The sequence below is a fragment of the Paracoccus sp. TOH genome (genome assembly GCF_030388245.1).
In the GTDB taxonomy this organism is placed as follows: Bacteria; Pseudomonadota; Alphaproteobacteria; order Rhodobacterales; family Rhodobacteraceae; genus Paracoccus; species Paracoccus simplex.
Genome location: NZ_CP098361.1, coordinates 1,165,393 through 1,220,955, shown reverse-complemented (window position 1 = coordinate 1,220,955; position 55,563 = coordinate 1,165,393). Strand labels below are relative to the sequence as shown.

At 65.5% G+C, this 55,563-nt stretch carries 58 protein-coding genes (2 of these 58 cut by a window edge); 30 read left to right on the top strand and 28 right to left on the bottom strand.

The features are described 5' to 3' along the window. Together NBE95_RS16665 and NBE95_RS16660 are read right to left on the bottom strand one after the other, a co-directional pair. Positions 1-180, bottom strand: partial view of an NAD(P)-binding domain-containing protein gene (locus tag NBE95_RS16665; protein WP_289895355.1) — the start only. The gene continues 495 nt to the left of window position 1, outside the view; only the first 180 of its 675 coding nucleotides appear in the window; its start codon is at positions 178-180; its stop codon lies beyond the left edge, outside the window. 36 nt (positions 181-216) lie between these two features. Continuing rightward, positions 217-1,740: an MFS transporter gene (locus NBE95_RS16660; protein WP_289895354.1), complete on the bottom strand. Its 1,524-nt coding sequence runs from the start codon at positions 1,738-1,740 to the stop codon at positions 217-219. 173 nt (positions 1,741-1,913) lie between these two features. Here NBE95_RS16660 and NBE95_RS16655 point away from each other — a divergent pair, with 173 nt between their 5' ends. Beyond that, positions 1,914-2,792: a LysR family transcriptional regulator gene (locus tag NBE95_RS16655; RefSeq protein ID WP_289895353.1), complete on the top strand. Its 879-nt coding sequence runs from the start codon at positions 1,914-1,916 to the stop codon at positions 2,790-2,792. 25 nt (positions 2,793-2,817) lie between these two features. Here NBE95_RS16655 and NBE95_RS16650 read toward each other — a convergent pair whose 3' ends face one another. The 8 genes from NBE95_RS16650 to NBE95_RS16615 all read right to left on the bottom strand — a co-directional run bounded on the left by NBE95_RS16650 (position 2,818) and on the right by NBE95_RS16615 (position 10,299). Further along, positions 2,818-3,939: a DUF3363 domain-containing protein gene (locus NBE95_RS16650; RefSeq protein WP_289895952.1), complete on the bottom strand. Its 1,122-nt coding sequence runs from the start codon at positions 3,937-3,939 to the stop codon at positions 2,818-2,820. 1,246 nt (positions 3,940-5,185) lie between these two features. After that, positions 5,186-5,959: a lytic transglycosylase domain-containing protein gene (locus NBE95_RS16645; protein ID WP_354670361.1), complete on the bottom strand. Its 774-nt coding sequence runs from the start codon at positions 5,957-5,959 to the stop codon at positions 5,186-5,188. Between the two features lie 132 nt (positions 5,960-6,091). Then, positions 6,092-6,424 (bottom strand): DUF736 domain-containing protein, encoded by a 333-nt coding sequence (locus NBE95_RS16640; protein WP_289895352.1) that lies wholly within the window; start codon positions 6,422-6,424, stop codon positions 6,092-6,094. A 2-nt stretch (positions 6,425-6,426) separates the two neighbouring features. Beyond that, entirely contained in the window at positions 6,427-6,996 is a 570-nt protein-coding gene (locus tag NBE95_RS16635; RefSeq protein ID WP_289895351.1) for a S26 family signal peptidase, read from the bottom strand. Beyond that, positions 6,993-7,511 carry a DUF2840 domain-containing protein gene (locus tag NBE95_RS16630; RefSeq protein ID WP_289895350.1) on the bottom strand — a complete coding sequence of 173 codons (519 nt, stop codon included), beginning with the start codon at positions 7,509-7,511 and terminating at the stop codon, positions 6,993-6,995. The genes NBE95_RS16635 and NBE95_RS16630 overlap by 4 nt, the downstream gene beginning before the upstream one ends. Continuing rightward, a complete protein-coding gene (locus tag NBE95_RS16625) occupies positions 7,508-8,956 on the bottom strand; it encodes a DNA cytosine methyltransferase (protein WP_289895349.1) in 1,449 nt (482 codons plus the stop codon). Before NBE95_RS16625 ends, NBE95_RS16630 begins: the two co-directional genes overlap by 4 nt. Next, positions 8,953-10,029, bottom strand: coding sequence for a replication initiator protein A (locus NBE95_RS16620; protein ID WP_289895348.1), 1,077 nt, complete (start codon positions 10,027-10,029; stop codon positions 8,953-8,955). Before NBE95_RS16620 ends, NBE95_RS16625 begins: the two co-directional genes overlap by 4 nt. Further along, positions 10,030-10,299 (bottom strand): helix-turn-helix domain-containing protein, encoded by a 270-nt coding sequence (locus NBE95_RS16615; protein ID WP_289895347.1) that lies wholly within the window; start codon positions 10,297-10,299, stop codon positions 10,030-10,032. It lies immediately after the preceding gene. Positions 10,300-10,768: 469 nt separating this feature from the next. Between NBE95_RS16615 and NBE95_RS16610 the strand changes: the two genes are divergently transcribed. Further along, on the top strand, positions 10,769-11,056 hold the full coding sequence (locus tag NBE95_RS16610; protein ID WP_289895346.1) for a DUF2285 domain-containing protein: 288 nt from the start codon (positions 10,769-10,771) through the stop codon (positions 11,054-11,056). Between the two features lie 18 nt (positions 11,057-11,074). Here NBE95_RS16610 and NBE95_RS16605 read toward each other — a convergent pair whose 3' ends face one another. From NBE95_RS16605 to NBE95_RS16595, 3 genes are all read right to left on the bottom strand, one after another. Further along, a complete protein-coding gene (locus NBE95_RS16605; protein WP_289895345.1) occupies positions 11,075-11,596 on the bottom strand; it encodes a DUF2285 domain-containing protein in 522 nt (173 codons plus the stop codon). Positions 11,597-11,642: 46 nt separating this feature from the next. Next, positions 11,643-11,927, bottom strand: a complete 285-nt coding sequence (locus NBE95_RS16600; protein WP_289895344.1) for a DUF6499 domain-containing protein — start codon at positions 11,925-11,927, stop codon at positions 11,643-11,645. 135 nt (positions 11,928-12,062) lie between these two features. Next, positions 12,063-12,593: an antirestriction protein ArdA gene (locus NBE95_RS16595; RefSeq protein WP_289895343.1), complete on the bottom strand. Its 531-nt coding sequence runs from the start codon at positions 12,591-12,593 to the stop codon at positions 12,063-12,065. Between the two features lie 406 nt (positions 12,594-12,999). Here NBE95_RS16595 and NBE95_RS16590 point away from each other — a divergent pair, with 406 nt between their 5' ends. Beyond that, positions 13,000-13,491, top strand: a complete 492-nt coding sequence (locus tag NBE95_RS16590) for a TIR domain-containing protein (protein WP_289895342.1) — start codon at positions 13,000-13,002, stop codon at positions 13,489-13,491. Here the strand turns inward: NBE95_RS16590 and NBE95_RS16585 are convergent. Both NBE95_RS16585 and NBE95_RS16580 read right to left on the bottom strand, forming a co-directional pair. After that, the gene (locus NBE95_RS16585) at positions 13,472-14,050 is read right to left on the bottom strand and encodes a hypothetical protein (RefSeq protein WP_289895341.1); all 579 of its coding nucleotides are present in this window, start codon (positions 14,048-14,050) and stop codon (positions 13,472-13,474) included. The two genes, NBE95_RS16590 and NBE95_RS16585, sit on opposite strands and share 20 nt — an antisense overlap. Further along, positions 14,047-15,180: a toll/interleukin-1 receptor domain-containing protein gene (locus NBE95_RS16580; RefSeq protein WP_289895340.1), complete on the bottom strand. Its 1,134-nt coding sequence runs from the start codon at positions 15,178-15,180 to the stop codon at positions 14,047-14,049. Before NBE95_RS16580 ends, NBE95_RS16585 begins: the two co-directional genes overlap by 4 nt. Positions 15,181-15,773: 593 nt before the next feature. Between NBE95_RS16580 and NBE95_RS16575 the strand changes: the two genes are divergently transcribed. Next, positions 15,774-16,271, top strand: a complete 498-nt coding sequence (locus NBE95_RS16575; protein ID WP_289895339.1) for a hypothetical protein — start codon at positions 15,774-15,776, stop codon at positions 16,269-16,271. Between the two features lie 502 nt (positions 16,272-16,773). Here NBE95_RS16575 and NBE95_RS16570 read toward each other — a convergent pair. Continuing rightward, complete coding sequence (locus NBE95_RS16570; protein ID WP_289895338.1) at positions 16,774-17,556, bottom strand: 3-hydroxybutyrate dehydrogenase; 783 nt, start codon at positions 17,554-17,556, stop codon at positions 16,774-16,776. 383 nt (positions 17,557-17,939) lie between these two features. On the opposite strand from NBE95_RS16570, the gene NBE95_RS16565 reads away from it, so the two are divergent. From NBE95_RS16565 to NBE95_RS16555, 3 genes are read left to right on the top strand one after another with little or no spacing between them, the layout of a single operon-like run. Further along, positions 17,940-19,796 carry an extracellular solute-binding protein gene (locus NBE95_RS16565; protein WP_289895337.1) on the top strand — a complete coding sequence of 619 codons (1,857 nt, stop codon included), beginning with the start codon at positions 17,940-17,942 and terminating at the stop codon, positions 19,794-19,796. Next, on the top strand, positions 19,793-19,927 hold the full coding sequence (locus tag NBE95_RS16560; protein ID WP_289895336.1) for a hypothetical protein: 135 nt from the start codon (positions 19,793-19,795) through the stop codon (positions 19,925-19,927). The genes NBE95_RS16565 and NBE95_RS16560 overlap by 4 nt, the downstream gene beginning before the upstream one ends. Beyond that, positions 19,927-20,265 carry a hypothetical protein gene (locus NBE95_RS16555; protein WP_289895335.1) on the top strand — a complete coding sequence of 113 codons (339 nt, stop codon included), beginning with the start codon at positions 19,927-19,929 and terminating at the stop codon, positions 20,263-20,265. Before NBE95_RS16560 ends, NBE95_RS16555 begins: the two co-directional genes overlap by 1 nt. Positions 20,266-20,344: 79 nt before the next feature. On the opposite strand, the gene NBE95_RS16550 is transcribed toward NBE95_RS16555, so the two are convergent. From NBE95_RS16550 to NBE95_RS16540, 3 genes are read right to left on the bottom strand one after another with little or no spacing between them, the layout of a single operon-like run. Continuing rightward, a complete protein-coding gene (locus NBE95_RS16550; protein WP_289895334.1) occupies positions 20,345-21,277 on the bottom strand; it encodes a GGDEF domain-containing protein in 933 nt (310 codons plus the stop codon). After that, complete coding sequence (locus NBE95_RS16545) at positions 21,274-21,846, bottom strand: heme NO-binding domain-containing protein (protein WP_289895333.1); 573 nt, start codon at positions 21,844-21,846, stop codon at positions 21,274-21,276. Before NBE95_RS16545 ends, NBE95_RS16550 begins: the two co-directional genes overlap by 4 nt. A gap of 20 nt (positions 21,847-21,866) precedes the next feature. Then, positions 21,867-24,035, bottom strand: a complete 2,169-nt coding sequence (locus NBE95_RS16540) for a ComEC/Rec2 family competence protein (protein WP_289895332.1) — start codon at positions 24,033-24,035, stop codon at positions 21,867-21,869. A 142-nt stretch (positions 24,036-24,177) separates the two neighbouring features. Between NBE95_RS16540 and gltX the strand changes: the two genes are divergently transcribed. The 4 genes from gltX (at position 24,178) to NBE95_RS16520 (ending at position 28,112) form a co-directional block, all read left to right on the top strand. Further along, a complete protein-coding gene (gene gltX, locus NBE95_RS16535) occupies positions 24,178-25,584 on the top strand; it encodes a glutamate--tRNA ligase (protein ID WP_289895331.1) in 1,407 nt (468 codons plus the stop codon). Positions 25,585-25,635: 51 nt separating this feature from the next. Next, positions 25,636-26,928: a citrate synthase gene (gene gltA, locus NBE95_RS16530; protein ID WP_289895330.1), complete on the top strand. Its 1,293-nt coding sequence runs from the start codon at positions 25,636-25,638 to the stop codon at positions 26,926-26,928. Between the two features lie 68 nt (positions 26,929-26,996). Beyond that, positions 26,997-27,377 carry a DUF1284 domain-containing protein gene (locus tag NBE95_RS16525; RefSeq protein WP_289895329.1) on the top strand — a complete coding sequence of 127 codons (381 nt, stop codon included), beginning with the start codon at positions 26,997-26,999 and terminating at the stop codon, positions 27,375-27,377. Between the two features lie 81 nt (positions 27,378-27,458). Further along, positions 27,459-28,112 (top strand): SDR family oxidoreductase, encoded by a 654-nt coding sequence (locus NBE95_RS16520; RefSeq protein WP_289895328.1) that lies wholly within the window; start codon positions 27,459-27,461, stop codon positions 28,110-28,112. Between the two features lie 24 nt (positions 28,113-28,136). Here the strand turns inward: NBE95_RS16520 and NBE95_RS16515 are convergent, their stop codons facing one another. After that, on the bottom strand, positions 28,137-29,570 hold the full coding sequence (locus tag NBE95_RS16515) for a cobyric acid synthase (RefSeq protein ID WP_289895327.1): 1,434 nt from the start codon (positions 29,568-29,570) through the stop codon (positions 28,137-28,139). 69 nt (positions 29,571-29,639) lie between these two features. Here NBE95_RS16515 and secG point away from each other — a divergent pair, with 69 nt between their 5' ends. The 11 genes from secG to NBE95_RS16460 all read left to right on the top strand — a co-directional run bounded on the left by secG (position 29,640) and on the right by NBE95_RS16460 (position 39,129). Further along, positions 29,640-30,197: a preprotein translocase subunit SecG gene (secG, locus tag NBE95_RS16510; RefSeq protein WP_289895950.1), complete on the top strand. Its 558-nt coding sequence runs from the start codon at positions 29,640-29,642 to the stop codon at positions 30,195-30,197. Between the two features lie 145 nt (positions 30,198-30,342). Continuing rightward, positions 30,343-31,986 carry a CTP synthase gene (locus tag NBE95_RS16505; protein WP_289895326.1) on the top strand — a complete coding sequence of 548 codons (1,644 nt, stop codon included), beginning with the start codon at positions 30,343-30,345 and terminating at the stop codon, positions 31,984-31,986. 47 nt (positions 31,987-32,033) lie between these two features. Next, positions 32,034-32,489 carry a hypothetical protein gene (locus NBE95_RS16500; protein ID WP_289895325.1) on the top strand — a complete coding sequence of 152 codons (456 nt, stop codon included), beginning with the start codon at positions 32,034-32,036 and terminating at the stop codon, positions 32,487-32,489. Between the two features lie 74 nt (positions 32,490-32,563). Beyond that, positions 32,564-33,472 (top strand): polyphosphate kinase 2, encoded by a 909-nt coding sequence (gene ppk2, locus NBE95_RS16495; RefSeq protein WP_289895324.1) that lies wholly within the window; start codon positions 32,564-32,566, stop codon positions 33,470-33,472. Between the two features lie 72 nt (positions 33,473-33,544). Continuing rightward, a complete protein-coding gene (locus NBE95_RS16490) occupies positions 33,545-33,841 on the top strand; it encodes a DUF1330 domain-containing protein (RefSeq protein ID WP_289895323.1) in 297 nt (98 codons plus the stop codon). A 52-nt stretch (positions 33,842-33,893) separates the two neighbouring features. Beyond that, positions 33,894-34,355 carry a TerB family tellurite resistance protein gene (locus NBE95_RS16485; protein ID WP_289895322.1) on the top strand — a complete coding sequence of 154 codons (462 nt, stop codon included), beginning with the start codon at positions 33,894-33,896 and terminating at the stop codon, positions 34,353-34,355. A gap of 127 nt (positions 34,356-34,482) precedes the next feature. Next, complete coding sequence (locus tag NBE95_RS16480; RefSeq protein ID WP_289895321.1) at positions 34,483-35,292, top strand: amino acid ABC transporter ATP-binding protein; 810 nt, start codon at positions 34,483-34,485, stop codon at positions 35,290-35,292. A 25-nt stretch (positions 35,293-35,317) separates the two neighbouring features. After that, positions 35,318-36,040 (top strand): transporter substrate-binding domain-containing protein, encoded by a 723-nt coding sequence (locus NBE95_RS16475; protein WP_289895320.1) that lies wholly within the window; start codon positions 35,318-35,320, stop codon positions 36,038-36,040. 51 nt (positions 36,041-36,091) lie between these two features. Continuing rightward, positions 36,092-36,970, top strand: a complete 879-nt coding sequence (locus NBE95_RS16470) for an ABC transporter permease subunit (protein ID WP_289895319.1) — start codon at positions 36,092-36,094, stop codon at positions 36,968-36,970. Beyond that, entirely contained in the window at positions 36,967-37,794 is an 828-nt protein-coding gene (locus NBE95_RS16465) for an ABC transporter permease subunit (RefSeq protein WP_289895318.1), read from the top strand. Before NBE95_RS16470 ends, NBE95_RS16465 begins: the two co-directional genes overlap by 4 nt. Before the next feature lie 3 nt (positions 37,795-37,797). After that, positions 37,798-39,129: a glutamine synthetase family protein gene (locus tag NBE95_RS16460; RefSeq protein ID WP_289895317.1), complete on the top strand. Its 1,332-nt coding sequence runs from the start codon at positions 37,798-37,800 to the stop codon at positions 39,127-39,129. A gap of 105 nt (positions 39,130-39,234) precedes the next feature. Here the strand turns inward: NBE95_RS16460 and NBE95_RS16455 are convergent, their stop codons facing one another. Then, on the bottom strand, positions 39,235-39,546 hold the full coding sequence (locus NBE95_RS16455) for an ETC complex I subunit (protein WP_019353599.1): 312 nt from the start codon (positions 39,544-39,546) through the stop codon (positions 39,235-39,237). 179 nt (positions 39,547-39,725) lie between these two features. On the opposite strand from NBE95_RS16455, the gene uvrB reads away from it, so the two are divergent. Beyond that, positions 39,726-41,912 carry an excinuclease ABC subunit UvrB gene (gene uvrB, locus NBE95_RS16450; protein ID WP_289895316.1) on the top strand — a complete coding sequence of 729 codons (2,187 nt, stop codon included), beginning with the start codon at positions 39,726-39,728 and terminating at the stop codon, positions 41,910-41,912. 69 nt (positions 41,913-41,981) lie between these two features. On the opposite strand, the gene NBE95_RS16445 is transcribed toward uvrB, so the two are convergent. From NBE95_RS16445 to NBE95_RS16435, 3 genes are all read right to left on the bottom strand, one after another. Beyond that, a complete protein-coding gene (locus NBE95_RS16445) occupies positions 41,982-42,272 on the bottom strand; it encodes an I78 family peptidase inhibitor (protein WP_289895315.1) in 291 nt (96 codons plus the stop codon). Positions 42,273-42,365: 93 nt separating this feature from the next. Next, complete coding sequence (gene parA / locus NBE95_RS16440; RefSeq protein ID WP_289895314.1) at positions 42,366-43,001, bottom strand: ParA family partition ATPase; 636 nt, start codon at positions 42,999-43,001, stop codon at positions 42,366-42,368. Between the two features lie 114 nt (positions 43,002-43,115). Further along, complete coding sequence (locus tag NBE95_RS16435; protein WP_289895313.1) at positions 43,116-43,439, bottom strand: antibiotic biosynthesis monooxygenase family protein; 324 nt, start codon at positions 43,437-43,439, stop codon at positions 43,116-43,118. A 145-nt stretch (positions 43,440-43,584) separates the two neighbouring features. Here NBE95_RS16435 and NBE95_RS16430 point away from each other — a divergent pair, with 145 nt between their 5' ends. After that, positions 43,585-44,634: a dipeptidase gene (locus NBE95_RS16430; protein ID WP_289895312.1), complete on the top strand. Its 1,050-nt coding sequence runs from the start codon at positions 43,585-43,587 to the stop codon at positions 44,632-44,634. Positions 44,635-44,795: 161 nt separating this feature from the next. Here NBE95_RS16430 and ppx read toward each other — a convergent pair whose 3' ends face one another. The 4 genes from ppx to NBE95_RS16410 all read right to left on the bottom strand — a co-directional run bounded on the left by ppx (position 44,796) and on the right by NBE95_RS16410 (position 50,588). After that, on the bottom strand, positions 44,796-46,337 hold the full coding sequence (gene ppx, locus NBE95_RS16425) for an exopolyphosphatase (protein ID WP_289895311.1): 1,542 nt from the start codon (positions 46,335-46,337) through the stop codon (positions 44,796-44,798). Positions 46,338-46,404: 67 nt separating this feature from the next. Continuing rightward, the gene (locus NBE95_RS16420; RefSeq protein ID WP_289895310.1) at positions 46,405-48,570 is read right to left on the bottom strand and encodes an RNA degradosome polyphosphate kinase; all 2,166 of its coding nucleotides are present in this window, start codon (positions 48,568-48,570) and stop codon (positions 46,405-46,407) included. 32 nt (positions 48,571-48,602) lie between these two features. After that, positions 48,603-49,292: a DnaA/Hda family protein gene (locus NBE95_RS16415; protein ID WP_289895309.1), complete on the bottom strand. Its 690-nt coding sequence runs from the start codon at positions 49,290-49,292 to the stop codon at positions 48,603-48,605. Between the two features lie 3 nt (positions 49,293-49,295). After that, a complete protein-coding gene (locus tag NBE95_RS16410) occupies positions 49,296-50,588 on the bottom strand; it encodes an AI-2E family transporter (protein ID WP_289895308.1) in 1,293 nt (430 codons plus the stop codon). Positions 50,589-50,728: 140 nt separating this feature from the next. On the opposite strand from NBE95_RS16410, the gene proS reads away from it, so the two are divergent. From proS to NBE95_RS16380, 6 genes are all read left to right on the top strand, one after another. Beyond that, a complete protein-coding gene (proS, locus tag NBE95_RS16405; protein ID WP_289895307.1) occupies positions 50,729-52,081 on the top strand; it encodes a proline--tRNA ligase in 1,353 nt (450 codons plus the stop codon). A gap of 314 nt (positions 52,082-52,395) precedes the next feature. After that, positions 52,396-52,524 (top strand): hypothetical protein, encoded by a 129-nt coding sequence (locus NBE95_RS16400; protein ID WP_019352127.1) that lies wholly within the window; start codon positions 52,396-52,398, stop codon positions 52,522-52,524. Between the two features lie 81 nt (positions 52,525-52,605). Next, on the top strand, positions 52,606-53,760 hold the full coding sequence (locus tag NBE95_RS16395) for an SGNH/GDSL hydrolase family protein (protein WP_289895306.1): 1,155 nt from the start codon (positions 52,606-52,608) through the stop codon (positions 53,758-53,760). Between the two features lie 61 nt (positions 53,761-53,821). After that, entirely contained in the window at positions 53,822-54,874 is a 1,053-nt protein-coding gene (locus tag NBE95_RS16390; RefSeq protein WP_289895305.1) for a glycosyltransferase family 61 protein, read from the top strand. 99 nt (positions 54,875-54,973) lie between these two features. Continuing rightward, positions 54,974-55,540: a serine acetyltransferase gene (locus NBE95_RS16385; protein ID WP_289895304.1), complete on the top strand. Its 567-nt coding sequence runs from the start codon at positions 54,974-54,976 to the stop codon at positions 55,538-55,540. Then, positions 55,533-55,563: the start of an AMP-binding protein gene (locus tag NBE95_RS16380; RefSeq protein ID WP_289895303.1), read on the top strand. 1,559 nt of this gene lie beyond the right edge of the window; only the first 31 of its 1,590 coding nucleotides appear in the window; it begins with the start codon at positions 55,533-55,535; its stop codon lies beyond the right edge, outside the window. The genes NBE95_RS16385 and NBE95_RS16380 overlap by 8 nt, the downstream gene beginning before the upstream one ends.

The following is a 55,563-nucleotide window of genomic DNA, read 5'->3' as shown; positions in this document are numbered from 1 at the left end:
CATTTCACCGAACGCGGCAACGTCATCCACGGTCCCGACCTCACAACCGATCTGCTGGCCGATGTGCCGGATCGTTTCCGGTCCTCTGGAATTGCTCAACATGATCTGATGACCGGCCCTCGTTGCCAGCAATCCAACTGCCTGCGCCATTCGCCCCGCGCCAATAATCCCGATTTTCATCTGTGTTCCTTCCGCGCTTCTGGCGTTTATATGAGTTCAGCGCGGTAAGGCTTCCGCCCGCATCGACTTCTTCCCTCCGAAGACAAGGAAGCTCATCAGCGCGAGGGTCCATGCCGAGACTGCGCCGTAGAGCGTGACCCAGCCGATGCCCTGCGCCAGCGCAGCGCGCGCGGCGGTGATGGGGAACCCGTGGCTTTCGGCGGCAGCGAGATTGCCCGCTGACACGGCATCTGCCAGCGCCCGGAGCGTGGCTTCGGCCGGGGGTTGCGGGAGGCCTTGAGCGAGATAGGCATAGACGCCGCTCAAGAGGATAAGGCCCATGATCGCGATATTGACCGCCAGCGAAATGAACCGCGCGCTCATATCCATGCCGGACGCCATGCCGGCCCGTTCGGGCGGCACGGCGGCGGTCGCCGTGTTGGTGACGGGCGTGTTTGTGAGGCCGAGGCCGATCCCCGCGAGGATGCAGCCGGGGAGCAGCGTCATCCAGTTCGCATGTTCGCTTGACGCGACGATATGGAGAAGGCCGAAGCCCGCGCCGATGGTGAAGAGGCCAAGGGGAATGACCAAGCCAGGACCACGGCTCAGAAGCAACCGTTCCGCAAGCGGCGGGACCAGGATCGTCGGCACGGTATAGGCGAGCACGGTCAGGCCCGCCGCGATGGCGTCATAGCCCAGCACTGCTTGCAGATAGATCGGCAGATAGATCACGAAGGGCCAAAAGCTGAAATTCATGCCGCTGGAGCCGAGCAACGCGCCCGAAAACCTGCGAATGCGGAAGGCGGTGAAGTCGAACATCGGTCGTGCAGTGCGATTCTCGACGACGACGAACAGCACGAAACTGGCGATGCTGACTGCGAGGATCGCCAGCGCCGCCGGACTCGCCAGTCCCAATTCCTGTCCCTGCGTAATCAGATAAACGATTCCGAACACCGCAATCGACAGCGTGACCATGCCGGCGAGGTCGATCCGGGTGGCTTGGGGATCGGAAGATTCCTCGACGCCCTTTTGAGCAAACAGCACCGTGGCTGCCGCGATTGCGACGTGGATCAGGAACACCCATTCCCAGCTTGCCAGCGTGATAATCCCGCCACCAACTATCGGGCCGAAGCCAAGGCCGATCCCGAAGATGATGCCCCACCAGCCGAACGCCTTGCCGCGCTCCGCGCCATCCCTGAACTGGTGCGACAGGACCGCGACCTGACAGGCGAGCATGGCGGCGGCGCTGAGTCCCTGTAGAAAGCGCGCCGCGATCAGAAGCGGCGCGCTGGTCGCCAGCCCGCAGATAAGGGACGCGATCCCGAAGACCACGACGCCCGACATGAAGATGCGCTTGCGGCCGAACCGATCCCCCAAGGCGCCCATTGCCATCAACACCGCGCACATGGCGATGGTGTAGGCGTTCATGATCCATTGCAGTTGCCGGAAATCGGCCGGGAGGACGCTTTCCAGCGCCGGCAGGATCGACGGGATACTGGTTATTTCCAGCCCGAGCATGAGCGCCGAAAGACATACGGCGACAAGCGCAAAGCTGTTCTTGGATGATGGTGCAGGATTCATATCTTGGCCTTGCTGTTGCTCGCAGCACAAGGCGGCTCATCACCTACGGCGATATGCGTTACTCGGCTCACCCTGCGCGCGACGATACGGTTGGCTTGCAGAAATGCCGCCAATATGCTCATTTGACAATCGTATGACAGGCCATTTCAGTGACAACAAAAATGGATAGATAGATGAGTGTGCTTGAGGTTGATGCCGTCCGGGCCTTCGTGATGATCGCCGACCTTCAGAGCTTCACCCGCGCCGCCGAGGCCATTGGCTCGACGCAGGGTGCGGTCAGCGTGAAGTTGAAGCGGCTCGAAGATCGCCTCGGCAAAAAGCTGATCGAACGCACTCCAAGGCAGGTGCGTCTATCTGCGCAGGGCGAAACCTTCCTGCCGCCCGCACGGGAGTTCCTTGCAGCCCATGAACGTGCGCTTGCGGCGCTCGCGGGGGAAAGGCGCCGCTTCCGGCTGGGGATCGCCGCGCACATCATGGGGCCGGAAGTTCCGACCTTGCTTGCAAAGCTCAAATCGCTCGATCCCTGCCTGACGGTCGAGGTCCTGGTTGATAATTCGCGCGCCCTTCTGGATGCCTATGAGGACGGAACGCTGGATGCTGTGATCGTGCGAAGCGACGACGACCGGCGGGACGGGGAAGTGCTTGGCCCCGAGCATTTCGGCTGGTTTGCGTCATCGGATTTCGAGCATCACGCCGGCGAGCCATTGCGGATCGCAAGTCATCCTTCGTGCTGCACGGTTCGGGAAGTGGCGACGCGCTTGCTGGATGCGGCTGCAATCCAGTGGAACGAAGTATTCGTTGGCGGCACCTCGGCGGTGACTGCGGCATTGTCCGCCGGTCTTGCGGTCGCTGCGTTCCCCTGTCGGTTGGCGACTCCCGACATGATCGAGGTCAGTCAGATGCTCGACCTGCCGCCAATTCCGTCACTGTCCATCGTTCTGCACTCATCTCTGACCGACCCCAAGACGCGCGAAACATTGCGCGCGATCACGGCCGCGTTCAGTGAGCATCGCAGGAACAGCAACAAGCAAATCAGCCTCGTCTCCGTGTAGCGGCCGGGAACCATGCCCGTTTCCATCAGATCGACAAACCGCGTGATCGCCCGAGTTGCCACGATACCGAACCGCCCTGCACGACGCCCATAACTTCGCGGCCGAGCTGACGGTCGATGACTGGCCGCCACGGGACAAGGGTGAACTCGTGGCTCTTTTCCACGATGGCGAACTTGCCGCTCGTTAGCTGGACAGTCCCGGTGAACTTGCCGCTGATGCTCTCGCCATCCTTGGCGGCGCGGAACGATAGCGCCTTGCCCTCGGCCATCTCCGCGCCGGCGCCGGCAACTTCCCGCTCGCGCAGCGTGGCGAGAAGGTTGCTGCGGTAGAAGATGCGACCGTCGCGCGCTTGGGTGGCGTCGCCCTGCTCGATGTGATGTTCGCGGCGCTGGTCCATGGCTTCGCGGACCTGTTGCCCAAAGCCGGTTGGCGCAAGGTCGGCCGTCTCGTCGTGAACCAATCGCCGGTCCAGCCAGGTTGCGCCGTCCGAACCTATCTGCCGGTCCAGATTGACGGGCGACAGGACGCGAACGCTGGCCTGCCGGTCGCGGCCAGCGTCGTAGGCGGCGGCGCGGCTCTCGCAATCTTCGGGAATGCGCCATTGATCGGCGTCGATCCGCTCGACGATGCCGGCGCGGCGCAACGCCTCCAGCCGGCGGACATGGGCATCGAGATAGCCCTCATAATCGCCGCCCGGAACGCGGCCCTCGAACTTCGCCTGCTCCAGATGACGGCTCGGACGATAGATGCCGCTCTCGGCGATGGCCACAATACTGCGGTCGGATGGTCGGGCCGTCACCTCGGCCGGGCCGATCTGGACGACGCTGCCGATGCGGGCATCCTCCAGCCGCTCGGGCGCGATGCCGGCGATGTGATGGGTGCGGCCGTCGATCCCGTCCACCACAACGGTCAGGTTCTCCCCAAGCTCGTCGGACAGATGCTTGTCCACGACGCGACCGACGATAGGCGTCTCGGGCGCACCGTCATGGATTTGGAAGCTCATGGGATCGCGCTCGCCGCCCTGCGGGCCGAGCGCCTTCTGCATGGTGCGGATAATGTCGCCACGCTCGCCTAGCTCGCGCAGGGCCGGTTCCATGTCCTTGCTCAACTCCCAAACGCCGGGCGCGTGTTCGGTCGCCAGCCCCATCTTTTCGAGCTTGCTCAAGCGACGCAGGCGCAATGTTCGCTCGAACTGGCGACGCGGTGCGACCGGCTCATGGCGCAGGTCGAGGAAACGATCATCGGCCTCCCCGGCCATCGCCTCGTCGATCCGGGTGAAACGGTCCCGGTCGATTTCGGCCGATAGTTTGCGGGCCTGCTCGATCTCGGTCACGGGGCCGAGTTCCAGACTGGCAAGCTCGCTGGCGCGCTCGCGCAGGCCAGCGGAAAGATAGTCGCCGTTGATGACTAGATCCCCGCCCATATCGTCGCGGCCGTTGACGATGATATGCACATGCGGGTGGCCGGTGTTGTAGTGGTTGACGGCGACCCAATCGAGTTTCGTGCCGAGGTCGGCTTCCACCTGTTTCATGAAATCGCGGGTGTAGGCGGTCAGGTCCGACAGCTCCGCGTTGTCCTCGGGCGAGACGATGAAGCGAAATTGGTGGCGGTCGTCCTTGCCGCGATCAAGGAAGGCGTCGCCATCGGCGCGATCCTCGGTCGCCGAATAGAGCCGGCCGCGCTCGCCGTCGCGCGAGGTTCCGTCACGCTGGACATAGCGCAGATGTGCGCGGGCACGGCCGCCCTTCCATGCGGCCCTCACGCTGCGCTGCTTGACGATGACGCGGCGGCTGCCGGGCTGGCGATGATGCCAATGGCCGGAGATATTGCGGGCGCGCACGAAGCTCGCGCCCCGGCCGCGCTTCACGCCCTTGCCGCTGGCGACCACGGCACGGGAACGGCCCGGCGATGACGGGCGGGCGGATGACGGCATGGAAGGATCGCGGGCGGCTGCCGCCTGATGCTGCCGGGTGATCTTCTTGACCTGCGTGAAAAAGCTCTTGGTCTTGCCAGCCTTCGGCGTGACGGATCGGATGCGGCCGGGCTTCGGGCGGAAGTGGTTTTCGTCGTCGGCGCTCAAGGGCGCGACTCCAGCCCAAACCGCCGAAAAACTGCCGATCTGCGCCTATGGTGCCGCTCGAAACCCTGCAAAGCCAAGGCTTTGCGCGAAATCGCGGCACGCGGGGTCAAAAATCGTGGTGCCGCTCGCGGCTCCCCTAACCAGTGTGCAGACAACAACAATTTCAGGAAGCGGCCCGACATGGTGCCGTCTTCTTTAATCTTGCCCTCCTTTCTTTCGGCCCTTTCTGCCTTTCCGACCCCGAATCCAGCCGGACGCAAACCCGCCCGACTGGATGACGAAGCCTGCGCCGCCGAGCGCGGGAACGCCGCCATCATGGCGTTCCTCCGTCGCTCGCGGTCGCCACGAAAATACTGCCGTCCTGCGGCTGCGTAGCGACGGGATCGCGCGCCGGAACGGCAGCGCGGCCGTCACCTGATTGCGCCCCGGTCAGCGGCGTGACGGTCGCCCGGCTGCCGTCCGGGCGCATGACGAACAACGGGGCTTCGCGCCAATCGGGCGGCGGTGCCGGTTGCAGGGACGGCGCATCCGATGGAGCCGCGCCGCCAAGGATCGGGGCGAGCGCGGCGACATAGGCGCGTGTCTCGGCGGGAAGCGGTCGGCCCGTCGCGCGGTGTTCGTCGTAGCGGCCGGGACCGGCATTGTAGGCCGCGAGCATCGCGCCGACATTGCCGTAGCGGTCGAACATCTCGCGCAGGTAAGCCGTGCCTGCCATGATGTTGTCGCGCGGGTCGTAGGGATCGCGCCCAAGGCCATGGCGGACGCGCAGGCCCGCCCAGGTGTCGGGCATCACCTGCATCAATCCCATCGCCCCGGCCGACGAAACCGCGCGCACGTCGCCCGCGCTTTCGGCGCGCAACACGGCGACAATCCAATGCTCCGGGATGCCGAACCGTTGCGACGCCTCGGCTATGTGGGCCGCATAGGGATGGGCGGCTGCCGGGCGCTCGACCGGCGCGGATTGCGCGACCGCGACGCTCGATCCGGCGCAGACGGAAAGCGCCACGGCGAGCAACAGGACGGCAAAACGCCATGCCGCCCTGTCTCCGCAATGGCTCCAGCCTGCCAGCGTCCTCGCTGCGGTCAAGGGCAAGGCGCAAGCGCCGGCCGGGGGCCGCCCCTGACCTTCGCTGCGCGCGCCGGCCGTCCTGCGCCCGAGCGGGACGAAGGGATGAGACGGATTTCCCGCGAACAAAGGGATGACGGGAACACGCACCGATCAGCCCCGATCCTCGCGCGCCCGTGGCCGCTTCCATGCGAGCCGGAAGGTGCGCCCCTTGTCGTCGGCCTGGAACAGCGCCGGACGAAACAGCGCGGGAAAAAGCGGGCTGTCGATCTCCAGGGCGATGTAATCCCCGGCGCGTTCGCCGACACGTTTCCACGCCCCGCCGATCTCGGGGCCGTCCTCGTCGTCGAGCTGGATGCGATAGGCGGGCGTGTTCTCGCCGTCGCCCGGCTCGATGGCGACAAGAACGATTGCCTCGTCGATGCCGAACAGTCGGACGCGGCCGGCGTAGCCGTTGGCGGTGGGTTCAAAGATATTGGCGGGCATGGTTAGTCTCCTTCTGGTTGGGGGAAATCAGTGGTCGGCGCGCGCCACTCGTAGCGGCCGACGCCTTCCTCATCGGTCCAGAGCGGGACCGCCCGACCGATGACCGAGCTTGTGGGGATGGGTCCGAAATACCGGCCGTCCAGGCTGTCGCGGACATCCCAATTCATGAGGAAGATTTCGCCGGGGGCGATGACGCGGCAGCCCTGCCAGATGGGCAGTTCCCGCCCGATCCGGTCGCGGTCGAGCGCGTCGCCCATCTCGATCCCGTCAACCGTGATCGTGCGGCCGGTGCGGCAAACCCGCTGCCCCGGCAAGCCGAGGACGCGCTTCAACAGCGGAACGCCGCGCCCAACATAGCCGCGCCCGACCATGAAGGCGGCGAGCGGTTCGGGTGGCTGGACTGCGACCAGCTCCGGCACGTCGAGCGCATCGGCTGGCTCGACCGTGTAGAAGCCGACCGGCGCGCTGGCGGTGGCGTTCCAGATGAGTTTCGTCGGCGTCTCGACGGCGCTTGCGGCGGCAATGCCGATTGCGGCCAGCGCCGTGACCGCGAGATAGCGGCGGCGCGTCATGGGTCGATCCTCCGGCGTCCGATCCATGCCGCATGACGTTCGGGCGTGTAGGCGCTCGGCTCCAGATTGGCGGTCAGGCGATTGTGCGCGTGACGCCAGTAGTCCGGCGATATGTCGGCGGGGTCGAGGCCGAGCGATTCCACGGCGTTGATCACGGCAAGGGCGCGCTGCACCTTCGGCCAGCCGTCGAGCCGCAACAGGATTTCGCCGCCGGGCCGCACGAAGGGCAACGTCTGGAACGGCTCGCCGCGCCCGATGGCTCGCACAATGTCGATGCGCGAAACGACCGTGCCATGCTCGCCGCTCGCCCATCGGACGAAGGCGAAGACACTCTCCGGCGCGAAGCCGACGACGCTGCGGCGGCGGTCGATGATCTGTTCGTAGGTCTTGCGGCCGAACCTGATCCAATGCTCGATCTTGCGTTTCTCGAAGGTCAGTTCGACCAGGGTGGTGAAGGGCGCGGGTCCGTCCGGCAGCGGACGGCCGTGCGCGCTGCGATGGGCGCGGCGGGTCATTGTTCGTCTCCGGGAATGTCGGGGGTGGAGCGCACCAGCACGGCGTCGAGCGCGGCTTCGGTGCGCAGGATGGCGCGGCCGATGGCTTCGGGGATTTGCGGAAGAACAGCGTCGCCGAAGGCTTCGACGATCAAGCTGGCAGCAGAAGTCCCTTTGCGACTACCGAGCGCAATGCGCGTGTCAGCCACCCAGGCGGAAAGCCCATCATCCAGCCGTAGGTGATGGGCAAGGCCGCCGTTCCAGTCAGCCCATGGTTCCGCAACATCACCGCCAGCGCCCGCGCGCCCGCCCATTTCTGGATGGATGATGGGGCCAGTTGGTTCCTCGTTGCTGTCGGCGTCGAGGCCATCATTGCCCTGCTCATCATCGCGTCCATCGTCGGCGACTTCCGCCGCTCGTAGGCCGGACTCCAGCCGTCCATGCGGCTGTCGCGCTTCGTCGGTGTCGGCAGGGTTTCCGCCGCGTGGCGCAACAGGTTCGGCGTGTCGATCTGCGCCTTCGCCCCGTTCGCCCGGCGTCCCGTCTCTATCTCCTGCGCGCTCAACCTGCGGCCGCCGTTCGGCTTTACCGGCGTCGGCATCATGCCATGGGGCATGTCCGGCCTGTCGAAATGCAGCACCTCGCTCATGGTCGGCGTCCGTTCGAAATCGTCCTGATCCGATGTCATCCGGCCCTTGAGCTTGCGCAGGACGCTCCCCCGCGGCGCTGCGTTCGCTGTCGGCGTTCCCATCATCCCCGCATGGCGGCTGGCATGGCCCTGCAACTGGCTCAACACGTCGCCCCTGCCACCGCGATCCGCATCCGATTTCCTCGGCGTCGCCAAGGTCTGACTGCGGAACAGGTCGTAGAGGCCCGATTCCTTCATCGCCCTGCGCGCACCAGAACCACCCTCCAGACGGATGCCACCCTGCTGGGATTGCGATACGGGTGTCGGCAAGCTGGCCGGGGTCGTAGCCGATGAGCCATGACCGCTTGCGGACATGGTTGGCGCCAACGCTGTCAGCACCCACCACGCACGGCTCGACGGCGTAGCCGAGCGTTTCCAGTTCATCGAGCAGCCGGTCAGCGCCGCGAGTTCTGAGATTAGGGCTGTTCTCAAAAGCGAACCAGCGAGGGCGGCAATCTCCGACCAGCCGGACGGCTTCGAGATAGAGGCCCGACCGTTCCCCGTCGATGCCTCGCCCTTTGGTGTTGGCGCTGCTGATGTCCTGGCACGGCGGGCTGCCGACGATGATGTCGGGCAGGATTCCAAGGTCGGAAACAAGGCGAGCTGCCGTGAGTCCGCGCACGTCCTCGTAGAGTCTGACATGAGGGTTGTTCTCTGCGTAAAGGATGCGCCGCCATTCGACGATTTCGCAGGCGGCGATGGTGACGAAGCCGGCGCGATGCAGGCCGAGCGACCAGCCTCCGGCTGCGGCGCTGAACAGGTCGAGCGCGCGCATCATGGCCAGCCGCTCCCGGCGGAACCGGCACCACGCCTCGCGTGTGCGCGCGTCAAAGAAAAAGAGTTAGATTCTCTGTTAGATAAGTTAGCGGTCGGATTCCGCGTTTCAGGCCAAAGCGTTAGCTGGGGTTCATGCGCCTGATGTGCCGATAGTGCTGCGCCTGATGTGCCGATACCCCGTGCGCCTGATGTGCCGATGGCTTTAACAGGGTTATCAACAGTGCCTGTTGATAAGTTTTCGGGGCGGATGCGCAGCAGCTCGCGGCCATCCTCCCGCTCGATCTGGAGCAGGTAGCCGGGAAGCGGTTGGCGGGCCGCGATCCGGCGCAGGTCGAGCGCGAAGTCGGACGGCCGCGCGATGCTGCCGGACTTCTGATGAAGGTGCGCGACCTCGAAAATCCAGCCATGGCGCTGGTGGCCGGCGTGTTTGCGGGCGACGCGGTAAAGCCAACGCTCGATGCCGCCAGTCAGCCGGAAATAGTCCGGGTCGATGGTCAGGACCAGCGAGCGGCCTATGACGCTGTTATAGAACCATTCGGGCAGGACGAATTCCATGCCCTCGACGCGGCCGGCGCGCGTCGTCAATTCCTCCCATTCGTTGATCCATGAAAATTGCCGGCGGCGCCAATGCGGGCCGTTGCGGATCGTGGTGGCGATGACAGTGGATTGCAGCCGTGCGAGCGCGGCCTTGAGCAATAGATATTGCCGGTTGCCGGTCGGCCGTCCGATGGCGCGCAACAGATGATAGGGCGTGAAGCGAAAGAAGCGCGACGTGGTGAGGCCGTTGTTCTCGGCCGCGACAATCTGCGAGGCGGCCCATATCAGAACATCGGCGTCCCATATGGTCGCCATGCCGTGTTCGGGCATCCCGAACACCTGCACCTCTATATCGGCGGCCTTGTAGAGAATCGGCTTGGTGCGCGGGGTTTTCGCCAGCGAAAAAAACGGCCGTTCCATCAAGTCGCGCTGATCGCGCGGCGGCGCGTCGCCCGTTGCGACCACGAAGGGGTCGAGGCGGCTGCGCTCGCTAACCTCGGACGACTGCGGGGGGTCGTGATCGTCCTCGCGCAGCATCTAGCGGCTGCCCCGTTCTTCGGGCGTGAGCGGACGGGCGGGAAAGACGGTGCCGGCGGTCTTGTCGCTGGTGGACTTGCGCGCACCTATCGCGGTCCAGGCTTGCAAGTCCTCGACCGCGTAGAGGACGCGCCCGCCGATCTTGCGATAGGTCGGGCCGGTTCCGTAGGTGCGATGCTTCTCAAGGGTTCGGATGGAAATGCCGAGGAAGCGCGCGGCTTCCTTGGTGCGCAACATGCGCGGCGGAAGGTCCGCGAGCGGGTTGGACATGGATCACCTCCGGTTCATCAGGATTCGGCTGTCGGGGGCGACAGCGGACTGTGGCGAACCATGGAGAGGGACCGGCGGCGCGTAGCGTGCCGCATTTGCGCCTATGCGCTGGCGGCACCCCCTGACCGGGGGCGTTGCGCGGCAAATATGCGAGGGATTTCAGCGCCGGGCTGCCAGCCGGGACGAATAGACAAAGACATTCGGGCGCAGCTCGGCTAAGACTGCGGACGGAGCAGACGCGCTGCTCTGGGGCTTAGTAACCCCTGACTAGCGGTTGGTGCCGGCCGTGACGGCACCACTATCCTCGAACCTTATGGTCGGGGAGCCTATGGCGTATGTCCAGGGCTTCTCGCCTAAAGGTCATGGGGCCGTCTAGTCACGGTTACTAACTCCCCGATCACCAGGGTCAGAGGGGCCATTTGCGGGGGCGCACCGCAAGCAAGGCCCTCCAGGATCAAGGGGAATGGCTATGCGGGTTCCCGTCGAACTCGATCCCGATGTGGACGACGAAGCGCCCACGGGAAACGACATTACACCTTACGATGAACAGCACCACGTCACCTATTGGCGTCTGCTCGACGCAAAGGCCGATGGCGCGGACTGGAAGGAAGTCGCGCGGATCGTGCTGCACCGCGATCCTGCGGCCGAGGAACTGCGCACCTATCGTTGTTGGCAAAGCCACCTTGAACGCGCGCAATGGCTTTCGCGTGAGGGCTATCGGAAGATTCTGGAACAGGCGGCGGCGAACAAGGCATGAGGCGGTTCCCGCGCGGGATCAATGCTTGCCGGGTTTGATCGGGTATTGGAGCAACAGGCGATAGCCGCCGCGCATCATCCTGACGCCATGCGCGACCAAGCGGCGGGCCTTGTTCTTGCGCGGGTCGTTCTCGAAATCCTCCTTGGTGCCGCGAAAGCCGAGCAGGACTTCCGCGATGGTGCGATAGCTTTCCCCGCGCAAGCGGGCATCGAGCGCGCGCAGGGACAGGATATGCCATTGCCGAAGCTGGGCCGGGATCGCCCGGAAATCGGGACCGGGCGGACGACCGTTCAATGATCGCCAGAAGCGCCGGGCGGCGTGGGTGCGAAGCTCCAGAAAGGAGTCCATCGGTAGCGTGACGGCGTAGAACGCTGCGGCGTCCGGCACCGCCTCGGGCAACCAGAATTGATGCGCGATGCCATCGGCCTGCCAAATGCCGTGCCAGCCATCGGTGGCGCGGCGCAGGTCGAGGCCGGCAAGATGCGCAAGCGCAACTATCGGTTCCGTGTCACCGTCTCTATGTTCGACGGGCGACAGCATCACTGCTTGCGGTTGAAGGCTCGGACTCCAGATTGGCGGCGGCCGGTCATGCGGCGCATCGGGATCGCATGGGAAATCGCAAACCCCAACGATGCGCGAACGCTTCAAGTTCGGGGCTGCCCGGTTGTCCGGTCAGTGCGATGGTCTGGAAGTCATGACGATACTCGTCATTCCGGCGCAGATATTCCCAGGCGAAACCGGCGGCAGGAATGTGCTTCGCGTGTCGGTATGCCGCCGGCGAGCGCCAGTCGATGCTTAAAAGCATGGCGTCACCTCCCAAAGCCGGGGCGCGCAGAACAACGCCCGGACTGGAGATGGTCAAAGATTTCATGAAGTAATAGGAGCCGCTAAATACAGAAACCTTGAGCGGCGCAGCCGATCATTATTGGTTATTTTCTTGTTAACACTATTGCTGCGATTCTGCGAGATACCTTGCCCGCAATATGCGGGCAAGGTGATCGGGCTTTCACCGGCTGGAAAACACATGCACCTCGTCATGTGCGGTTTCGACCGTGAAGAACTCGCCGCCCATTTCAGCATCGCGGGCCATTGCTTCCCAATCAATATAGTAGCGCAGCGCCTCGGGGATGGTGACGCCGCTTTCGGTGGTCACTTCCTCCATGAAGTCGGCGAGGCTGGCGAACTGGCCGTGATAGCAATCCTGCAAGGCGGCTTCGGCCTGATCCATGTCATCGTCGCAATGGTCCAGCAGACCAGCGCCTAGCGCGCCATGCTCCGCGATGAACGCGGCCATGCGGGCAACCTTGTCGATGCCGGCATACTCGTGGACGGTGATGCCCTCGAAACCCTCATAATCATGGATGGCGTATTCCTCCGCGCCCTTGATCGGCGAGCGCGCAAGCATCGCGGAAACCTTGTTCCTGATGTCGTCGGCGTCCTGATCCGCGTCGATCCAGGCACCATGCAGATAGCCGTTGTTATAGGCTGCAAGGCAGGCAACATAGATGCGGGGATTGATGTCGGTTGCGCTGGTCATGTCTCTGTTCCTCGGGTCTGAAGGTCAGCGAAGCGGAACGCCGCGCCTGACCTTCTGGCCGTCGCCGAGACTGGGGTAGCAACGAGCAAGGGCGGCCGGGGTGGAGGGGGATCACCCGGCCTGCACAAGCCCCCTGGGGCGCGGAAGGCTGGGGATACCGCCCCTGACGGTTCCACTTACCTTGCTGGCGCGAGGGCAACGCCCTTAGCAAACCTGTTGAAGACGACTCGGCGGGAGCCGCACCGGCCCGAAGGCGAACGCGCTTCCACATTGCGTTATTGGGAGACGGAGGGGCGTCGTTCACCATATTGACCTGACAACGGCAGGCGGTAGAAATAGAACTTCCATCGCCAGACGAACGCACATCGTCGGGCAAGAAAGATAAACATGATGAGGGGGACGATACATGACTAGGAAGTGCTTCTATAGCTTTCACTATGCAGAAGACAATTGGCGTGTTGCTACAGTCAAAAACATCGGCTCGGTAGAGGGGCAGCCGATTGTATCTGGTAATGAGTTCGAGCAGATAAAGGCCAAGGGCGACGATGCCGTAAAGAAATGGATCAACGGCAATATGGCAGGAAGAAGCACCCTTGTCGTCCTGATTGGAGCACACACAGCGGGCCGAAAGTGGGTTGACTACGAAATAGAATACGCATGGTCTCAAAAGAAGGCGATTCTAGGGATCAACATTCATAAGCTATTGGATAAAAATGGAAATTCAACCAACAAGGGAGCCAACCCATTCGCCAACTGGACCGTCGGCACCCAAAAAACGCCTATGTCAAATTACGCTAAGGTCTATGATCCTGCCGGAGCAGATAGTAAGGCTGTCTATGCCTCTATATCGAACAACATTGAAGGATGGATCGAAGAGGCTATTCGGCTAAGGGGTTAGGAAGCAAGGTGCGCCGAAAGAGGCTGGCGAAAGAAATCTCGTTCTCCAAAAATTTTGGATAGTCACCCTCAAGAAATTCGATGCGCGCCGCTGCACCTGTTGCAGGTAAGGGTAAGACCTTGGCTTGGGGATGGAGTTCCTTAAACATGGACGCTTCATCCCTGATGCCTTCCATTCCACCGATTAAAACTGCTGCATCGAACTTTCGACTTTTCAGCATTTCTGAGCGCATCAGCGCCAAATTCTCGGTAACGCCGCCTGCTACTTTCGCAGTGTAGCGAATGTCAGCAAAATCATCATTCTCACGAGGCATCTCTCCTCGAAAGAAATCGCTCTGGTATATCGTGATATGCTTATTGCCCAGTTTGGCATTTCGAGCATAGAGCGACATAAGTGGTGTAATGGCTGGATGGCCGCCGAATGTAATACGTCCCTTCGGTAGAACGACCTCGACAAGGGCGCGTATGGATTCGCGTATCAGGAATACGTCTGCGGTTTCAAAATAGATTCTATTTCGCTCGGGAAGGGGGACGCTGGCCGAAAGGAACACTTCTATCATTTCGAGAACTCCTTCAGCGCGTCAGGGACGTGGGCAACTGAAAGCGTCCGAATTGGTAGATGGCCATCTAGCCAATTCAGGTGCCTGATCCAATTTTCATGCAGGCCGCGACTATCATATATCGCCCAGATCGGAGCATCTGTTGCTTTATGTGCCGAGATTGAGTCAAAGATTGTGTTTATTCGGTCTGAAGTAGGGCGCCCGACTGCTGGAACTACAGCCAGAGATTTGCCCTTGGGAAGTGCGACGGAAATCCAACGCTCAGGCTGAACCGATGGGGTGAATGCGAGATCCCGAGCGGCATCGCAGAAGTTGTCCACTAAATGAGCGTGCCGGAGAGCCATCGCCTGCGCCCTTAGTTCCTCGGCCATTGTGCAGATGGCATTTATCGCCTCCTGCGTTATAGTTGCTCCTCGTCCGGGTGATGGTCCTTTAAAATCTGATGGTTGGAGTTTTACGAAGTGGCTAAATGCATACTTCGACTCTTCCTTTTGACCCGGCCATAGAAGATGCAGAGTTTGTATTCCTAGCAAGTTAGCTTGCGCGAGTTCCGCCTTCGTCCAGCGCCCCTCCCTAAATCCCGGCGTGTCAATCAGAACGATTGTATCGACATCTGACATTCTGTGCCAAAGCTCTGCTTGAAAGTCAGCGGCGGGGGGAACTGAGCGTGTATCTATGAAAACGTCGAAGCCACGTTTATCAAGCTCATCATAAAGCTTGTTCGCAAGCGGCTGTGACCCCTTGCGACGATAGCTTATGAAAATTCCTCGCTCCTTCCTCAGTAGCCGGAATGTCTCAAAAACCAGCGACGTAAGCCGGGCAATATTGTCGCCTGAACGAGAGCATTGAATAGCATTTATGTGACTTAGTTCGTTCGGTATTTCCTGAGAAACCATAGTTATATGGCTTACTACGGGAATTATAACAATGGAATCTTGAATAAGACGGGAAATTGCAGCAGGAACAACCCTCGGGGAGTTGCCGAAATATATCCCAAGAGCGGGAAGCTTTCGATTGTAGGCGTCATCGCTATCCAGATAGACAATCTTTTCGGGATCGATTCCAAGTTCGTTGGAACGATCTTCTAGTGACTTTTTCAGTATAAGCAGCCTATCGTCTTTACCGCCCATTACTATTATTTGGTATGCATACGCTGGCATTTGGTGCTCCCCTTGGCACCATATTTCCAAAAAACTGTAGCAGATCAAGACCTCATTGGCGCGCGCTCGTCACTGGATGCCCCCTCACTCCTGTATGGGGGTGCCCGCCGTCTGCTTTTGCGTCTTGTGCGCACAGGCTACCCGCTGCCACTCGGTTTGACAGCAGCACATTCCTCAACTTGGGAGGGGTATAGCGTAGGTGTAGTTCTCTGTTTCTTCGGCTTCGGCCCGCCACTTTGCCCAGTAATATCAGGAAAAACAGCCACTTAGTGGAAGATGGTGCCCCGTTTTGTGCCCCAAAACGTGACCCAATCCAGCCGCTTCAAGAACGCCCGAACCGCCGCGGGGAACTGCCCGTCGCGGTGGTGATCTGCGACCGCACCGGCCGGGGCCGCGCGGTCTATCCCGGCCAGTCGGCTGCGGCCGTCGCCGCGCGGCTCGGGTCGGTGGACTGGACCAGCGAGCCAGTGGGGGTGCGGGCATGAACGCTCACCGCTTCCGCCAGAACAGCGGCGCCTTGCGCGAAGATCTGTTAAAATTAATCATATAATTTAACCAACTAAATGAATGCGCAGTTAACGTCCGTTGTCATGCGTGGCGGGCAATGGCTAAATTTGTGGTGGGCCGAGAATTTCGGCATGGCAAAGGACGGTCTGAACGATCTGGCGGCGATACGCGCGAAGCATGATGGCCGGAAGGGTCATGTGCTGACGGCGGCAGGCGGCTGCAAAGGGCTTTACCTGCAAATTTGCCCCTCAGGCTCGAAATCATGGCTGGCCGCAATCTCGTCCCTGATCTCGTCAGGCGTCCTGATCCGCGTCGATCCAAGCCCCATGCAGATAGCCGTTGTTGCAGGCGGCAAGCCGCCAGGTCACGGTGCCCCTTGGTCTTTTGCCCGACTCATCGTCATCTGCGTTCCAGACATATGCGAGCATCTTGCCCGGTTCGACGGCGATGACCTCGCAGTCAAAATGAAAGTTCGGTCCGGTTGCGGATTGCTCTGCACAGTGAAACGAAATCCGGCTGCGGCGCAGAAATCTGTCTTAGCGGGCCATGGGTGACGCGATGCGGCTGAGTCAGCCAGCGTTGAACCAGTCTAATGATCGTGCTCCAACTCACTGATTCATCTTGTTCAATGGGTCTTCAAGATGGTCGAAACAGCTTTCCCAATAGCGCCCGTTTCCTTTGCTCGGCGCTGTAATGGGTGTCGCGGCCATCATGCCGGTCCCGCACCAACCCGGCCTGCTTCAGCACGCCCAGCTGCTTCGAGACGACAGGTCGCGACACCCCAGCGCCGCCTTAAGGGCTCCCACCATCCGCTCCCCCTCTCGGCACAGCCGCGCGGAAAGTGTCCTGCCGCAAAAGCGCATCTTGCTGGCTTGGCAATTCAACCCATGCCTCATTGGTTATTGATCATCTCATAGCCAGATGGCGATGAATGGGTCAGGCGTGTATACGGAAATGCGGCTTGATCCTTGTCCTCGGGGCAGTCCTGCAAGCCAGATCCGCTGCTGGCTGGCGCACATCCGCCAGCCTCGCGCCTCGGCAGATCCCGCGCGCCCCTTACAACGCCGTCCAGCCCCCATCCACCGAGATGGTCGTCCCGGTGATCTGCTCCGCCGCCGGCGAGCACAGAAAGACCGCCGTGCCGCCCATCTGCTCGACCGTGGCGAACTGCCCGGAGGGCTGGCGCTGGAGCATGACCTTGGCGATCACCTCGTCGCGGCTCATGTTATGGGTCTTCATCTGGTCGGGGATCTGCTTCTCCACGATCGGGGTCAGCACGTAACCGGGGCAGATGGCGTTGCAGGTGATCGGCTCCTTCGCGGTCTCCAGCGCCGTCACCTTGGTCAGGCCGACGATGCCGTGCTTGGCCGCGACATAGGCCGATTTGTATTCGCTGGCCGTCAGCCCATGCGCCGAGGCGATGTTGATCACCCTGCCCCAGCCGGCCTGGCGCATGATCGGCAGCGCCGCCGCCGTGGTGTGAAAGGCCGAACTCAGGTTGATGGCGATGATCGCGTCCCATTTCTCGGCCGGGAAATCCGGGATCGGCGCGACATGCTGGATACCGGCATTGTTCACCAGGATGTCGCAGACGCCGGCCTTCTCGATCAGGGCGCGGCAATCGGCGCCCTTGGACATGTCGGCCTGGATATAGCGCACGGCGACGCCATGCGCGGCGGCCAGGCTGTCGGCCAGCGCGTGATCCTCGGCCGCATCGGTGAAGCTGTTCAGCACGATATCCGCGCCCGCCCGCGCCAGCTCATGGGCGATGCCAAGCCCGATCCCCGAATTGGAGCCGGTCACCACCGCCGTCTTGCCGCTGAGGAATTTCTCGAACATCGCCGTCTCCACGCCCGCGTTGCTGTTGCAGTCGCAGCATGGGGAAAAAGCCGGGCCTGCACAAGCCGGCCGCCGGGACGCGCGAGGTGGCCGGGATCGGCGGAAGTGATACGTTCCGTTCACATTTTTGCGTGATCGATTCCCGGGGCAGACGCGAGGACGCCGCAGCCGGCGGAAAGCGGAAAACCCCAAGAAAAAAGCGCCCGCACAAGGCGGGCGCAAGTCATGAGGCAGGTTTCATACAGGCAAGAAACCTATCGAGCAGTGCCTTATCTATACGCTTTTCCCCCCATGAGTCCAAGGCGTAAGTTTGCCTCGCGGTGAACGGATGGTTAATCTGGGCGCGGGCAGAACCAACGACCCGGAAATCAGGGCAATCGAGCATGCGATTCTTCAAATTTGCTAACGAATCCGCGATCTGGCGGCGAATCGCGCTGTGCGCGTGTGTTGCATCCATGCCGCTGGCAAGCCTTGCCGAACCCATGCATGCCATTGCAATGTATGGAGAACCTGCGCTGCCGCCCGGCTTCAGCCATCTGCCCTATACCAATCCCCAGGCCCCCAAGGGCGGCACGATTCGGCTGGCCGAGACCGGCAGCTTCGATTCGCTCAACCCCTGGATCCTGATGGGCAACCCGGTCTGGCCGATCTTCACCCAGCCGGGTCTGCTGACCGAGTCGCTGATGATGCGCTCGATCGACGAACCCTTCACGCTTTACGGCCTGCTGGCCGAAAGCGTCGAGACCGATGCCGAGCGCGGCTGGGTCGAGTTCACCCTGCGCCCCGAGGCCCGATTTTCGGACGGCTCGCCGGTAACCATCGAGGACGTGATGTGGTCCTATGAGGTGCTCGGGACCAAGGGGCATCCGCGCTACACCGCCGTCTGGTCCAAGGTCGAGACGATGGAGCAGACCGGCCCGCGCTCGGTCCGCTTCACCTTCAACACCCCGGACCGCGAGCTGGCCATGCTGATGGGCATGCGGCCGATCCTGAAGAAGGCGCAATGGCAGGGGCGCGATTTCAGCCAGTCCAGCCTGATGGCCCCGATCGGCTCGGGGCCCTATGTCATCGACAAGGTCGATCCCGGCCGCGCCATCACCTTCCGCCGCAATCCCGACTATTGGGGCCGCGACCTGGCGGTCAGCCAAGGCCTGCACAATTTCGACGTGATCCGCTACGATTATTTCGGCGATGCCTCGGCCATGTTCGAGGCCTTCAAGGCCGGCGAGATCGACGTCTGGCGCGAGCTGGTCGCAGCACGGTGGGAGCGCAACTTCGACTTTCCCGCCATCCGCGAGGGCAAGGTGGTCAAGGCCGAGATCCCGCATGGCCGTCCTTCGGGAATCATGGGGCTGGTGATGAACACCCGCAACCCGCGCTTCGCCGACTGGCGGGTGCGGCAGGCGATGATCGAAGCCTTCAACCAGCGCTTCATCAACATGACGCTGACCGGCGGCAAGGATCCGCGCATCACCAGCTATTTCGCCAATTCCGAACTGGCGATGCAGCCCGGCCCCGCCACGGGGCGCGAGGCGGAACTGCTTGCCCCCTTCGCGGACCGGCTGCCGCCCGGCACCATCGAAGGTTATGCCCTGCCCGAGGGCGGCGAGCGGGCCATCGACCGCAAGGGCATCCGCGCCGCGCTGGACCTGCTCGGCCAGGCGGGCTGGACCGTGCAGAAGGGCGAACTGCGCGACACCCAAGGCCGCCCCTTCAGCTTCGAGATCCTGCTGAATCAGTCCGGCAGCGCCATGCGCACCAGCGCCGAGACCCGGCAGATCGTCGATATCTTCGTGCAATCGCTGCGCAATCTGGGCATCCGCCCCAAGGTGACGCTGCTTGATGCGGCGCAATATGTGGAACGCACCAACAACTACCAGTTCGACATGACCTGGTACGAGCGCGGCCTGTCGCTCTCGCCCGGGAACGAGCAGCGGCTCTATTGGGGCCGCGAGGGCGTGGCCAAGCCGGGCAGCAAGAACTGGATGGGCATGGACAGCCCCGCCGCCGAGGCGATGATCGCCGAGATGGGCCGGGCCCGCACGCATGAGGATTATGTCGCCGCGGTCAGGGCGCTTGACCGGATCTTAACCGCCGGACGCTATGTCATCCCGGTCAGCTATTCACGGATTTCCCGCTTGGCCCATCGCGCCGACCTGGATTATCCTGAAAACACGCCGCTTTACGGTGACTGGCCCGGCTTCATGCCAGAAACCTGGTGGCAGGAGGAAAGAGAATGAAATTCAGTCGGATCGCAGCCGTCCTGACCGTCCTGGCGCTTGCCGCGTGCAATACCGTGGCCGGCGTGGGCGAGGATATCACCGGTGCATCGCGCATGGAGCAGGGCGGCATTGGCGGAGGAGGCTACTGATGAAATGGGTGCACGTCCGCGACAATTGGCCCGCCTTCTTCGAGGCCATCGTCGAGAAATGGCCTGCGGCCGATGAAAACGAGCTGGACGAGATCGACGGCGACCAGCGCGCCTTCATCGCCTATATCGCCGAAGTCACCGGGCAGGGGATCGACGAGACCAAGGACGAGATCCGCGAATGGTTGGCGGGCGAGATCCCCTCGGACATCGTCATGGACCCGATCCACGACAATCACTCGATCACCCTGTCCTCGAAATATGTCGGCGAGGGCGAGGACGAATATGACGACGACGCCCGTTTCGGCGATGACGACGAGGTCCCGAACGACGGCGATTGAGAGGAGGGCCGGGGGCCGGTCACGTCGCCGGAGACATTCCCGGCCGGATCGCGCGCATGCGCGTCAGAATGCCGCTCTGTCATGAAGCGTCGAAAATGGTGGCCCTGCCGCCGCCCGCCCGCTTTGAACGATAAAGAGCAACATCCGCTCCCGATAGCAGGTCATGAACGGTTCTGCACTGTTCGGACGTGGAAATGCCCAGGCTTGCGGACAGGTTCGCGGGAAAGCCGAGCGGCCGGATTTCATCGATTGCCGACAGGATTCTCTTGGCCATTTTCAGCAGGGTCGACCTGTCCGCGCAGTTTCTGATGACGATAAGGAACTCGTCGCCTCCGACCCGGCACATCTTGTCCTCGTCCCTGATCTGGGATCGCAGGGCATTCGCCGCGGCCACCAGAACCGAATCGCCGGCGATATGACCAAAAGTGTCGTTGATGAGCTTGAACGAATCCAGATCCAGACTCATCAACGAGAACGGCGCGCGCTGCGCGTTCTCCATCGCGGCCGCCAGCTCCAGGTCAAAGGCCCGTTTGTTCAGGGCGCCCGTCAGGGGGTCGGTGACCGAAAGGCGCTCGGCGGCGTCGCGGGCTTCCTTGAGGATCTGGTTCACCCTGTGCAGCTCGTCCGAAATGGCCCGGTTCGCTTCCTGAAGGAAGAAGCACTCCATGGCCAGGTCCGTGGGCGGAAAGTCGGAATTGGTCAGGTCGAAGCTGCGCGCGGCGTTCTCGAGTGAGGCCCCGAAGCCGAAATTCAGGATCAGAGTATCCCCGGATCTTGCGCAATGCGCGACCAGGCTGATTCCCGGATGGGATTGCAGACTGACCGGGCGGAGGTTCCGGCCGCTCCGCTCCAGCAGGATCCTTTCGACATCCCCCCGGAATGCTTCCGGCAACTTGTCTTTCCCGTTCAGCAGTTTGGAGAGCGTTCTGCCTGTGGACAAGATCCTGCCATCCGGTCCCAGCACCAGATGCATCGGCATAAGCTCATCCAGGCATGCCAGGCTGATATTCATCGGAATGCCTCGCGACGGCGATAGAGACTGAAATGTCTCTTCATCGAATATTCCGACTGGGCGACCCGCGCGGCGATCCCGGCATTCGATGCAAGAATGATTGCAAGGGCGCCATAATCGTCGGCCATGCCCCTCAGCACCCCGGCGATGATGGACAGAAATCCCGGCTGATGGTCGCTGGCCGATATCCGGTAACAGTCCGCATGGTCGATCGCCACGCGAAGGTCGGGTATGAGCAGCTCGGGTATGACCAGCCTGATGCGGTTCGGAAGATCCTGGAGGGATTCAAGAAAATCGCCATAGCTCTCGCCGCTGAAACGAAGCAGGCGCCTGATCTGCTCCTGCCGGGTCAGCCATGAGCCGATATCCTCGAGATATTCGTTCCTGGACTTTCCCACCAGCATGGCCGCCGCAATGACCAAAGAATATGTCACCCGGTTCGGGGTTTCGTTCCAGGTCAGGAAGATGTTCGGATCGGCCTTGGTTCTAAGCAGAACCCGCGTCCACAGGTCGTCGCCGTAAGTGGCGCGCGTAAAGGCCTCGACGGACCTGTTCACCAGACCATGCATGTCAAACCATCCTGTCGATCTTACTGCCAAATTCGGCCATGCCCCTGGTCATCGGCCGGGGTGATTTCCCAGTGATCGCGGTTGAGGCTGATGGATATCGCCCCCCGCGCCCGCAGCTGCGCCATGTCGATGATCGTGCAATCCCTTTGCCGCAGACCCTCTCGGCGCAATTCGGTGGCAGCGACCAGGATCAGGTCCGGGGGACAGTCGATCGTCTCGACGTCTTTGGCCGCTTTGCCGGTCAGATGGCGTATGCGCAGCCCGGTTCCGCCAAAGTTCAGTTCCGCCTGTCGATCTGAATATTCGCCCCGCCAGAGCGTTCGCGAGGCCGCCATTGTCTGGTCCGCCGGATCACCGTCGGCCTCCAGCCAGTTGGCGACGGCATAGCTGCCGCCCCTGGGCTTGGAAGGGACGCGGCCGGCGGGGGTCATGGCCGCAACCGCCTCGCCATCGGGCGAGATCAGGACAGCGGGCCGCTCGGCCGTCAGCCAGAGCAGCGCCGCAGCGGCAAGCAGGGTCGCGCCGGCGCCGCGCCGGACAAGCAGCGCCCCCCGCCTTGCGGTTTCGCCCAGCGGCCCCAGAAACAGCAGCACCGCGCCGATCCCGAGCAGCGGCAGCACGGCGGCCGGCGCGGCGGGAAGCAGTATCACGGCACCTTGAAGATCGGCGATCCAGCCGGCGACCAGCAGCATCCATTGCGTCCCGAGCCCCATCACCCAAAGCGCGGGCTGCGCCAGGCCCAGCGGCGCCAGGACCGCCGCGATGACGGCGCCGGGCATGACCAGCGTCCCGACCACCGGCACCACCAGAAGATTGGCCAGCAGCCCGTATTGCGTCATGCGGCCGAAATGCACCGCCGCGATCGGCGAGGTGGCAAGGCTGGCCACGACCGAGGAGAGCAGCAGCACCACCACGGGCCGGACCCACCAGGGAAGGCGGGGCGCCAGCTTCAGCCAGGGCTCCTGCACCAGGATCAGCGCCACGGTGGCGGCGAAGCTCATCTGGAAGCCGGGCTCGGTCAGGGCTTCGGGGCCGAGCAGCAGCACCAGCGTCCCGGCAACGGCCACGGTGCGCAGCGAGACCGCGCGCCGGTCGACGATGATGGCCAGCAGCATCACCGCCACCATGATGAAGGCGCGCTCGGTGGCGACGCCGCCGCCCGACAGCCATAGGTAGAGCGCCGAGACCGCCAGCGCCCCGGCCGCCGCCAGCTTGTGCACCGGCATGGCGAGCGGTCCGACCAGCCCCTGCGCCGCGGTTCCGGCGAGACGCAGCGCCGCATAGACGAAGCCGGCCAGCATGCTCATGTGCAGGCCCGAGATCGAGACGATGTGATAAAGGTTCGAGGCGCGCATGATCTGGTTCGTCTGTTCCGAGATACCCGAGCGGTCGCCGGTCACCAGCGCCGCCGAGACCGCCCCGGCCTGGCCGCCGATGCGTTCGCGCATGGTCTCGGCCAGCGCCATGCGCAGGCGATGCAGGGCCAGCGCACCGTCATTCGCCGGCCGGGCCACGGTCATGATCGGGGTCCGGCTATGGCCCACCGCCCCGAGCCTTTCGAACCAGGCCAGGCGGCGGAAATCGAAGCCGCCCGGCTCGGAGGGGCCGGAGGGCGGGCTCAGATGGGCGGTCAGCATGATGCGCTGGCCGGGCACGGGCAGATGCTGCGGGCTCATCAGCGAGATCCTGACCCGCGCGGGCGTCCGGCCCGGCGGCACGTCGTCAAGCACCACCCGGTCGAGCAGCAGTCTCATCCGGTCGCCGGCGGAGCGGTCGATGCCGATCACCCGCCCCTCGACCGGGCCGTAATAACGGAATTCCAGCACCGGTGCCGCCACTAGATGCGCGCGCAACCCGGCCAGGCCGGCGCCGAACAGCACCAGAAACAGCGCCATGGCCGACAATCGGCAGCGGTCGGCCCAGATCCAGGCGCAGCGATCGCGCCGCGCCAGGCCCAGGACCAGCGGCGGCACCAGCAGGCACATGCCGGCGGCCAGCGCCAGCAAGGCGTAGAATCCCGGCCCCGGCTCATCCCGCAGCAGGAACCAGCCGCCGATGCCGAGCGACAGCCAGAACGGCACCCAGGGCAGAAACCCGGCCCGGATCGTCACCGACACCCGCACCGGCACTGGGTGCGGCACGGCCGATGCACGCGGCCGGCGTGCCGGCTGCAGGCCTGTCCGGGCCATGGCGGGGCTTGCCGAATCCATCCGCAACTTGTCCTTGTCACGTCACTTGCGTATCTCTGGCGCCAAGATTGGCATGCCGTCCCTTTCGAAACGGTTAACGGCACAGCCAATGCCCCTGTTTTCTGGACTGACCGGACCCTCGATGACTGATTCCCGCCCCGTCGTGACCCGCTTCGCCCCCTCGCCCACCGGCTATCTGCATATCGGCGGGGCGCGGACGGCACTGTTCAACTGGCTCTATGCCCGCGGCCGGGACGGAAAGTTCCTGCTGCGCATCGAGGATACCGACCGCGCCCGCTCGACCCCCGAGGCGACCGAGGCGATTCTGCAGGGCCTGCGCTGGCTCGGCCTCGACTGGGATGGCGAGCCGGTCAGCCAGTTCGCCGGGCGCGAGCGTCACGCCGAGGTCGCCCGCGCCATGCTGGAGAACGGCACGGCCTACAAATGCTTCTCGACCGCCGAGGAGATCGAGGCGTTTCGCGAACGGGCCAAGGCCGAAGGCCGTTCGACCCTGTTCCTGTCGCCCTGGCGCGACGCCGATCCGGCAAGCCTGCCCGACGCGCCCTATGCGATCCGGCTGAAGGCGCCGCGCGACGGCGAGACGGTGGTGCATGACGCGGTGCAGGGCGACGTGACCTTCGGTAACGAACAACTGGACGACATGGTGCTGCTGCGCTCGGACGGGACGCCGACCTATATGCATGCGGTGGTGGTGGACGATCACGACATGGGTGTGACTCATGTGATCCGCGGCGACGACCACCTGACCAATGCCGCGCGGCAGATCCAGATCTACCAGGCCATGGGCTGGGAGATCCCGGTCTTTGCCCATATCCCGCTGATCCACGGCACCGACGGCAAGAAGCTGTCCAAGCGCCACGGCGCGGTTGGCCTGCACGAATATGCGGCGATGGGCTACCCGGCCGCGGCCATGCGCAATTACCTGGCCCGGCTGGGCTGGAGCCATGGCGACGACGAGCTTTTCGACGACGACCAGGCCCGGGCCTGGTTCGACCTGCCGGGGATCGGCAAGGCCCCGGCCCGGCTGGACTTCAAGAAGCTGGAACATGTCAGCGGCTGGCATATCGCGCGGATGAACGATGCCGAACTGCTGGAGGAGATCGCGGCTTTCCGCGCCGCCACCGGCGCCGCGCCGCTGACAGACCGGCAAATCGGCTGGCTGCGTCCGGCCCTTGCGGCGCTGAAGGCAAAGGCCAAGACCCTGCCGGCGCTGCTGGAACAGGCGCATTTCGCGCTGGTCTCCCGGCCCGTCGCGGTCGAGGACAAGGCCGCGACGGCGCTGGATTCTGTATCCCGTGGTATACTGAATGAATTGACTGCCGCAGTGCAGAATGCTAGCTGGGAGCGCGACGAACTCGAGGCGGCCGCCAAAGCGATTGGCGAGTCGCACGGGCTGGGACTGGGCAAGGTTGCGGCGCCGCTGCGCGCAGCTCTGGCCGGCCGCAGTTCGACCCCCAGCGTGTTCGACATGATGTTGGCACTTGGCCGCGACGAGACGCTGGCCCGGCTGCAGGATCAGGCGGGCTGAGACCCGCGCCCATCCCCCGGCCCGGCCGGAGACAGGTGAAAGGAACAGTGAATGGCAGAAAGCAAATCCGCAAAGCTGCTGGTCGAAGGCAAGGAGCTTGAGCTTCCGATCCTGAACCCGACGGCAGGCCCGGATGTCCTCGACATCCGCAAGCTCTACGCCCAGGCGGACGTCTTCACCTACGACCCCGGCTTCACTTCGACCGCGTCCTGCGACTCGACCATCACCTATATCGACGGTGACAAGGGCGAGCTGTGGTATCGCGGCTACCCGATCGAGCAGCTGGCCGATCAGTCGCATTACCTGGAAGTCTGCTACCTGCTGCTTTACGGCGAGCTGCCGAACAAGGACCAACTGGCGGATTTCGAGACCCGGATCACCCGCCACACCATGGTGCATGAACAGATGCACTATTTCTTCCGCGGCTTCCGCCGCGACAGCCATCCGATGGCGACCATGGTCGGCGTGGTCGGGGCGATGTCGGCCTTTTATCACGACTCGATCGACATCAACGACCCGGTGCAGCGCGAGATCGCCTCGATCCGGCTGATCGCCAAGGTGCCGACCATCGCCGCCATGGCCTATAAGTATTCGCTGGGCCAGCCCTTCGTCTATCCGCGGAACGAGCTGGATTATGCCAGTAATTTCCTGCACATGTGCTTCTCGGTCCCCGCCGAACCCTATCATGTCGACCCGGCGCTGTCGCGGGCCATGGACCGCATCTTCACGCTTCATGCCGATCACGAGCAGAACGCCTCGACCTCGACCGTGCGGCTGGCCGGCTCCTCGGGCGCGAATCCCTTCGCCTGCATCGCGGCCGGCATTGCCTGCCTCTGGGGTCCGGCGCATGGCGGCGCCAACCAGGCCTGCCTGGAAATGCTGCGCGAGATCGGCTCGGTCGAGCGCATCCCCGAGTTCATCGCCCGCGCCAAGGACAAGAACGATCCGTTCCGGCTGATGGGCTTCGGCCACCGGGTCTACAAGAACTTCGACCCGCGCGCCAAGGTGATGAAGGAATCGGCCGACGAGGTGCTGGACCTCTTGGGCGTTCACAACAACCCGACGCTGCAGGTCGCCAAGGAGCTGGAACGGATCGCGCTGGAGGACGAGTATTTCGTCTCGAAGAAGCTCTATCCGAACGTCGATTTCTACTCGGGGATCATCCTCGAGGCGATGGGCTTCCCGACCTCGATGTTCACGCCGATCTTCGCGCTGTCGCGCACCGTCGGCTGGATCTCGCAGTGGAAGGAGATGATCGCCGATCCGCAGAACAAGATCGGCCGCCCGCGCCAGCTTTACGTCGGCTCGCCGCGACGCGACTACAAGCCGCTGGACGCCCGCTGAGCGCTTCCGACCAGAACCAAGACCGGCCCCGGAACAGTTCCGGGGCCGTTCTGCTGCGCCCGCACCATGTGCTTTGCTCGATCGGCTGGCAGGGGCGCGGCTATTCGCCGGACTTCACCGAGAACATGAACGCCATCGTGCATGACCGGCTGCGCGCCGATCCGCAGACGCCGGTGGTCTTCACGGTCATGGCCGATTCGATCTGCGGCCCCTGTCCGTCGCGGCGCGGCATCGGCTGCGCCTCGGACGAGCGCATCTCGCGGCTGGACAAGCGCCATGCCGCGGCGCTCGGCATCCGCCCGGGCCAGCGCATGAGCTGGGCCGAGGCGCAGGCCCGCGCCACCGCGCGGCTGGCGCCCGAGGACCTGAACCGGATCTGCAGCGGCTGCCAATGGCTGGGGCTGGGCATGTGCCAAAGCGCGCTGGCCCGACTGCAACAGCCCGGTTGACGGCCAGGCAATGTGACGCAGCCGCGCCACTGCACCGGCAAGGGGCTTGCGCGCGGCGGCGGCCGATGCGAAATCGGCGCCATGACCGAGCATGACAAAATCGCGCTGATCACCGGCGCCTCGCGCGGCCTTGGCGCCGCTTTGGCCGAAACCCTCGCCGGGCGGGGCTGGCACATCCTTGCCGTCGCCCGCACCACCGGCGCGCTGGAGGAGCTCGACGACCGCATCCGCAAGGCCGGCGGCTCGGCGACGCTGGCGCCGATGGATGTCGGCCGGCCCGAGGCCATGGTGCAGATGGTGCAGACCGTCATGTCCCGCTGGGGCGGGCTGGACCTCTGGGCGCATTGCGCGATCCATGCCGCGCCGCTGTCCCCGGCCGGGCATGTCGATGGCAAGGATTTCCAGAAATCGGTCGATCTGAACCTGGTCGCCACGCGCGGGCTGATCGGGCTGATCGAGCCGCTGCTGCGCGCCCGCAACGGCACGGCGCTGTTCTTCGACGACCGGCGCGCCGGGCAGAAATTCTTCGGCAGCTACGGCGCCACCAAGGCCGGGCAGATCGCCCTGGCCCGCAGCTGGCAGGCCGAGAACGAGACCCTGGGCCCGCGCGTGGTCATCGCCGAGCCGGCGCCGATGCCGACCGCCACCCGCGCGCGCTTTTTCCCCGGCGAGGACCGCGCCCGCCTGATCCCTTGCCAGGCCGAGGCCGCGCGCATCCTGGCCGAGATTCTCTAGCAGGCCGACGCGAAACCCCAGTCCCTAGCGCGCCAGCGCGAAGAGCGCATCAATGTCCAGATGCACTTCCAGATGCGCGGCCAGCCGGTCCAGCACGTCCTCGACGCCGGCGCCGTAATCCAGCGCCGAGGCGGTACCGAATCCGGCCAGCCAGGCGGCGCGGAAGGCATCGCCGGAAAACAGCCCGTGCAGATAGGTGCCGGCGACGCGGCCGTCGGGGCTGACGGCGCCGTCCGGCTCGGGGATATGGGCGAAGGGGCGGGCGCAATCCGGGCCCTCGGTGCGGCCCATGTGGATCTCGTAGCCCTCGACCGGCTGGCCGAGCGCCGTGCCTTCGATCCGCGTCAACCGCTTCTCGGGGGACATGCGGGTCTCGACATCCAGCAGGCCAAGGCCCGGGGTGCTGCCGGGGCTGCCGTCATGCCCCTCGGGGTCGTGGACCCGGCGGCCCAGCATCTGATAGCCGCCGCAGATGCCCAGCACCCGGCCGCCACGCCGCATATGCGCGCAAAGGTCGATGTCCCAACCCTGCTCGCGCAGGAAGGCCAGGTCGCCGCGCGTCGATTTGGTGCCCGGCAGGATCACCAGATCGGCGTTGCCGGGCAGCGCCTGCCCGGGCGGCACCATGGTCAGCCGCACCCCCGGCTCGGCCGCCAGCGGGTCGAGATCGTCGAAATTGGCGATCCGCGACAGCATCGGGCAGGCGATGTGCAGCCCGCCCGTGCCCGAGACGCGGCGCAGATCCACCGCATCCTCGGCCGGCAGCAGCGCGGCATCGGGGAACCAGGGCACCAGCCCCAGATCCGGCCAGCCGGTGCGCCCGGCGATGAAGGTGCGCCCGGCGTCGAACAGCGCCGGATCGCCGCGGAAGCGGTTGATCAGGAAGCCGCGGATCATCGCGGCATCCTCGGGGTCGATCACCGCCTGGGTGCCGACGATCTGCGCGATCACGCCACCGCGGTCGATATCGCCGGCCAGCACCACCGGCACGCCGGCCGCGCGGGCAAAGCCCATGTTGGCGATGTCGCGGGCGCGCAGGTTGACCTCGGCCGGGCTGCCCGCGCCCTCGACCAGCACCAGTTCATGCGCGGCGCGCAGCCGGGCGAAGCTGTCCTGCACCGCGCCCATCAGCCGCGCCTTCAGCGCACCGTAATCCGCCGCCGCCGCCCGGGTCACGGCGCGGCCCTGCACCACCACCTGCGCGGCCCGGTCGGTCTCGGGCTTCAGCAGAACCGGGTTCATGTGCACCGAGGGCGCCAGACCCGCCGCCCGCGCCTGCAGCGCCTGCGCCCGGCCGATCTCGCCCCCGTCCGGGGTCACGGCGGCATTGTTCGACATATTCTGCGGCTTGAAGGGCGCGACAGTGATTCCTCGCCGCCGCGCGGCCCGGCACAACCCCGCCACCAGCAGGGATTTTCCCACATTCGACCCGGTCCCCTGGATCATCAGCGCGCCCATGCCCGCCCCCGCTTGCCAATCCGTGCCTTGGTGACTAGATAGGCGCGTCGCTGAATGAAAGGCCCCGTGGTGGAAAACGTCGTTCTTACCGTGCATCTGATCCTCGCCGTGCTTCTGATCGGGGTGGTGCTGCTGCAGCGGTCCGAAGGCGGCGGCCTTGGCATGGGCAGCGGCGGAGGCGGCGGGGTCATGACCGGCCGCCAGGCGGCGAATGCGCTGTCGCGCCTGACCTGGATCTTTGCCATCGGCTTCATCATCACTTCGATGACCCTCACCGTCATCGCGGCCCGCAACGCTTCGAGCGGCTCGATCGTCGACCAGCTCGACCTTGGCGGCGGCTCGCAGCAAGCCCCGGCCACCTCGCTGCCGGGCATCGGCGAATACGCGCCGCCGCCCGGTGCCGGCCAGCCCGTGGTCCCGGGCGCCGGCCAACCGGTCGCGCCGCCCGCGCCGGCCTCGCAGGCGCCGGCCGCCACCGAAGGCGATGCGCCCGCAGCGCAGCCGGTGACGCCGCCGGCGGCGGAAACCCCGGCCGCGCCCTTGGCCCCGGCACCCGAGGCGCCGGCCGCCGAAACCCCGGCCGCAGCGCCGCCGGCCGATCCGGCCGCAGCGCCCGCCAATAACTGACACCACAACTTGGGGCGCGACGGGCGCCCCTTACAACAACTTGCGGTCCGTTGCGGCCACGGGATAAATCGGATATGACTCGAGTCCCGTGAAACCGCCCAGATTCGGGCCGCGATCTTCTATTGGATTATTCACGGGGGCCTCGATGGCGCGTTACATCTTCATCACCGGCGGTGTGGTTTCTTCGCTCGGCAAGGGGCTGGCATCGGCGGCGCTGGGGGCGCTGTTGCAGGCGCGCGGCTTCACCGTCCGGCTGCGCAAGCTCGACCCCTACCTGAACGTCGATCCCGGCACGATGAGCCCCTTCGAGCATGGCGAGGTCTTCGTCACCGACGACGGGGCCGAGACCGACCTGGACCTGGGCCATTACGAGCGCTTCACCGGCGTTTCGGCGCGCAGGACCGACTCGGTTTCCTCGGGCCGCATCTATTCCAACGTGCTGGAGAAGGAGCGCCGCGGCGCCTATCTGGGCAAGACCATCCAAGTCATCCCGCACGTCACCAACGAAATCAAGGACTTCCTGGCCGTGGGCGAGGACGAGGTCGATTTCATGCTCTGCGAGATCGGCGGCACCGTGGGCGACATCGAGGGTCTGCCCTTCTTCGAGGCCATCCGGCAATTCTCGCAGGAGCGGCCGCGCGGACAATGCATCTTCATGCACCTGACGCTGCTGCCCTATCTGGCCGCCTCGGGCGAGCTGAAGACCAAGCCCACGCAGCATTCGGTCAAGGAGCTGCGCTCGATCGGCCTGCAGCCCGACGTGCTGGTCTGCCGCAGCGAGCATCCGATCCCGGAAAAGGAACGCGCCAAGATCGCGCTGTTCTGCAACGTCCGTCCCGATGCGGTGATCCCGGCCTATGACCTGAGGTCGATCTACGAGGCGCCGCTGGCCTATCACCGCGCCGGCCTCGACCAGGCGGTGCTGGACGCTTTCCAGATCAGCCCGGCCCCGCGCCCCGACCTGACCCGGTGGGAGGACGTGATGGACCGGCTGACCCATGCCGAGGGCCAGGTCCGCATCGCCGTGGTCGGCAAGTATACCCAGCTGGAGGACGCCTATAAATCCATCGCCGAGGCGCTGACCCATGGCGGCATGGCCAATCGCGTCCGCGTCAAGGCCGACTGGGTCGACAGCGAGAAGCTGGAAGGCGAAGGCGCGCATCTGCTGGACGGCTATAACGGCATCATCGTCCCCGGCGGTTTCGGCGAACGCGGCACCGAGGGCATGATCGCCGCCGCCCGCTACGCGCGCGAGAAGAAGGTGCCCTACCTGGGCATCTGCCTGGGCATGCAGATGGCGGTGATCGAGGCGGCGCGGAACCTTGCCGACATGCCCGACGCCGGCTCCGAGGAGTTCGACCACGAGGCCGGCAAGACCCGCTTCACCCCGGTCGTCTACCACCTCAAGGAATGGGTGCAGGGCAATTACACCGTGCAGCGCAAGCTGACCGACGACAAGGGCGGCACCATGCGGCTGGGCGCCTATACGGCGGTGCTGGCGGCGGGCTCGAAGATCTCGGAAATCTACGACGGCGCGCTGGAGATCGAGGACCGCCACCGCCACCGCTACGAGGTGGACGCGAAATATCGCGAGCAGCTCGAGACCGCGGGGCTCAGCTTCTCGGGCATGTCGCCGGACGGGCGGTTGCCCGAGGTGGTGGAATATCGCGACCATCCCTGGTTCATCGGCGTGCAGTCGCATCCCGAGCTGAAGTCGAAGCCCTTCGAGCCTGCGCCGCTGTTCGCCGGCTTCATCCGCGCCGCGATGGATAACGAGCGGCTGGTCTGAACCGCCGCGCCGCGCCATAATGCCGGGACCAGAGAAACGGTCCCGACATGCGTCTTGCCCTGCTATCCGCCCTGTTGCTTGCTGCCGCACCCGCGTTTGCGGATGCGCCGCTGTTCCTGATCGACCAGACGCGCCTGCCCTTCGACCTTGGCCCCGGCGCGCCGCAGAACCAGCCCTCGCGGCAGCCGAACTCGCCGCATGCGGCGGCGAATTCGGCGGCGAACTCGGCCAACAGCGCCGCGAGCCATGCCAATTCGCCGCGCAACCCCGCCAATGAAAAGCGGGTGATCTTCACCGCCGACGGCTCGGTGGTGGGCTATTACGCGCCGAACGGCTCGGGGACGCTGAACCTGTTCACCGTGACCGGCAAGCGCGTCGCCTATCGGCCCAGGGGCAGCAAGAGCCTGTTTTCCAGCGACGGACGCTGGTGCGGCACGGTGGCGGATGCCAGCGGCGGCGGATTCGCCTTCGGCATCATCCGCGACTGCGCGGGACTGTTCTAGCCGCGATGCGCGGCGATGACACCGGATCGTCACATTGCGGGGCTAGATCGCGCATGACACAGCAGGAGATCCCCATGCAGGACCAGACGCCCAACGACTGGCTGGAAGCCGAGCTTCAGGACACGCTCGACGAGGATGTCGAGATCGAGATGGAAGACGCGGTCCTGTCGCAGGAGATCGCCCGCATCTATCGCGACACCCATTCCGACCAGATGCCGCGCGCCGACTATTTCCGCGAATTGCTGCGTCTGCAGTCCGAGCTGATCAAGCTGCAGGACTGGGTGGCCCATAACAAGGAAAAGGTCGTCGTCATCTTCGAAGGCCGCGACAGCGCCGGCAAGGGCGGCGCCATCAAGCGCATCACCCAGCGGCTGAACCCGCGCGTCGCCCGGGTCGTCGCCCTGCCCGCGCCCTCGGACCGCGAAAAGACGCAATGGTACTTCCAGCGTTACGTCCCGCACCTGCCGGCCGGGGGCGAGATCGTGCTTTTCGACCGCAGCTGGTACAACCGTGCCGGGGTCGAGCGGGTGATGGGCTTCGCCACCGAGGAGGAGGTGCAGCAGTTCTTCGACGACGTGCCGGAATTCGAGCGGATGCTGGTGCGGTCCGGCATCCGGCTGGTGAAATACTGGTTCTCGATCACCGACGAAGAGCAGCAGATGCGCTTCCTGATGCGCATCCACGACCCGCTGAAACAGTGGAAACTGTCGCCGATGGACCTGCAATCCCGCATCCGCTGGGAGGATTACACCAAGGCCAAGGAAGAGATGTTCGAGCGCACCAACATCGCCGAGGCGCCCTGGTATATCGTGCCCGGCAACGACAAGAAGCGGGCGCGGTTGAACTGCATGGCGCATCTGCTGACGCAGATCCCCTACGGCCCGGTCCCGCACGAGGAGATCACCCTGCCCGACCGGGTCTTCAATCCGGATTACGAGCGCGAGGTGCTGCCGCCCGAACTCTACGTGCCGCAACGTTACTGAGGCCGGATGGGGCTTGCGGCTGCCGGCCGGCGCGGCATGATCGGCGCGCACCTCGTCCGCAAGGAGCCCATCTTGCCCAAAGCCTATTGGATCGGCCATGTCACGGTCGACGACCCCGCCGCCTACGAGGCCTATCGCCGGGCCAATGCCGCGGCCTTCCAGAAATACGGCGCGCGTTTCCTGGTGCGCGGCGGCGCGCTGGAGGTGGTCGAGGGCCGGATGCGGCCCCGCACCGTGGTGATCGAATTCGCCGACCTGGAAACCGCCCGCGCCTGCTATCACAGTCCCGAATACCAGGCGGCGCTGGCGCTGCGCCAGCCCTGCTCGATCGCAGACCTGGCCATTGTCGAGGGCTGGGAATCTGTCTGACACATTTCCGAAACCTGTTGTTGCCGCCCCGAATTGTCCTAATATCCGGCCCATGTTTCGCAACCTGCTGAGCCGCCTTTTCACTGACACCTCCGATCCGACCCGCCTGAGCGGGCAGGATGCCGAGGTGGCCATCGCCGCGCTTCTGGTGCGCCTTGCCCGTGCCGACGACCATTATGGTCCGGCCGAGAAGCTGCGCATCGACCAGATCCTGGCCCGCCGCCGCGGCCTGAGCGCCACCGAAGCGACCGAGCGGCGGGTGGCGGCCGAAATGATCGAGGCCGAGGCACCGGACACCGTGCGCTTCACCCGCACGGTCAAGGACCGAATCGAGCTGGCCGACCGGCACGACATCATCGCCGCCATGTGGGAGGTCGCCTTTGCCGACGGCCGCCGCGACGCGGACGAGGAATCGCTGGTGCGGCTGGTCGCCGGCCTGCTGGGGATCAACGACCGCGATGCGGCGCTGGCTCGGCAAAGGGCGATGAACGGCCTTGGGCTGACCGATCCGTGACCGGAATCGCCCAGCCCGCGGCGAAGCGCCCGCCGCTCGTATCCACGCCCCCGCAGCGTGACAACCTGACTGGAAAGCCAGCAAGGAAACCGTTGCAATCGCCCGATAAATATCGCCTCATATCTGCATGAGCCACAGTGAACAGAACGCGGCACCGGCCGAAGCGGCCCGGGTGCCGGTGATAGAGATCCGCGACCTGCACAAGGCCTATGGCCCGCTCCAGGTTCTCAAGGGCGTCAGCCTGACCGCCCCGCGCGGCCATGTCATCAGCCTGATCGGCTCCTCGGGCTCGGGCAAGTCGACGCTGCTGCGCTGCTGCAACCTGCTCGAGGACAGCCAGCAGGGCGAGATCCTGTTCGAGGGCGAATCGGTCCGCTGGCGCGGCACCGGCCCGGCGCGGGTGCCCGCCGACCGCGCCCAGGTGACGCGGCTGCGCACCAACCTGTCGATGGTGTTCCAGCAGTTCAACCTGTGGTCGCACATGACCGTCCTGCAGAACGTCATGGAGGCGCCGGTCCATGTCCTGAAGCGCAATCCGGCCGAGGTCGAGGCACGGGCCCGCGAATTGCTGGCCAAGGTCGGCATCGGCGACAAGGCCGGGGCCTGGCCGGCGCAATTGTCGGGCGGCCAGCAGCAGCGCGCCGCCATCGCCCGCGCGCTCTGCATGGAGCCCAAGGCGCTGCTGCTGGATGAACCGACCAGCGCGCTCGACCCGGAATTGCAGCAGGAGGTGGTGCGGGTCATCAAGACCCTGGCAACCGAGCATCGCACCATGCTGCTCGTCACCCATGACATGCGGCTGGCGGCCGATGTCAGCGATCACGTGGTTTTCCTCCATCAGGGCCGGATCGAGGAAGAGGGGTCGCCGGCGCAGCTGTTCGGGGCGCCGCGCTCCGAGCGGCTGCGCCAGTTCCTGAGCGCAACCATGGCCCAATGACAAGACCAACAGGAGACTGGATGAAATGAAGAAACTGATGGTTGCCGCCGCGGCGCTCGTCCTGACCGCGGGCATGGGCATGGCACAGACCGTGCGCATCGCGACCGAGGGAGCCTATCCTCCCTACAACCTCGTGAACGAACAGGGCCAGCTTGCCGGGTTCGAGGTCGATCTGGGCAACGAGTTGTGCAAGCGCGCCGAGTTGCAATGCACCTGGGTCAAGAACGACTGGGATTCCATCATCCCGAACCTGGTCTCGTCGAACTACGACGCGATCATGGCGGCGATGAGCATCAACGAGGAGCGCAAGAAGGCCATCGCCTTCACCCAGGACTACCTGCCGCCCGCGCCCTCCTCCTATGTGGCGCTGGATGAAGGCGCCGACCTGGAAGGCGGCATCATCGCGGTGCAGACCGGGACCGTGCAGGCCTCGCATATCGCCGGCACCAAGGCGACGATGCTGGAATATCCCAATATCGACCAGGTCTTCGCCGCCGTCCGCAATGGCGAGGCCGACGCCGCCTTCGGCGACCACGAGGTCATGCGCCCCTTCGTCGAGGATAGCGACGACCTGATCTTCGTGGGCAAGCAGGTGCGGTTGGACGAGGGCATCGGCATCGGCCTGCGCCAGTCCGACAACGCGCTGCGCGACAAGCTGAATGCGGCGATCGACTCCATGAAGCAGGACGGCAGCCTGAACGAAATGATCCGGAAGTATTTCGGCGCGGACGCGCAGACGCACGAATGATCTGACTGACACCGCCGCGGCCGGTGCCGCGGCGGCCAAACCGGCGGCACGATGTTTCCCATTTGCACCGATCCCTCTGCCCTGCAGGGCCTGGCCTGGTTGTCATGCTATCTGACGACCGGCAGCCACATGCTGTTCTATGCCAGCTTCGGCACGGTGCTGGCGCTTCTGGCGATCACCGCGCCGGTGGCACTGCTGTTCGGCTTTGGCGGCGCCATGGCCGCGCGGTCGCGCCTGAGGCCGCTGCGCTGGTTCGGACGCGTCTATACCTCGATGGTGCGCGGCGTGCCGGACATCATCTTCTTCCTGTTCGTGCCGATCGCGCTGGACCAGGGTTTCGAATGGCTGCGCTCGCGCGTCTATTGCGACCCGTCGGTGCCGGTGCGGCAGGGCAATGAGTTCATCGTCTGCGCCGCCGCCAAACTGCCGCTCTCGACCTCGCCGGAATGGGTGCATCAGCTCTATGGCATCTTCCTGGCGGTGATCGCCTTCGCGGTGGTCTTCGGCGCCTTTGCCGCCAACGTGCTGCATGGCGCCATGGCTGCCGTGCCGCGCGCCCAGCTCGAGACCGCCGAGGCCTACGGCATGAGCCCGCGCCAGGTGAACCGGCGCGTCCTGATCCCGCAGATGTGGACCTATGCCCTGCCCGGCCTGGCCAATCTGTGGATGATCCTGATCAAGGCCACGCCGCTGCTGTTCGTGCTGGGCATCGAGGACATCGTCTATTGGGCGCGCGAGCTGGGATCGGCCAAGACCAGCGCCTATGCCTATCCGCATCCCGACTGGCGCATCTACTATTTCCTGGCCGTCCTGGTCTTCTATCTGCTGATGACCTGGGGGTCCGAGCGGATCTTCGACCGGCTCAGGACGCGGCTCTCGGCCGGGCAGGCCACCGCCGCCGGCGAGGCGATGCGAAAGGCCGCCACATGAACCAGTGCCTGCAGACCCTTCAGGACTACGGGCTGCGCGCCATCGGCATGGGCGAACGGCTGCTGCCGCGCAGCGGCTTCAGCCTGTGCGAGCAAATGACGCTGATCGGTTCCGGGCTGATCTGGAACATCTATTTCGGCGCGCTGGCGGTGTTCTTCGGCTTCTTCCTGGCCAATGCGCTGGCGATGGCCAAGGCCAGCCGCAACCCGTTGCTGCGCAAGCCGGCGGAATGGTTCGTTTTCCTGTTCCGTGGCAGCCCGCTCTTCATCCAGTTCTTTCTGGCCTATGAGATGCTGGTGCAATTGCCCCGCGCCGGCATCGAGGTGCTGGGCATCACCGTGCAGACCCATTGGATGACCCGGGCCTGGGCCGGGGCGCTGCTGGTGCTGGTGCTGAACACCGCCGCCTATTCGGCCGAGATCTTCCACGGCGCGCTGCGCAACCTGCCCAAGGGGGAACTGGAGGCCGCCGATGCCTATGGCATGGCCGGCTGGACCCGCTATCGCCGCGTCGTCTGGCCGACCGCGATGCGCCTCGCCTGGCCCGCCTATACCAACGAGGCGATTTTCCTGTTCCATGCCACGACGCTGGTGTTCTTTTCCGGCTTCCCGGCCTTCCAGCAACGCGGTGACGCGCTTTATTACGCGAACTATTTCGCCGACAAGACCTTCAACCCCTTCGTCGCCTATCCGATCGTCGCTGCCTATTTCGTCCTTCTGACACTGGGGCTGATCGCGCTGTTCGGGGTGGCCAATCGGCGGTTGAACCGCCATCTGCCCGGCGCGGCGAAGAAGATCCGCTACCGGCCCAATCTCATCAGGTGATCCATGGACTGGCTGCGCGAGCATCCGGAAGTCAAGACCATCCGCATCGCAGCCGCCGACCTGAACGGCGTGGCGCGCGGCAAGCGCATCCCGGCGCGCTTTGCCGACAAACTGCTGAGCGAGGGCACGAAATTCCCGTTCTCGGTGTTGAACATGGACATCTGGGGCGAGGATATCGAGGACAGCCCGCTGGTCTTCCAGGCCGGCGACCCCGACGGGCTGCTGCTGCCGACCGAACGCGGCTTCATGCCCATGCCCTGGCTCGAGGCGCCGACCGGTCTCTTGCCGATCTGGATGTTCCACCTGGACGGCCGCCCCTATGAGGGCGATCCGCGCCAGGCACTGGCCCGGGTCGTGGACCGCTACAAGGCCGCCGGCCTGACCCCGGTGGTGGCGACCGAGCTGGAGTTCTTCCTGATCGACGATTCCGGCGGCCAGTTGCGCGTCCCGCCCAGCCCGCGTTCGGGCAAGCGCCGCACCGGGGCCGAAACGCTGAGCCTACGCGCCCTCGACGCCTTCGACCGCTTCTTTACCGCGCTTTACCAGGCCTGCGAGGCGATGGACATTCCCGCCGATACCGCGATCTCGGAAGCCGCGCCGGGCCAGTTCGAGATCAACCTGATGCACCAGCCCGACCCGCTGAAAGCCGCCGACGATGCCTGGCTGTTCAAGCTGCTGGTCAAGGGCTTGGCGCGGCAATATGGCTTCGCCGGCTCGTTCATGGCCAAGCCCTATGAGGAATGGAACGGCTCGGGCATGCACATGCATTTCTCGGTTCTGGACCGGCAGGGCCGCAATGTCTTCGACAATGGCGGCGACGAGGGGTCGGAGATGTTGCGCCATGCTGTTGCCGGCTGCCTTGCCGCCATGCCCGGCTCGACGCTGCTGTTCGCCCCGCACGAGAACAGCTACGACCGGCTGGTGCCCAACGCCCATGCGCCGACCGGCATCGGCTGGGCCTATGAGAACCGCACCTCGGCCATCCGCATCCCCTCCTCGGGTCCGAAAGCGCGCCGGATCGAGCATCGGGTGGCCGGCGGCGACGTGAATCCCTACCTGACGGTCGCGGCGGTGCTGGGCGCGGCGCTGAACGGCATCGAGGACAAGGCCGAACCGCCGCCGCCGATCAAGGGCAATGCCTATGAGCAGGGGCTGGAGCAGCTTCCGGGAAGCTGGGGCGCCGCGATCGACGCCTTCGCCGCCTCGCCCGAGATCAGACGCATCCTCCCGACGCATCTGATCGAGAACTTCGTCATGACCAAGCGGCAGGAACTGCGTTACATGGCCGAACTGTCGGACGAGGAAACCGTCGAGCTTTATCTCGACACGGTCTGAGCGGCGGCGGCGCCGCGATTCGCGGTATTTGGACAACGAAGAAGCCGAGGGCGCCGCCCCCGGCTTCTCTGTTCCTCGAATGCCCGCTTTCGCGGCGCGGCCGGATCAGTGCGTCCAGGGTGCCCGGCGATCATAGGCGAAGTTCTCGCCATAGCCGCGGGGGCGGATATTGGCGGCGCGGCCATGCGGCTCGATCACCTCGTAGTCGAGCCCCTTTTCGCGGGCATAATCCTCGGCCTGCTTGCGGGTCTCGAAGCGCAGGCGCACCTGGGCCTGGGTGTCGTCGCTGCTGGTCCAGCCCATCAGCGGGTCGATCTCGCGCGCGTCGGCGGCGGGAAAGACCAGCACCCATTCCTTGGTGCGCGCGACGCCCGATTGCATCGCATTGCGGGCAGGCTTGTAGATGCGGACTCGCATTGGCGGGAACCCTCTGTTCTTGCTTGCCCGCCTTATCCCCGATGCGGGGCGGCCGATCAAGATGCACGGACCGCGATTTCCTGCCGCACATGCAGGATTGTCGCCCGATCTGCTTCGGCCGGGGTTGCATCGCGGCGCGAAAGCGCCAGATTCACCCAGGCAGGAACAAAGGTGAAACCATGGGCCACAACAACACCAACGCCCCCGTCGCGCGCTTCGCCGAGGTGACGCGGCCCAAGCTTGAGGGCGGCAAGCGCTTCGTCATGCAATCCGAGTTCCAGCCGGCCGGCGACCAGCCCACCGCCATCGTCGAGCTGTCCCGGGGGGTGATGGACGGCGAGCGCGATCAGGTGTTGCTGGGCGCCACCGGCACCGGCAAGACCTATACCATGGCCAAGGTGATCGAGGCGACGCAGCGCCCCGCCATCATCCTGGCCCCGAACAAGACCCTGGCCGCGCAATTATACGGCGAGTTCAAAGGCTTTTTCCCGGAAAACGCCGTCGAATATTTCGTCAGCTATTACGACTACTATCAGCCCGAAGCCTATGTGCCGCGCTCGGACACCTATATCGAGAAGGAGTCGCAGATCAACGAGGCCATCGACCGGATGCGCCATTCGGCCACCCGGGCGCTGCTGGAGCGCGACGACGTGATCATCGTCGCCTCGGTCAGCTGCATCTACGGCATCGGCTCGGTCGAGACCTATTCGGCGATGACCCAGGACATGGTGGTCGGCCAGCTTTACGACCAGCGCGAATTCCTGGCCGAGCTGGTCGCGCAGCAATACCGCCGCCTTGACGCCGCCTTCCAGCGCGGCGGCTTCCGGGTGCGCGGCGATGTGGTCGAGGTCTGGCCGGCGCACCTGGAAGACCGGGCCTGGCGCTTCGACTTCTTCGGAAATGAGCTTGAATCCATTACCGAATTCGACCCCCTGACCGGGGCAAAGACCGACGGCTTCAAGCAGATCCGCATCTATGCCAACAGCCACTACGTCACCCCGCGCCCGACTTTGCAACAAGCAATCAAGGGAATACGCGCCGAACTTCAGGCGCGGCTGAAGCAATTGACCGATGAGGGCAAGCTGCTGGAGGCGCAGCGGCTCGAGCAACGCACGAACTTCGATCTGGAAATGCTTGAAGCGACAGGGGTTTGCAACGGGATCGAGAACTATTCTCGCTACCTGACCGGCCGCGCGCCGGGCGAACCGCCACCGACGCTGTTCGAGTTCATCCCCGACAATGCCATCGTCTTTGCGGATGAATCGCATGTCTCGGTGCCGCAGATCGGCGGCATGTATCGCGGCGACTTCCGGCGCAAGTTCACCCTGGCCGAGCACGGCTTCCGCCTGCCCTCCTGCATGGACAACCGGCCGCTGAAATTCGAGGAATGGGACGCCATGCGCCCGCAATCGGTCTATGTCAGCGCCACGCCGGCGCAATGGGAACTGGACCAGACCGGCGGCGTCTTTACCGAACAGGTCATCCGCCCCACCGGCCTGCTGGATCCGCAGATCGAGATCCGCCCGGTCGAGATGCAGGTGGACGATCTCTTGGACGAGGTGCGCAAGGTCAGCGCCGCCGGCATGCGCACGCTGGTCACCACCCTGACCAAGCGCATGGCCGAGGATCTGACCGAATATCTGCATGAACAAGGCATCCGCGTGCGCTACATGCACAGCGACATCGACACCATCGAGCGCATCGAGATCCTGCGCGACCTGCGGCTGGGCGCCTTCGACGTGCTGGTCGGCATCAACTTGTTGCGCGAAGGCCTTGATATTCCAGAATGCGGCCTGGTCGCCATCCTGGATGCGGACAAGGAAGGTTTCCTGCGCTCGGAAACCTCGCTGATCCAGACCATCGGTCGCGCCGCCCGCAATGCCGACGGCCGCGTCATCATGTATGCCGACCGCATCACCGGCAGCATGGAGCGCGCCATGGCCGAGACCGAGCGCCGGCGGCAGAAACAGATGGCCTACAACCTCGAACATGGCATCACCCCGCAAACCGTGCGCAAGAATGTCGAGGATGTGCTGGCCGGGCTCTGGCAGGGGGACACCGACCAGTCGCGCATCACCACCCGCATCGACAAGCCCCTGGTCGGCGCGAACCTGCAGGCCCATCTGGACGCGCTGCGCGCCCAGATGCGCAAGGCAGCCGAGAACCTGGAATTCGAGGAAGCCGCCCGGCTGCGCGACGAGGTCAAGCGGCTGGAGGCGGTGGAACTGGCCGTCGCCGACGACCCGCTGGCCCGGCAATCGGCCATCGAGGAAGCCGCCGAGGCGGCGGTCAAATCCTCGGGGCGCTCCACCGCCGGCCGCGCCGGGCAGCGGGGCGGCAACAAGCGATCCAGGCGCCGGTCCTGAGCGCGGGGCCGGCGGCGGCCCCTGCTTCGTTGCCCAAATACCCGTCAGACCCCGGCGCCGGACGCCGGGTCAGCCGCAGCTCACCCGGACCAGCTTGCCGGTCTTGTCATGTTCGAAGTTCAGCCGGGCCGGGTTGTAATCCATGGTCACCGGGTCGCCGGTCTTGTAGCTGCGATAGGGCGTGTTGGCCGGCACGCTGATGGTCGGGCCGGTCTGGCCGATCAGCGGCAGGTAGCGGCTGGCGCCACAGCTGTCATCGGCAATCGCGGGCGGCGCGGCGGGTTCCGGGGCGGTCGATTCCGGGACGCAGGCCGCCGCCAGCAGCGGGGCGAGCATCACGACGGGCAGGATCGGCTTCATGGGACGGTCTCCTCGATACGGACAACTCGGCGACAACGCCCCGGGCATCGGCGGGTTCCTTGCCTTGCGCGGCTCGGCGGAACGCCGCCGATCTCAGGGCAGGCGAGACAGGATCTCGTCGGTCAGCGCCTCGACCTCGGCCCGGGCCTGGGCATGGCGCGACCCGTCGCCCGCGCCCAGCCCCTGGCCCAGCGTCTCGGCATAGCCGACGCGGTTGGCGATCTGCGCGCCGGCCACCTCGGCGCCCAGTTCCTCGGCCTTCCCGGCCACTTCCACCGCCAGGCGGGTATGCGGCCGGGTGCGGTTCAGCACGATCAGCATGTCGCATTTCTCGCGCCGGGCCAGGTCCAGAACCCCCTCGGTCGCCCACAGGTCGACATGGCTGGTCGCCACCGGCACCAGCACCAGATCGGCCACCCGCAGCGCCGGGCGCAGGTCGCTGTCGATCTTGGGTGGCGTGTCGATGATGACGTAATCGAAACGCTTCTTCAGCTTGTCGGATTCGTAGCTGGCCCCCCAGGCCGAGGAGGTCGAGAACTCCAGCGCCTCGTCCTCGCCCAGCCGGCCCAGCCGTTCCAGGAACCAGCGCCCCATGCTGCCCTGCGGATCGGTGTCCAGCAGCGCGACGGTATGTCCCCGCCCGCGCAGCGCCACCGCCAGATTCACCGCGATGGTGGTCTTGCCCGAGCCGCCCTTCTGCTGGGCAACCGTGATGATGCGTCCTGCCATGAGCCCTCCGTTCCGGCCTCGGCCCGCCCGGCGTTGCGGGCCGTTTTCCGCCAGACTAGGGGCGAAACGCACGCAAGGCGAGGCTTTTTCGCAGCCGCAGCATCGGCCGGCGCCTCAGGCTTGCCAGGTGTCGATCACCTCGTACATCACCGGCTCGAAATGCCGGCACATGGTGGCGATGGCGCGGTTCCTCTCGCGCATCTCGGGGCTGCGCAGCATGGCCTGATAGTCGCGCCGGTCGCGCCATTGCGAATAGGTGGCGATGCGGGTCTGCGCATCGTTCAGATGGATCGCCCCCGAGATATAGCCGGGCTGTTGGCTGATCACATGCTTGTAGGCATCGTTCAGCGCGTCGATCACGTCATGCGCCGAACCGGGTGTCACCTCGAAGGTGCAGATCACCGTCTGGCCGTCGAATTCCTTTGCGATCCGGGTCATTGGCTGGGCCTCCTCTTGCCTCGCGACAGCTGCAGCTTAGCGCAGGACGGCGGGAATGGCAGCGGTTTTCCGGCTTGCCGGTCAGGAGGTTGCAGCTTCCCGGCATCGGGCGCATGGTGCGGCCACTGAGCGAAAGGAAGGCGCGATGATTCCGGTCTTTGACGGTCACAACGATTTTCTGCAGCGCATGGTGGCCGCGGGGCCGGCGCGCGACCGGCTCTGGCTCGAGGGCGACGGCACCGGTCATCTGGATCTGCCGCGCATGAGGTTGGGCGGCTTCGCCGGCGGCTTCTTCGCCATCTGGACGCCCTCGCCGCCCGGCCCCGACGATGCGCTGGCCGCGATGCTGAAGAAGAACCCGCCCTTCGCGCTTCCGCTGCCGGCCGAAGTGCCGGCCGCCGCGGCCCTGCCCCATGCCCTGGCCCAGGCCGGGCAGCTGATGGCGATGGCGCGGACCGGCACGCTGGACATCTGCCGCACCGCCGCCGAACTGCGCTCCAGCATCGCCGCCGGCCGCATCGCCGCCATCCTGCATATCGAGGGCGCCGAGCCGATCCCCGATCTTGACGCGCTGCATGTCTGGCACGCCATGGGGCTGCGCTCGCTGGGGCCGGTCTGGTCGCGGCCGACCCGCTATGCCCATGGCGTGCCCTTCGCCTTCCCGTCCTCGCCCGATACCGGGCCGGGGCTGACAGAGGCGGGCAAGGATCTGGTGCGGGAATGCAACCGGCTGCGGATCATGCTGGACCTGTCGCATCTGAACGAGAAGGGCTTCGACGACGTGGCGCGGCTGTCGGATGCGCCGCTGGTCGCCAGCCATAGCTGCGCCCATGCCGTGGCGCCCAGCTCGCGCAACCTGACCGACCGGCAATTGCGGGTGATCGCCGGCACCGGCGGCCTGGTCGGGCTGAATTTCGCCGTGGGCTTCCTGCATCCCGAGGGCCGGCGCGAGCCGATGCACGGCTTCGAGATCATGCTGCGCCATCTCGACCACCTGCTGTCCCTGCTGGGCGAGGATGGCGTCGCGCTCGGCTCGGATTTCGACGGCGCCGACATGCCCGAGGATCTGGCCGATGCCTCGGCGCTGCCGAACCTGATCGAGGCGATGCTGGCACATGGTTATGGCCGCGATCTGATGGAAAAGATCGCCTGGAAGAACTGGCTTTCAGTGCTGGAACGGACCTGGGGCGCCTGAAGGACCGCTCTCGGCGTCCGAAGGATCGCCGGGGGCTCCCGATCTGACACCAAACCTGCGGCGACTGCGCCGGGCCGATCGCCGCGGCGTGGGCAAGGATGCCCGGGACGGCGGCGCCGGGAAGCCGTCGGCTCGTTCGGGCAGGGTCGGACCCGGGACGGTCAGTCCTGCGTCACCACCGGCGCCACCCCCAGCGCCTCGGCCAGCGCCCGGAAACGCGCCTCGGCCACCTCGCCCATCAGCGCCCGGCCGGTGCGGGTCAGCTTCAGCTCCAAAAGCTTCTTCTTGGGCGGCAGCTTCAGCGTTCCCGCCTCGGCCGGATCCTTGACCGAGAACATGGCGCCGAAGCGCATCGCCTTGCCCAGCACCTCGGCATCGCGGATCTCCTTGTCCGAGAGCAGCGCGAACAGCGGCGCCATCGGCGAATTGGCGCGGCTGTTCTTGTAGCGATGCAGCAGCGACAGGCCCAGGAACACCCGCTCGGGATGCGACAGCGCAGCCATGTTGGCCCGCGTCACATTGTCGAAACAGGCGTCGGCGCGATAGTCGGGATGGGTGCGCCAGGTAGTGTCATGCAGCAGGCAGGCGGCGCGGATCAGCCGGTCGCGCTCGGGCGGCAGGTCGCCGAACAGCGGCTCGAGGAACTGGTAGAGCTTCTTGCCGAACCCCGGCATCCGCGCCATCTGCCGCTCGGCGAAGCGTGCCGCCTCGATCAGCGGATCGCGAGAGCGCAGGCCCGAGGGCATCTGCTCGTAGAGCAGCCCCTCGCGGATGCCATAGGAGGAGACGGCCAGCGATTTCGGCTTCATGCTTTCGACCAGCTGGCGCAGCACCAGGCTGGCCAGCGGCACCAGCTCCATCCGGCTTTGCGAGATGCCGGTCATCGCCCGCATTTCGGACACCGTCTTGTCGCCGATCCATTTCACCGTGTCGGCCACCGCCTCGGGCGACATGCGGTATTCATGCAGCACCGTCATCGGGTATTTCACCCGTTCCATGTCCAGCCGCGCGATCGCCCGCCAGGAACCGCCGACCAGGTAGATCTGCTCATGCCCGCGCCCCAGCACGGCGGCGGCCTGGTCGATCGCCTTGCGGATATGGTCGCGCAGGCCCGAGGCGCCGCCCTTGACCTGCTGCAGCCGGAACGGGCCCAGCGGCGTCGAGACACGGCGGCCGACCTCGCCGTCGGCGACCTCGGCCAGTTCCATCGAGTTGCCGCCGATGTCGCAGACCAGCCCCTTCGCATCCGGCCAGCCCAGCAGCACGCCCTGTGCGGACAGCCGCGCTTCTTCCTCGCCCTCGATCACATGCAGCTTGAGGCCGGTCTCTTTCTCGACCGCCTTGCGGAAGGCGGGGCCATCCTCGGCCTCGCGCACGGCGGCGGTGGCGACGCAGGTCAGCGGCTTGATGCCCATGCCCTCGGCCAGGGCGGCGAAGCGCCGCAGCGCCACCATGCCGCGCTGCACGCCCTCGGGGTTCAGCCGGCCGGTGGTGGCCAGTCCCTGCCCCAGCCCGGCCATGACCTTCTCGTTGTAGAAATAGGCCGGCGAGCGCGCCGCGCCGTCGAAGACCACCATGCGGATCGAGTTCGAGCCGACATCGACCACGCCCACCCGGCTCAGCGAGCGTTCCGAGGCCCGCTCGAACAGCGATCTCCCGAAGGGCTCGATGGTTTCTCCGCTAGCGGTCAAGACACCGTTCATCGGGTTCCTCTCGATTCCGTTACCTCGTGGGCACGCGCGCCTTGGATGGGGCAATTAACCCTTTGCGTCAATCCGTCGAGTGCGTCAGAGCCGGAACGTCCCGGGCGCCCGCGCTGCCGCGGCCGGACAATGAGGGGTTTTCCATGAAGAACTTGTGACAGCAGAACAGGTCGTCGCGGCCGGCCGGCAGATAGCGCAGATAGCGCCCGTCGGGCTGCAGAAGCCAGCTTTGCGCCTCGTCGGCCATGTTGGCGGCCATGATCTGGCTGGTGATCTGCGCCTTGACCGTCTCGTTGAAGCATTCGATCAGGGTTTCCACCCGGCGCGACAGGTTGCGTCCCATCCAGTCGGCCGAGCTGATGAAGACCCGCGCCCGCTTCGACGGAAGCGCATGGCCGTTGCCGAAGCAGACGATGCGCGAATGTTCCAGGAAACGCCCGACGATCGACTTGACGCGGATGTTTTCCGACAGGCCGGCGATGCCGGGCCGCAAGCCGCAGATGCCGCGGATCACCAGGTTGATCCTGACCCCGGCCTGGCTCGCGGCATAAAGCGCCTCGATCACGTCCTTCTCGATCAGGCTGTTCATCTTGGCCCAGATCTCGGCCGGCCGGCCGCGGCGGGCGAGTTCCGCCTCGCGCGCGATCAGGCCCAGCAGCGTCTCCTTGAGGTCGATGGGCGAGATGGCCATGTTCTCCAGCCCGTCGGGCTGCACGTAGCCGGACAGGAAATTGAACACCTTCGAGGCGTCGCGTCCCAGCGCCGGGTCGCAGGTGAACAGCGACAGGTCGGTATAGATCCGCGCCGTGATCGGGTGGTAGTTGCCGGTGCCGAAATGGCAATAGGTGACCAGCTGGTCGCCCTCGCGCCGGACCACGGTGCTGATCTTGGCATGGGTCTTGTATTGCACGAAGCCATAGACGACATGCGCCCCCGCGCGTTCCAGCCGGCGGGACTGGCGGATGTTCGCGGCCTCGTCGAAACGCGCCTTCAGCTCGACCAGCGCGGTGACGGATTTTCCCGATTCGGCCGCCTCGCAAAGCGCGTCGACGATGGGGCTGTCGCGCGAGGTCCGGTAAAGCGTCTGCTTGATCGCCAGCACGTCCGGATCGCGCGCCGCCTGCGCCAGGAAGCGCACCACCATGTCGAAGGTCTCGTAGGGGTGATGCAGCAGCATGTCCTTTTGCCGGATCGCCGCGAACATGTCGCCGTCATGGTCCTGGACCCGTTCCGGCACGCGCGGGGTGAAGCCCGGCCATTGCAGGTCGCGGCGACCGTCCAGAACCAGTTCGCGCAGATCCGCCATGCCCAGAAGGCCCTCGACCTCGATCACCTCCTCGGGATCGACCTCGAGCTCCTCCATGATCAGCCGGCGCAGCCGGCCGGGGGCGCCGGCGGTGATCTTCAGGCGGATGACCGAGCCGCGGCGGCGGCGCTTCAGCGCCGTCTCGAACTCGCGCACCAGATCCTCGGCTTCCTCCTCGACCTCCAGGTCGCTGTCGCGCAGCACGCGGAAGGCGCAATGGCCGATGTCGCGATAGCCGGGAAACAGGCTGGGCAGATGCATCAGCAGCAGGTCTTCCAGCCGCAGGAAACGCTTGCCGCCGGGCAGCGGGATGAAGCGGGCGATCTGCTGCGGGATCGGCAGCAGCGCCTGCATCTGCTGGCCGTCGCTTTCCCGCGCCAGCTCCAGCGCCAGCGAGAAGCCGGTGTTGGGGATGAAGGGGAACGGATGCGCCGGGTCGATGGCCAGCGGCGACAGCACCGGAAACACCTGCTCCATGAAATGCCGGCGCAGGAATTCCTCCTCGGCCCGGGTGACGCGGCCGCGCGACAGGATCGAGATGTCGGCCAATTCCATCTCGCGCCGCAGGCCGGTCCACACCGCCTGCTGGGCGCCCATCAGCCGGCGGGCATCGGCATTGACCAGCGCCAGCTGCTCGGCCGCGGTCAGCCCGTCGTCGGAAAGGTTGGTGTTGCCCTCGCGCACCAGTTCGCGCAGGCCGGCGACGCGGACGGTGTAGAATTCGTCAAGGTTGGTGGCCGAGATCGACAGGAAGCGCAGCCGTTCCAGCAGCGGCACGCGCGGGTTGCGCGCCTCGTCGAGCACCCGCCAGTTGAAGGCGAGCCAGCTGATCTCGCGGTTGAAGAAGCGCGCCGGCCCCTCGGGCGTGCCTTCGGGCAGTGCGCGGGGCGAGGAAAAGGGGGATTTCAGGAAATCGGCTTGGGTCATGTCACGGAACTTCCGGGAAAATGCGCGGGGGATCATGCTTCGGCGGGGGTGAGCTTGTCCAGAAGCTCGGCGGCCAGGCGCCGGGTGATGGCGCGACGGTCGGCCAGCGATTCCCGGTCGATGGCGGCGACCAGGCGGCGGGCCAGGTCCAGATCGCGCTCCATGCGCAAGGCCAGCCAGTCCACCACTTCGGGCGCGACCTGGATCTGGCGGTCGGCGAACAGCTTGACCAGCACCGCCGGCAGCAGCGCGTCGTCGGGCGGACCAAGGATCGCCTGCGCGGCCGTCTCCAGCCGCGAACGCAGATCGGGCAGCATCACCCCCCAGTCGCGCGGCGCCGTGCGCGCGGTGATCAGCAGCAGCGTCTGGCGCGCGCCGGCCAGATTCCACAGGTGGAACAGCCCCTGTTCGGCCGTGGCATTGCCGCCGATCTCATGCGCGTCCTCGACGACCAGCGCCGCATGCGGCTGCACCAGATCGCCGGCATTGCCGGGGGTCAGGGTCCAGGCCTGACACAGCTGCGCGCCATGCTCGGCCGCCCAGAAGCCGACCAGATGCGACTTGCCGGCGCCGCCGGCGCCGATCAGCAGCAGCCGGCCCTGCGGCCAGCGCGCCGGTTCGTCCAGCATGGCAAGCGCGTCGCGATTGGCCGAGGTGATCAGGAAGTCGTCGCGCGACGATGCCGGCGGCATCGTCAGGTCCAGGGTCAGCTGTCTTGCCACCGTTCAGCCGTCCTTGCCTTCCCGGCTCTCGCGGGCCTCGGCCCAGAGCTCCGAGGGCGAGGGCGGGCCTTCGGCATCCGGTACCTTGCCGGCATGCTGGCGATGCTGATGCTCCTCCAGCAGATGCGCCAGATGCTCCTCGCGCTGGATCTGCGCCACCGCCACGTCGCGCGACATCTGCGCCAATTGGCGCGCGCGCTCGGTGGTGCCGCGCGGCACCAGCTCGACCATGGTGGGCGGGGCCGGCGGCGAAGGCACCTCGCGCCCGGTATAAAGCGCGCTTTCCTTGTAGCGTCCGACCGCGAAGCGCACCAGCACACCCAGCGCCGCCGCCAGCGGCACCGCGACCAGCAGCCCGACAAAGCCGAACAGCGTGCCGAAGACGGTCAGGGCCAGCATCAGCCAGACCGGATGCAGCCCGACATGGCCGCCGACGATCTTGGGCTGCAGGTAGTTGCCCTCGACGATCTGGCCGATGACGAAGACCGCGATCACCGCGCCGATCCAGAGCGGCTCGCCCCAGAACGAGAACAGCGCCACGCCGATGGCGGTGGCGCCGCCGACCAGCACACCCACATAGGGAATGAACGAGAGCGAGGCAGCGATCACCCCGATCGCCACCCCGAAGGGCAGCCCGACCAGCCCCAGGCAGACCGAATAGAAGGTGCCAAGGATCAGGATCACCATGCCCTGCCCGCGCACGAATCCCGACAGCGCCGCGTCGATCTCGTGCCCCAGGCGGCGGACGGTGCCGGCATGGTCGCGGGGCAGCAACTCGTCCAGCCGGTCCACCATGTTGTCCCAGTCGAGCAGCAGGTAGAATGCCACCACCGGCACGATGACGATCAGCATGACCATGCTGACAACGCCCATGACCGAGCCGAGCAGCGTGCTGACCAGCTGTCCGCCGCGCTCGCTGATCTGTTGGCCCATGTTGGTGAGCGCGGTGTTGACCGGGCTGCCCTCGGTGAAGATCTCGGGAAAGCGGGTCATCAGGAATTGCTGCAACTGCTGGAACATCTGCGGCGCCGTCTCGATCAGCGCCGTGGTCTGGCGGACCAGCACCGGCACCAGCAGCAGAAACAGCGCCACCACCACCAGCAGGCCGCAAAGCGTGATGACCACCACCGAAGCGGTGCGCGACAGCCCCAGCCGCTCCAGCCGGTCGGCGAGCGGGTCGAAGAGATAGGCCACCGCCGCGCCCATGATGAAGGGCATGATGGCATTGCCCAGCCCCCAAAGCGCCAGCAGCAGGACGGCCAGCGCCGCGCCCCAATACAGGACCTGTTTGTGCACCGGCAATTGCATGGCTGTTTTCCGCTCCTGTCCCGGGTTCGCGTTCCTATGTGGACGGTCGCGGCGCCGCTTGCAAGGAAGGGCGTTGCCCCGCTATCCGCTCTGCGCTAACTCGTCCCGGCCATCATGAGGATTTCGCCATGCGTCTGTCGCGCTATTTCATGCCCGTCCTGAAGGAAGACCCCAAAGAGGCCCAGATCGTCAGCCACCGGCTGATGCTGCGGGCAGGCATGATCAAGCAACAGGCGGCCGGCATCTATTCCTGGCTGCCGCTGGGCTACAAGGTGCTCAGGCGCATCGAGCAGATCGTGCACGAGGAACAGGCCCGCGCCGGCCATATCGCCATGCTGATGCCGACCCTGCAATCGGCCGACCTGTGGCGCGAGAGCGGCCGCTATGACGACTATGGCGAGGAGATGCTGCGCATCAAGGACCGCCACAAGCGCGACCTGCTCTACGGACCCACCAATGAGGAGATGATCACCGACATCTTCCGGTCGCATGTGAACAGCTATAAAGACCTGCCGCTGACCTTGTATCACATCCAGTGGAAGTTCCGCGACGAGATCCGCCCGCGTTTCGGCGTCATGCGCGGCCGCGAATTCCTGATGAAGGACGGCTACAATTTCGACCTGACCAAGGAAGACGCGCTGCACGCCTATAACCGTCACCTGGTCAGCTACCTGCGCAGCTATGAGCGCATGGGCCTGCAGGCGATCCCGATGCGCGCCGATGGCGGGCCGATCGGCGGCGACTATACGCATGAATTCCTGGTGCTGGCCGAGACCGGCGAATCCGAGGTGTTCTACGACAGCGAGATCACCGACCTGAAATTCGGCGACCGGGCCATCGACTACGACGACGTGGCCGAGTGCCAGGCGGTGCTGGAAGAATTCACCAGCCGCTACGCCCGCACCGACGAGACCCATGACGCGGCGCTGTTCGAGCAGATCCCCGAGCCCCGCCGCCGCCAGGCGCGCGGCATCGAGGTCGGGCAGATCTTCTATTTCGGCACCAAGTATTCCGAGCCGATGGGGGCGACGGTGGTCGGCCCCGACGGCACCCGCGTGCCGGTGCACATGGGTTCGCACGGCATCGGCGTCAGCCGCCTGCTGGGCGCCATCATCGAGGCCAGCCATGACGACAAGGGCATCATCTGGCCCGAAGGCGTGACCCCCTTCCATGTCGGCATCGTCAATCTCAAGCAGGGCGATGCCTCGACCGACGGCGCCTGCGAGGCGCTTTACGCCGAGCTGAAGGCGCAGGGGCTGGACCCGCTCTATGACGACCGCGACGAGCGGGCGGGGGCGAAATTCGCCACCATGGACCTGATCGGCCTGCCCTGGCGGATCACCGTCGGCCCGCGCGGCCTGGCGGCGAACAAGGTCGAGCTGACCGCGCGCCGGACCGGCGAGTCGGTCGAGCTGTCGCCGCAGGAGGCGGTGGCGCGGCTGAAGGAGATCTACCAGCCGGTCTTCGACGCGGCGCAATGAGCCGGGCGGCCGTTCCGGTGGTGCGGCCGCGGGGGTATTGGGAAAACGGTGAAATCGAGAGGTGGCGCCTTCCCGGCGCCGCCGGCTTCCGATGGCGCGATCGGGTGATGAATGGTGGGGCGCCGTTGCGCGCCTGGGCGTTGACAAGATGCGATGGTGCGCTTCCCTGCCCCGCAAGTGAATGAGTGACAGTGTTGTGGTGACGATGAAGGCGCCGATCACCGGGGTGACGGGACGGGACGGCTCTCCTATCTGGTCGAAGTCGAGACGCGGCCCATCGTCGCGGCGATTTTACGAACAACCCGGTGCTGGGAATGATGGATCACAGCCTGCACGGGCCGACGACCCATGCCGAGGAGATCGACCTTCACGGTTTCTTCATCGGCGACCATCATTATGACATCCGCGACGCGATCGGGATTCGCGCCGGATTCCGCGGCTGACGACGCGGCTGGATTTGCCGGCCGGGTTCGGTCAGGATCGCCGGAATCGCCGGTGTGTTGGGTATGATGAGTGCAGGACGGATGAAAGCGATCGGCATCACGGTTTTCGGCATCGCGCTGGTCGCGATGGTCGGCTTCTTCGCCTGGCCGGGACCGGCGCGGCCAATGATCCCGGTGCCGCAGATCGGCCTGGCCAAGGACGCGGACTTTCGGGTCCGGCTGATCCCGCCGCAGCCCGATCTGGTCGCCCTGTCCGCCAAGGTGACGGGCCGCGCCGCAGCCGGGCCCGCCCAGGGCTATCGCCACGAATGGCCGGGATTCCATGCCGCGGCCCGGTTCGAGGGGACGGGCATCACCCTGCGCTTCGACGATGCGGTCAATCGCTGGCGGGTGGTGCTGGACGGCAAGCCGGTCGAGATCTCTCGCCCCGGCCGGCAGGATCTGCGCATCGACGGGCTGACGCCCGGTCCGCATGCGATTCGCGCCGAGAAGATCAGCGAATCGAAAGGGCCGGCGCTGTTCGGCGGCTTTCTTCTTGATGCCGCGGCCAAGGCCCTGCCGCCGCCGGAGCCGGGGCGGCTGATCGAGTTCATCGGCGATTCCGACACCGTCGGCTTTGCCAACACCGCCGAGCACCGCGATTGCGGCGACGAGGAGATCTATGCCGCCACCGATACCAGCCGCAGTTTCGGCCCTCAGGTGGCAACGGCGCTCGGCGCGGATTATCGGCTGGTCGCCCGTTCCGGCATCGGCCTGCTGCGCAATTATGGCGGTGCCGACCCCGACCACACCATGGACCGGCTTTACCCGCTGGCGCTGCCGGGGGATGCGGCGGCGACCGCCCTGCCGCAGCGCCAGGCCGATATCATCGTCATCGGGCTTGGCTCGAATGTCTTCGGCTCCGAGCTGGCGCCGGGCGAGCGCTGGACCGACAAGAGCCAGCTGCGCCGCGATTTCGGGCCGGCGCTGGCCGATTTCGTCACCGCCCGCGCGCAGGAGAACCCCGGCGCGCTGATGGTGCTTCTGGCCTTCGGCGAATACGGCCCCGAGCTGGTCGAGGCGCATCGCAGCGCCTCGGACCTGCTGACCGCCAGGGGCATCGCCAACCGGCTGGTAATCCTGGGCGAACCACGGCGCAATGCCTGCCTGTGGCACCCCTCGGCCGCGGACCACGCCATGATCGCCGAAACGCTGATCGAGGTGCTGAATGCGGAGGATCCGCCCGGCAGCGGCTGATCCCGCTTGCGCCGCTCCCCTCGCCCCCTAAACTTGTCCCGATCCCGCCAGCCGAGACGCCATGCATTCCCTCAGACCGATCCATAACCGCCTGCGTCGCCTTCTCGGTCTGGGCCGGGCGGAGTTCTTCGACACGGCCGTCGACCGCTGGGAGATCTGCCCGGCCGATGAGGTCGAGATCGCGCCGGGGATCTGGTTGCCGGATCAGGTCGAGCATATCGCCCGGACCGAGTTCGGCGGCCTGCCCGACATCCTGGCGCAGATGCAGGGCGATCCGGCCGAACGCACGCCGCCGACCATGGGCTATCGCTTCCGCGACGTGGATTTCGTCGACGGCGTGCTGCATGCGCGCGGCGCCGAACGCCACCTGCGCCAGCGCCGGCATTCCGGGCCGACCTATCCGCGGCCGCGCGACAGCCTGTCGGGCGCGCTTTACGAAAGCTGGATCGGCAATCGCTGGTTCGGCAACTGGCTGCTGAACGACTGCCTGGCCTATCGGCTGGCCGAGGCGGCCGGGGCGCCCGTCACCTCGGCCCCGGCGCGCGGCGGGCATATCGCGCGCTACGAGACCTTGCTGGGCATGGCGCCGCGCCGCATCGGCGAGGTGCATTTCGACGAGCTGATCCTGTTCGACGACCTGCACAACAACAGCCACCGTCGCGCCCGCGCGCAGGAGAATCGCGCCCGCATCCTCAAGGACCGGGCGCTGAAGCCGCTGCCCGGCGTCTTCATCTTCCGCGGCGCCAGCGGCGACGCCCGCATCCTGGTGAACGAGGCCGAGATCGCCGAGCGGCTGGAGGTCGAATACGGCTTCCGCACACTTTATGTCGACCGCCACGATGCCGACCAGATGGCCGAGGCGGCGGGCGCGGCCCGGCTGGTGGTGGGGGTCGAGGGCAGCCAGCTTGCCCATGGCGTGATCGCCATGCCGGCCGGCGGCACGCTGCTGACCCTGCAGCCGGCGGACCGGGTGACCACCTCGCTGAAGCTGCTGACGGATTGCTGGCAGCAGCGCTATGCCATGGTCGTGGGCTCGGGCACCGCCGGCGGCTATCGGGTGGAATGGGACCAGATCCGCCGCACGCTTGACCTGATCGCGGCCGCCGAACCCTGAAAACCCGTCCTAACAGTCAGGTTGAGTTTCTCGCAAGACATTGGAATATGGGTCCGGGAGCCAGATTTTCCTGCCAAATTGATTAGCAAGTGCGTGGTGATGTTCAGGATCCTTAGGGAAGACTACAGGAGACATGGCAGTTCGCTGACGGACCCGGCCTTCGTCTCGCTGGCGATCTACCGATACGGGCATTGGGCCATCGGGCTGCAGAACCCGGCCCTGCGCTGGCTGGCGAGCAAGCCCTATGCGCTGATGAAGCTCTTCATCCTCAACGTGACCAAGGTCTGGATCCCGCCGCAGGTCAGCATCGGCGCGGATTTCCACATCATCCACGCCGAGGGTTCGCTCTCGATCCATCCCGACGTGGTCATCGGCGACCGTTGCGGCGTCATGCACAACGTCACCATCGGCACGAACATGCGTCCCGGCGCACCGGTGATCGGCAATGACGTGTTCATCGGCGTGAACGCGACGGTGCTCGGCGCCATCCGCATCGGCGACCGGGTGCGGATCGGCGCCAATACCGCTGTAACGACCAACGTGCCCTCGGATTCGGTGGTGATCGGCTCTCCGGCCAGGATCTATCCCAGCCTGCCGATCTTTGCCGCCAAGAAAAAGGCCCCGCCGGCAAGCGCGGCCGAAGGAAGGGCCCCTGATCATGAGTGACGATTTCGACCGCTGCATGTGGC

Coding starts and splice junctions, on each gene's coding strand:
- NBE95_RS16390 (WP_289895305.1), top strand. CDS start 53,822: ATGCATTCCCTCAGACCGATCCATAACCGCCTGCGTCGCCTTCTCGGT.
- NBE95_RS16520 (WP_289895328.1), top strand. CDS start 27,459: ATGACCGAGCATGACAAAATCGCGCTGATCACCGGCGCCTCGCGCGGC.
- NBE95_RS16580 (WP_289895340.1), bottom strand. CDS start 15,180: ATGGGCGGTAAAGACGATAGGCTGCTTATACTGAAAAAGTCACTAGAA.
- NBE95_RS16435 (WP_289895313.1), bottom strand. CDS start 43,439: ATGACCCGGATCGCAAAGGAATTCGACGGCCAGACGGTGATCTGCACC.
- NBE95_RS16625 (WP_289895349.1), bottom strand. CDS start 8,956: ATGATGCGCGCGCTCGACCTGTTCAGCGCCGCAGCCGGAGGCTGGTCG.
- NBE95_RS16605 (WP_289895345.1), bottom strand. CDS start 11,596: ATGCTGTCGCCCGTCGAACATAGAGACGGTGACACGGAACCGATAGTT.
- NBE95_RS16555 (WP_289895335.1), top strand. CDS start 19,927: ATGAAATGGGTGCACGTCCGCGACAATTGGCCCGCCTTCTTCGAGGCC.
- NBE95_RS16660 (WP_289895354.1), bottom strand. CDS start 1,740: ATGAATCCTGCACCATCATCCAAGAACAGCTTTGCGCTTGTCGCCGTA.
- NBE95_RS16560 (WP_289895336.1), top strand. CDS start 19,793: ATGAAATTCAGTCGGATCGCAGCCGTCCTGACCGTCCTGGCGCTTGCC.
- NBE95_RS16505 (WP_289895326.1), top strand. CDS start 30,343: ATGGCGCGTTACATCTTCATCACCGGCGGTGTGGTTTCTTCGCTCGGC.
- NBE95_RS16610 (WP_289895346.1), top strand. CDS start 10,769: ATGCGGGTTCCCGTCGAACTCGATCCCGATGTGGACGACGAAGCGCCC.
- NBE95_RS16500 (WP_289895325.1), top strand. CDS start 32,034: ATGCGTCTTGCCCTGCTATCCGCCCTGTTGCTTGCTGCCGCACCCGCG.
- NBE95_RS16485 (WP_289895322.1), top strand. CDS start 33,894: ATGTTTCGCAACCTGCTGAGCCGCCTTTTCACTGACACCTCCGATCCG.
- gltX (WP_289895331.1), top strand. CDS start 24,178: ATGACTGATTCCCGCCCCGTCGTGACCCGCTTCGCCCCCTCGCCCACC.
- NBE95_RS16470 (WP_289895319.1), top strand. CDS start 36,092: ATGTTTCCCATTTGCACCGATCCCTCTGCCCTGCAGGGCCTGGCCTGG.
- NBE95_RS16445 (WP_289895315.1), bottom strand. CDS start 42,272: ATGAAGCCGATCCTGCCCGTCGTGATGCTCGCCCCGCTGCTGGCGGCG.
- NBE95_RS16545 (WP_289895333.1), bottom strand. CDS start 21,846: ATGCATGGTCTGGTGAACAGGTCCGTCGAGGCCTTTACGCGCGCCACT.
- NBE95_RS16465 (WP_289895318.1), top strand. CDS start 36,967: ATGAACCAGTGCCTGCAGACCCTTCAGGACTACGGGCTGCGCGCCATC.
- NBE95_RS16550 (WP_289895334.1), bottom strand. CDS start 21,277: ATGAATATCAGCCTGGCATGCCTGGATGAGCTTATGCCGATGCATCTG.
- NBE95_RS16475 (WP_289895320.1), top strand. CDS start 35,318: ATGAAGAAACTGATGGTTGCCGCCGCGGCGCTCGTCCTGACCGCGGGC.
- proS (WP_289895307.1), top strand. CDS start 50,729: ATGCGTCTGTCGCGCTATTTCATGCCCGTCCTGAAGGAAGACCCCAAA.
- NBE95_RS16635 (WP_289895351.1), bottom strand. CDS start 6,996: ATGACGCGCCGCCGCTATCTCGCGGTCACGGCGCTGGCCGCAATCGGC.
- NBE95_RS16570 (WP_289895338.1), bottom strand. CDS start 17,556: ATGTTCGAGAAATTCCTCAGCGGCAAGACGGCGGTGGTGACCGGCTCC.
- NBE95_RS16655 (WP_289895353.1), top strand. CDS start 1,914: ATGAGTGTGCTTGAGGTTGATGCCGTCCGGGCCTTCGTGATGATCGCC.
- NBE95_RS16455 (WP_019353599.1), bottom strand. CDS start 39,546: ATGCGAGTCCGCATCTACAAGCCTGCCCGCAATGCGATGCAATCGGGC.
- NBE95_RS16420 (WP_289895310.1), bottom strand. CDS start 48,570: ATGACCCAAGCCGATTTCCTGAAATCCCCCTTTTCCTCGCCCCGCGCA.
- gltA (WP_289895330.1), top strand. CDS start 25,636: ATGGCAGAAAGCAAATCCGCAAAGCTGCTGGTCGAAGGCAAGGAGCTT.
- uvrB (WP_289895316.1), top strand. CDS start 39,726: ATGGGCCACAACAACACCAACGCCCCCGTCGCGCGCTTCGCCGAGGTG.
- NBE95_RS16400 (WP_019352127.1), top strand. CDS start 52,396: ATGATGGATCACAGCCTGCACGGGCCGACGACCCATGCCGAGGAGATC.
- NBE95_RS16590 (WP_289895342.1), top strand. CDS start 13,000: ATGACTAGGAAGTGCTTCTATAGCTTTCACTATGCAGAAGACAATTGG.
- NBE95_RS16585 (WP_289895341.1), bottom strand. CDS start 14,050: ATGATAGAAGTGTTCCTTTCGGCCAGCGTCCCCCTTCCCGAGCGAAAT.
- NBE95_RS16650 (WP_289895952.1), bottom strand. CDS start 3,939: ATGGGGCTGGCGACCGAACACGCGCCCGGCGTTTGGGAGTTGAGCAAG.
- NBE95_RS16460 (WP_289895317.1), top strand. CDS start 37,798: ATGGACTGGCTGCGCGAGCATCCGGAAGTCAAGACCATCCGCATCGCA.
- NBE95_RS16395 (WP_289895306.1), top strand. CDS start 52,606: ATGAAAGCGATCGGCATCACGGTTTTCGGCATCGCGCTGGTCGCGATG.
- NBE95_RS16595 (WP_289895343.1), bottom strand. CDS start 12,593: ATGACCAGCGCAACCGACATCAATCCCCGCATCTATGTTGCCTGCCTT.
- NBE95_RS16515 (WP_289895327.1), bottom strand. CDS start 29,570: ATGGGCGCGCTGATGATCCAGGGGACCGGGTCGAATGTGGGAAAATCC.
- NBE95_RS16630 (WP_289895350.1), bottom strand. CDS start 7,511: ATGACCCGCCGCGCCCATCGCAGCGCGCACGGCCGTCCGCTGCCGGAC.
- NBE95_RS16575 (WP_289895339.1), top strand. CDS start 15,774: ATGAATGCGCAGTTAACGTCCGTTGTCATGCGTGGCGGGCAATGGCTA.
- NBE95_RS16565 (WP_289895337.1), top strand. CDS start 17,940: ATGCGATTCTTCAAATTTGCTAACGAATCCGCGATCTGGCGGCGAATC.
- NBE95_RS16615 (WP_289895347.1), bottom strand. CDS start 10,299: ATGTCCAACCCGCTCGCGGACCTTCCGCCGCGCATGTTGCGCACCAAG.
- NBE95_RS16480 (WP_289895321.1), top strand. CDS start 34,483: ATGAGCCACAGTGAACAGAACGCGGCACCGGCCGAAGCGGCCCGGGTG.
- NBE95_RS16430 (WP_289895312.1), top strand. CDS start 43,585: ATGATTCCGGTCTTTGACGGTCACAACGATTTTCTGCAGCGCATGGTG.
- NBE95_RS16620 (WP_289895348.1), bottom strand. CDS start 10,029: ATGCTGCGCGAGGACGATCACGACCCCCCGCAGTCGTCCGAGGTTAGC.
- parA (WP_289895314.1), bottom strand. CDS start 43,001: ATGGCAGGACGCATCATCACGGTTGCCCAGCAGAAGGGCGGCTCGGGC.
- ppk2 (WP_289895324.1), top strand. CDS start 32,564: ATGCAGGACCAGACGCCCAACGACTGGCTGGAAGCCGAGCTTCAGGAC.
- NBE95_RS16600 (WP_289895344.1), bottom strand. CDS start 11,927: ATGAAATCTTTGACCATCTCCAGTCCGGGCGTTGTTCTGCGCGCCCCG.
- NBE95_RS16385 (WP_289895304.1), top strand. CDS start 54,974: ATGTTCAGGATCCTTAGGGAAGACTACAGGAGACATGGCAGTTCGCTG.
- NBE95_RS16540 (WP_289895332.1), bottom strand. CDS start 24,035: ATGGCCCGGACAGGCCTGCAGCCGGCACGCCGGCCGCGTGCATCGGCC.
- ppx (WP_289895311.1), bottom strand. CDS start 46,337: ATGAACGGTGTCTTGACCGCTAGCGGAGAAACCATCGAGCCCTTCGGG.
- NBE95_RS16640 (WP_289895352.1), bottom strand. CDS start 6,424: ATGCCCGCCAATATCTTTGAACCCACCGCCAACGGCTACGCCGGCCGC.